Consider the following 55,521-nt stretch of genomic DNA (forward strand, 5'->3'; position numbering starts at 1 on the left):
GAAGAGGCCCTCGGAACGACTCTTTTTCACCGTCACGCCCGCGGACTGATTCTCACCGAGCAGGGCGAATTGCTGTTCGAGGCCACCTCGTCGATGGCGAAAAAGCTCGATAGCGCCTCCGCACGCATTCGTGACAGCGAAGAAGAAGTGTTCGGCGAGCTGCGCGTGACCACCACGACGGGCTTCGGCACGCTGTGGCTCGCGCCGCGCCTGACCAAGCTTTACGAGAAGTATCCCGACCTGAAGATCGACCTCATGCTGGAGGAGCGTGTTCTCGACCTGCCGATGCGCGAGGCCGACGTCGCCGTGCGCATGAAAGAGCCCGCGCAGGCCGACCTGATCCGTAAGCGCCTGCTGAACATCCGGATGCGGCTCTACGCGACATCCGAGTATCTCGCGAAATGGGGCTCGCCCGAAAAGATCGAGGATCTGCGCAAGCATCGCCTGATCTGCCAGACCCCGCGCACCCCGCAGGTGCAGGCGGGCGCGCAGCTCGCGCGTCAGGTTCTGGCCTTCGATCAAAGCTCGACGCTGACGGTGAACAACTACTTCGGCGTGCTGCAGGCGGTCCTGAACCATATCGGAATCGGCATCCTGCCTGACTACCTGACTGCAGACTTCAACGACCTGCAACGGGTGCTTCCCGATCTGGAATCGGTCGAGATCCCGATCTTCCTCGCCTACCCTGAAGAGCTACGCTCGTCGCGCCGTGTGACCGCGTTTCGCGACTTCATTCAGGAAGAAATCACCAACTATCGGCGCTTCCAGGCGGGCGATTCAACCTAGGGTTGCACCGCGACTTTACCGCAACGCATACCGGCCATGATGCGCCCGCAGCATGTTTTCCCTTGATGCGTTAACAAACTGCCCATAAATGAGGCTCAGAAGGGTTGGCCGTGCCGAAAGGCGCAGCACCTTCTACCTCCCTGTTGGACTTTGGCCGAGCTTTGCTCGGCCTTTTTTTTGTCCAACGCCCAGATGCGGCTTTCACGCAGGGCGCGAGAGCCACTCCCAACAGCCCCGACCTCACGAAACTTCACGCGGTCGCGACCGCGCAAACCCCGCCCTACGCGCAACTATCCCCTTAGGTTCATTTAAAATTCTACGATCTCGTTCACAAAAATTTCAGTGAACTTTCGGCAGCTCAGTCCGTTCCTTTCCCGACGCCAGCAACGGCGCAGCACTTGAGTAACCAGTTGAAAGGATACTGTTATGACTACCGCGAAAAACATCTTTGCCGCTTCGACCGCTCTTGTTGGCGCGATGACCATCGCAGGCTCGGCTTCGGCCCTCGACCTGTCGAAAGTGCCCTCCACGAACAATGGTGACGGCCAGTATTACGGCATCGCTGACTATCGTGTTGGCGCGGTGCCGGGTCAGGAAACCTCGACGGGCACGCCGCCCGCGGTGACCTCCTCGAACACCTTCGAGTCGACCGACCAGTACGGCATCACCGACGTGAAGACCGGCACCGCGATGTTCGACAGCACCTCGATGGGGGAGGAAATGATCCCCGCGCAGCGCCAACTGACCGACGAAGCCGGCATCACGGACATGAAGACCGCCGCCAATGCCGAGGACAAGGCGATGAGCGTCGACGGCAACATCATCGGCATGATCGAGAAGGTCGAAGCGAATGACGGCTACGACACCGTCTATATCCGCACCTCGCCGAAGCTCGACACCACCGTGTCGCTCTTCAAGATCAACGTGCCGAAAGGCGCAGCGGCCAATGGTCAGGTCAAGCTCGGCTGGACCGTGTCGGAACTGCTGACCAATCTCGAGACGCAGGTGGACATGCGCTCGTAATCCGGGCGTCACCTGATACACGCTTTTACGACGCGGGGCCTTCGGGCCTCGCGTTTTTTCTTTCCGCAACGTCCGGCCTCTCTTTTCCCCCTGCACATATTCGCCTAATAGGGGCGGCAAAGCCGATGCCGGAGGATCCTCATGAACGAGCCGCAGATCACGCCTGATCTCATCGCAGCCCATGGCCTGAAACCCGACGAGTACGACCGGATCCTCGAGATCATCGGACGCGAGCCGACATTCACCGAGCTCGGGATCTTCTCGGCGATGTGGAATGAGCACTGCTCCTACAAGTCGTCTAAGAAGTGGCTGCGCACGCTGCACACCGAGGGCGATCAGGTCATCTGCGGTCCGGGCGAGAATGCGGGCGTCGTCGATATCGGCGACGGGCAGGCCGTGGTCTTCAAGATGGAGAGCCACAACCACCCCTCCTATATCGAACCGCATCAGGGGGCTGCGACCGGCGTGGGCGGCATCCTGCGCGACGTGTTCACCATGGGCGCACGCCCGGTGGCCGCGATGGACAGCCTGAGCTTCGGCATGCCCGACCACCCCAAGACCTCGCATGTCGTGAAAGGCGTGGTCGAGGGCGTGGGCAGCTACGGCAACTGCTTCGGCGTGCCGAACGTGGGCGGCGAAGTGCGCTTCCACCCCTCCTATAACGGCAACTGCCTTGTGAACGCCTTCGCGGCGGGCCTCGCGGATGCCGACAAAATCTTCTACTCCGCCGCCTCCGGCATCGGCATGCCGGTCGTCTATCTCGGTGCCAAGACGGGCCGCGACGGCGTCGGCGGCGCGACCATGGCCTCGGCCGAGTTCGACGACACGATCGAAGAGAAGCGCCCCACCGTTCAGGTCGGCGACCCCTTCACCGAGAAATGCCTGATGGAAGCCTGCCTCGAACTGATGCAGACCGGCGCGGTGATCTCGATTCAGGACATGGGGGCCGCGGGCCTGACCTGTTCGGCGGTCGAGATGGGCGACAAGGGCGGGCTGGGCGTGAAGCTCAACCTCAATGCGGTGCCGCAGCGTGAAGCCGCGATGACCGCCTATGAGATGATGCTGTCGGAGAGCCAGGAGCGGATGCTCATGGTCCTCAACCCCGAGAAGGAAGACATCGCGCGCGAGATCTTCGTGAAATGGGATCTCGACTTCGCCATCGTCGGCGAGACTATCGCGGAAGACCGCTTCCTGATCATGCATGGCAACGAGGTGAAAGCCGACGTTCCGCTGTCGAAGCTGTCCTCGGAAGCCCCCGAATACGATCGCCCCTGGGTCGAGACGCCCGTCGCGACCGCTGGCGAGGCGCTACCCGAGATCGGTGCGATCGATGCGCTGAAGAAACTGATCGGCTCGCCGAACTACGCGCATAAGTCCTGGGTCTATGAGCAATACGACACGCAGGTGATGGGCGACACGGTGCGCCGTCCGGGTCTCGGGGCGGGCGTCGTGCGCGTGCACGGCACCGACAAGGCGCTGGCCTTCACCGCCGATGTGACCCCGCGCTACGTCAAGGCGAACCCGTTCGAGGGCGGCAAGCAGGCGGTGGCCGAAGCCTATCGCAACCTGACAGCCGTGGGCGCGAAGCCGCTGGCCTCCACCGACAACCTGAACTTCGGCAATCCCGAAAAGCCCGAGATCATGGGCCAGTTCGTGGGTGCCATCAAAGGCATCGACGCCGCGGTGCGCGCGCTCGACATGCCGATCGTGTCGGGCAACGTCTCGCTTTACAACGAGACCGACGGCACCGGCATCCTGCCCACGCCGACCATCGGCGCGGTCGGCCTGCTGAGCTCGCTCGACGAGCTGATCGCGGGCCTGCCGACGGCGGGTGACGTGGCGATGGTGATCGGCGAGACCAAGGGCCACCTCGATCAGTCCGCGCTGGCTTTTGAAGCCTTCGGGCTCGAGTCGGGTGACGCGCCCGAGGTCGATCTCGACGTCGAGAAACGCAATGGCGAGTTCCTCCGCGAGAACCGCGCGCTGGTCAAAGGCGCGAGCGATCTGTCGGATGGCGGCCTCGCGCTCGCAGCTTTCGAGATGGCGGAAGAGGCCGGTCTGGGCGTTACGCTCGAGGCTAACGACATCGCGACGCTCTTCGGCGAGGATCAGGGCCGCTACCTCGTGGCCTGCTCCTTCGATCAGGCCGAGGCGCTGATGGTCGCCGCCCGCAAGGCTGACGTGCCGCTTTACACCGTCGGCCGTTTCGGCGGCGACACGGTCGGCTTCGGCTCGGACAGCGCCCCGCTGGAGGAGCTGTCGGCCCTTTATCGGAGCGCGTTCAAAGCGGCGATCGACGCCTGAGTTCTGTGACCTGACGCAGGGCGGACATGCGCGCCGGGCGGTTCCTGACCGCCCGCGCACAAGCTAATGTCGCGGCGATCCACCGATTTCAGGTTCCCGCTTTGACCAGTTCCACCCTCGCCTATGCCGCCCGGCTGTTCCTCGCCGCGACGCTTGCCCGGACTGCCGCCCGGCTACTGGGCCTGACCAATATCTATTGGGCGGCCATGCCCGTCTGGGTCGTGATCCAACCCCATCGCGAAGACATGGCCCTGCGCGCAGTGCTGCGGGTCGCAGGCACCTTGGTCGGCGCCGGTATCGGGATCGCCGCGCTTAGCTGGCTTCCGGTGCCGGGAATCGCGCTGACCGTGGCGCTGACCGCAGCCGTCGGTGTCGGCATCGCCTACCGGATCGGGACGCATTGGGCCTATGGCTTCACGCTGATGGCGATCACGATCGGCGTGGTGGTGATGCCCGCGCTGGGGATGGGAGCGGATGCGATCCCGCTTGCGCTCGACCGGGTCGCCTGCACGCTTCTGGGCGTCATCTCGGTAACGGCGGTGAACTGGCTCTTCACACCGGCCCGTCGCGCACCGATGCCGCCGCGCCCGAACCCGCATTTCGTGCAGCAGCTTTGGCTGCGCATGGCGGCGGTGGCGGTGCTCACCGGCGCGGCCACACTGATCGACGCCCACTTCACCCATCCCGCCGCGACGGCTGCCGCGCTTTCGGTGATCGTCTTCTCCTCGGTTCTGGGCTCCATGCCGAATCCGCGCCCCGCCGTGCGCTTCCTCATTCCCGGTGTCGCGCTTGGGGTGCTCGCCGCGGTCGCCTATCGCGGGCTCACGCATCTGTCGGGCGGAGATCAGACCGAGCTCCTGATCCTCGCCTTCGCCTTCATCGCGGGCGGTGCGCTGCTGCGCGCCCATCCCCGCACCCACTGATGGGGATCGACATCAACATGTGCTTCCTGCTCGCCGGAGAAGTTGGCGCGCCGGGCCATTCCCTGCAAGTGACCGCTGCGGGAGCCGCCGCGATGTTCATCGGCAGCGTGGTCATCGCGACGCTCATGTTTTTCCTGTCGCGATTGCACCCGCCAGCGGCCACCGCATAGGCCCGCGCCCCCGCGCATCCCCTTGCAGCCAGCCGCCGCGCCACTTAAGTTTGCGGCAAAGGACGAGGAGCCCTATTTATGGCAATGGAAGCCCATGACATCGAAGCCCTGATCCGGGCCGAATTCCCCGATGCCAAGATCACGATCACCGATCTCGCCGGGGACGGGAATCATTGGGCGGCGGAGGTCATCGACGAGAGCTTCCGCGGCAAGAACCGCGTCCAGCAACAGCGCGCGGTCTATGCCGCGCTCAAAGGGGCGATGGACGGGCCGAACGGAGTGCTGCACGCGCTCGCTTTGACCACCAAAGCGCCCGAATGACACGATGGATACACTCGGGCTTGCGTTGCTGCTGCTCTACGCGATCGGGCGCGGGCTTCGGGTGTTTTGGATATTTTTCCGGGGCATTCCCCGGCTTTTGAAACATGGCCTTCGCGGACTCCGTCGCGGCGAAGGCAAACCGAAGGATAAGGAAGATGAACGCGCAAGACCAAATCGCCCAGCAAATCTCGGAGAATGACGTCGTTCTCTTCATGAAGGGCACCAAGGACATGCCGCAATGCGGGTTTTCGAGCCGCGTCGCGGGCGTGCTCAACTTCATGGGCGTGACCTACAAGGACGTCAACGTGCTCGCGGATCAGGACATCCGCCAAGGCATAAAAGACTATTCGGACTGGCCGACCATCCCGCAGCTCTACGTCAAAGGCGAGTTCGTCGGCGGCTGCGACATCATCACCGAGATGACCCTCTCGGGCGAGCTGGACCAGCTGTTCGAGACCAAAGGCGTGAGCTTCAACAAGGACGCCGCCGAACAGATCCGCGCTGCGAACGCCTAAGCGCAGATCCCGACTTAATCGAAAGCCCCGTCACTCTGTGGCGGGGCTTTTGCGTTTCAGCGTCGGTCTAAGTTGGGCGCGGCCTGCCGGCCTTGCACCCGCGTCTCACTTGCGCCCGATGAAGCGGTCGAACCAGCCCTTCGCGCCCTCTTCGGCGTCGTCCCAGGCCTCACTCGCATCCTCGAATAACGGGTCGATCGAGCGTTGGCGGAACTGTCGCCACATCGCCCGGATCGTCAGCAAGACAATCACCAGAAGCGTCAGGATGATGATGCTGCCCCAGGGAATGATCCGCGTATCCGGCCCCGGCACGACCTTCAGCCCGACCGCATTCGGATAGATCGTCAGCCAGCGCGAGCGCCAGCCATAGCGCGTCACCGACACCCAGATCGGATCGGCCGAGGTCGAGATCAGCGACTCCGCCTGTGCCTGCAGGTCCGAACTGTCGAGCTTGAAATAAGGCGGCCAGCCCCAGCCGGTATCCTCGTTGCGGAAGACCAGCGTCTTGCCGTTGGGACGCACCGAGTTGATGAAGCGCACATCTCGGCTGGTCGCACTCGCGGTGCCGACGTCGGGCGCGGCCCAGAAGATCGAGTTCTCGCCGAAATCGACGCGGCGCACCTCGGTGCCGACGATCCGCACGATGTCGTGGCGCGGCAGGTTGTAATGCAGGAACACCGCCACGAAGCCGATCACGACCAGCCAGAAGCCCCATTTCACGTAACGCATCGGATTCTCACCTGTAATTCATCAGATAGATAATGAGCCCCACCACGACGATCGGCAGGACATAGACCAACCAGATCAGCTTGCGCAGCAGGCTTTTCTCGTAGTCCCGCATCCCGGCTTCGACGAAGGTATCGCGCGTGGTCTCGGCCCGGCCTTCGGCGGCGGCCTCGTTCCAATCCTCTTCCAGCGCCTCGCGCCGGACCGACCGGGCATAGAGACGCACCAGCCAGAACAGGACCGTCAGCACGATCAGCCCGAAGATCGCCAGTCGAATGAAGGCCAGCATCGCGCGCCCTCCCTGCCCCTCGCTGTCGCAAGCCTAGGCCGCGGCGGCGCGCTTGACCAGATCAGCCCTTCCGGCGCGCCATACCGATCCGGATCAGCTTGATCACGATAGCCGAAGCCGCGACCGGGATCAGCGCGAGCACATAGGTCGCAGCGAACATCTGGCGCGGCACATAGCCGTTCGAGCAGCTCGCCGTGTCGGAGAAGAAATGCAGCACGAAGCCCGCACCGCAGGCGGTGCCGGTCATGTAGAAAGCGGGCACGATCATCGCGACGGGTACCAGCGCCAAAAGCTTCGCCCAGTCGTATTTCGACAGCCACCCTCCGACCGCAATGCAAAGCACGAGCGCGAAGGCCAAGAACAGGTTCATCCGGTCCCTCCGTAGGATTTTGTCCCGCAATAGCGCGCGCGGGTGCTAAAAGCCATGTGTTTTCAATCCTTGCGTTTTCGCTTGGCCCGCGGCGGGGCCCGGCGCTAGCCTTGGGTATGGACCTCGCCACCCGCCTGAAATCCGCCATCGACGCGCGCCGCGACGAACTGGTCGCGCTGACGCAGGCACTGATCCGTATCCCGACGCTGAACCCGCCGGGGCGCAATTACCGCGAAATCTGCGATTTTCTCGCCGCCTATCTCTCCGAACGCGGTTTCACGACCGAACTGATCCGCGCCCATGGCGCGCCCGGCGACAGCGAGATCTATCCGCGTTGGAACCTCGTCGCCCGCATCGAGGGCGCGCGCCCCGGCGACTGCGTGCATTTCAACTCGCATCACGACGTGGTCGAGATCGGCCATGGCTGGACCCGCGATCCGTTCGGGGCCGAGATCGACGGAGACCGCATCTACGGGCGCGGCGCCTGCGACATGAAAGGCGGGCTCGCGGCCTCGGTGATCGCGGCGGAAGCCTTCCTCGACACCTGCCCCGATTTCGCGGGCAGCATCGAGATTTCCGCCACTGCCGACGAGGAATCGGGCGGCTATGGCGGTGTGGCCTATCTGGCCGAGCAGGGCCGCTTCGATCCCGCCCGCGTGCAGCATGTCATCATCCCCGAGCCGCTGCACAAGGACCAGATCTGCCTCGGTCATCGCGGAGTGTGGTGGGCCGAGATCGAGACCCATGGCCGTATCGCGCATGGCTCGATGCCGTTTCTGGGCGACAGCGCGATCCGCCATATGAGCGCCGTTCTGAGCGAGATGGAGGAGACGCTCTACCCGCTCCTTCTGGGCAAGCAGACCGAGATGCCCGTCATCCCCGAAGGCGCGCGGGCCTCGACGCTGAACGTCAATTCGATCCATGGCGGCGCGCCGGAAGAGGGCGCCGATTACACCGGCCTGCCCACGCCCTGCGTCGCCGATCGCTGCCGCATCGTGATCGACCGCCGCTTTCTGATCGAGGAAGACCTCACGGAGGTGAAGGCCGAAATCACCGACCTGATGGAGCGCGTGAAAGCCCAGCGCCCCAGCTTCCGCTATGAAATCCGCGACCTGTTCGAGGTGCAGCCCACGATGACCGACAAGGGCGCGCCGATCGTGCGCTCCACCGCCGCGGCGATCGAGGCGGTGCTGGGCCGCGAGGCGGCTTACGTCGTCTCTCCCGGCACCTATGACCAGAAGCATATCGACCGGATCGGACGGCTGCAGAATTGCATCGCCTACGGGCCGGGCCTGCTGGAGCTCGCCCATCAGCCCGACGAATGGGTCGGCATCGAAGATATGGCCGACAGTGCGAAGGTCATGACGCTTGTTCTGGCGGAACTGCTGGGGTCTTAGGGGCGCTGCCCCTCGGCGCGTGCCGCGCCTCACCCCGGGATATTTGGACCAAGGGGAAGGAGCATTCCCTCCCTCTTCGCTCTTGTCGAAATATCCCGGGGGGCGGCGGAGCCGCGGGGGCAGCGCCCCCTCGAGAGATCAGACTGCGATATTGTCGATCAGGCGCACATCGCCCAGCCAGATCGCAGCCAGCATCCGCGCCGGTTGCGACAGATCCGTCGCGGGTTTCAGCCCGTCGACCGTGCGCAGCTCCAGATAATCGAGCGCGCCGAAGCCCGCGTCTTTCAGCTCGGTTTTCGCATCGTTGAGCGCGCCTTCGACCGGCACGCCGTCGCGGATCTTCGCAGCCGCCTCCTGCATCACAGAATGCAGGCGCGGCGCCAGTTCGCGCTCGGCTTCCGTCAGCCGCACATTGCGCGAGGACATCGCCAGACCGTCTTCCTCGCGGATGGTCGGGCAACCGATGATGCGGATCGGCATGTTGAGATCGCGGGTGAGCTGCTGGACCACCTGCAATTGCTGCCAGTCCTTCTCGCCGAAGAACGCGCGCCCCGCCTGCGTCATACCGAAGAGCTTCGAGCAGACAGTCGCCACGCCGTCGAAATGGCCGGGCCGGAACGCGCCTTCCAGCGGCTCGGTGATGCCCGCGACGGACACGGTGGTGGCGAACCCGTCGGGATAGACCTCGTCCACGCCCGGCGCAAAGAGCACATCGACCCCTTCCGCTTCCAGCAGCGCCAGATCCTGCGCCTCGTCGCGCGGGTATTTGTCGAGATCCGAGGCGTTATTGAACTGCATCGGGTTCACGAAGACCGTCACGATCACGCGGTCCGATTGTTTGCGCGCGGCGCGAGCGAGGCTGAGGTGGCCGTCATGCAGCGCGCCCATCGTCGGCACCACGCCGACCAGCATCCCCGAGCGTTTCCATGCCGCCACCTTGTCGCGCAGTTCAGCGGCCTTGCGGATCACCTGCGTCATTTCTTCACCTCGTCGGCGAAGCTGTGCTCGGCTGCCGGGAAGCTGCGGTCGCGCACCTCGGCTGCGTAATCGGCGACGGCGGCTTCGGCTTCCTGACCGAGCTGGCCGAAGCGCTTGACGAATTTCGGTTTGAAATCGGTGAAGAGGCCCAGCATGTCGTCGACCACCAGCACCTGCCCATCGCAGCCCGCGCCCGCGCCGATGCCGACGGTGGGGATAGCGACCATCGCGGTGATCTCGTCGGCCAGCCCCTGAGGCACCTTCTCCAGCACCACCGAGAACGCGCCGGCCTCGGCCACCGCCTTCGCATCCTTGACCAGACGCGCGCGGCTGTCGCCGCGGCCCTGCACCTTGTAGCCGCCCAGCGTGTTCACCGATTGCGGGGTCAGCCCGATATGGGCCTGCACCGGGATACCGCGCGCGGTCAGAAACGCGATGGTCTCGGCCATATGCGCCCCGCCTTCGAGCTTCACCGCCCCCGCACCGGTCTCGGCCATCAGACGCGAGGCATTGCGGAACGCCTGCGCCGGGCTTTCCTCATACGACCCGAACGGCATGTCGATCACCATCAGCGCATTCGAGAGGCCGCGTGCGACCGCTTTGCCGTGGAGGATCATCATCTCCATCGTCACGCCCAGCGTCGAGGGCAGCCCGTGGAGCACCATGCCCACCGAGTCGCCGACCAGCACGAGATCGCAATGGCTGTCGACCAGCTTCGCAATCGGCGTGGTGTAGGCGGTCAGGCAAACGATCGGCGCGCCGCCCTTCATCGCGAGAATATCTGCGGGCATTTTCTGCCGCGTGGTTCCGGTGACGCTCATGGCATCCTCCTGATCTGCTTGCGCGCGAGTCCTAGCGTCACCCGGCCCGCAAGGAAAGACGTGAACGCGCAAACGCTGCGGCATCGGGGCGCGTATCGCGCGATTTGGCGCGGTTCTGGAGGCGTCGCGGCGCAAGAAAAACGGCGCGAGGTTGCCCCCGCGCCGTAAATATTTTTCCGAAAAGATCGACTCGATCAGTTGGTCGTATCGACGCAGGTCCCGGTGCCGGAATAGCCGCAATCGACGGTGGAGCTGGCAGTCTCGCCCGAGCCGCCGACCTCTTGGGCCATCGCGACCGACGCCTGATGCTGCTCTTCCTCGACCTTCTGCTGATCGGGGATCTGGCCCGCTTTCCACGCGGCCTCGTCCTCGTTGATCGCCACCTGATTATAGGCGGAGACCACATAGCCCGAATGCAGCTGCACGACCGGACCTTCCATCTCGAGGCTCTCGGCGCGGCTGCGCACCTTCACCGGCGTGCCCTTCGGCACTTTCGAGAACAGGTCGATGATGTCCTGATTGAACAGACGGATACAGCCAGCCGAGGTCGCACGCCCGATCGAGGACGGATCCATCGTGCCGTGGATCCGGTAATAGGTATCCCGGTTACCCTGGTAGAGATAGAGCGCACGCGCGCCCAGCGGGTTGTCCAGACCACCCGGCAGACCGTCTTTCAGCGGCCCGTAGAGGTCGGGATCTTCCTGGATCATGTTCTGCGTCGGCGTCCAGCTCGGATATTCCTGCTTGCGCTTGATCGTGGCATCCCCCGAGAAGGTCTTGCCGTCGCGACCGACTGCGACGCCGTAGCGCTCTGCCTTGCCCGGCTCGGTGATGTAGTAGAGGAAGCGCGCATAGGGATCGACGACGATCGTCCCGACAGCCTCGGGCCCGTGATAGGGCACGACCTGGCGGCGGTTGCGCTCCACCAGATATTTCGGACTGATCGCCGGGATGGTTTTCCCGTCATCTTCGCGCGCCTGATATTCGGCGGGCACGGCCTTCGTCGACTGGGTCGGTTGCGCATAGCGCTGTTCCGGCGCACTCGCGCAGGCAGCCAAGATGCCAGCCAGCCCGAAGAGCATGGCCGGGCGGATTGCGCGTTTGAGCGTCGAATAACTCGCGGTCACTTGCAATTTTCCTGTCTCTTTTTCCGGTGGGCCTTCGGCCCGGTTCCGTCATTCAAGGGGCTAGATAGGGGAAAGTTCCCTCTACTCACACTCACATGAATGTGATCGGACTCACTCCGGCAGATTCCTGCCCCCTTGATTTTCCGTCCGTGCGGGCGGAGCGTGCTGCAAAATCGCGTGACAAGAGGAGGTGCCGCGCATGAGTTTGCCGCTTTGGTTCGACCCCGAGGAGATGTTGATCGGAGGCGTCTGGCGCAAGGCCGATGCGCGCCTTTCCGTGGAATGCCCCTCGGATGGGCGCGAGATGGCGCAGATCGCCCGGGGCGGGAAGCCGGAGATCGACGCGGCGGTCGAGGCCGCACAGGCGGCGCTTGCGGGCGGTTGGGGGCAGCTGAGCGCGGCGGAGCGCGGGCGGCTCCTGCTGAAGATGTCCGGGCTCGTGCTGGCTCATGCCGAGGATCTCGCCGTGATCGAGGCGCTCGATGTCGGCAAACCGTTGACGCAGGCACGCGCCGATGTGGCGGCACTGGCGCGTTATCTGGAATTCTATGGCGGGGCCGCCGACAAGGTGATGGGCGAGACGATCCCCTATCTCAACGGCTACACCGCCTACACGCTGCGCGAGCCGCATGGCGTGACCGCGCATATCGTGCCGTGGAATTACCCGATGCAGATCATCGGGCGTTCGGTCGCAGCAGCGCTGGCAATGGGCAATGCGGCGGTCGTGAAACCTGCCGAGGAAGCCTCGCTCACCGCGCTGGCCTTCGGGCGGATCGCGCAAGAAGCGGGGATGCCAGCCGGGGCGCTCAATATCGTTCCGGGTCTGGGAGAGGAAGCCGGGGCCGCGCTCTCGGCCCATCCCGGCATCCAGCATATCTCCTTCACCGGATCGGTCGCGGTCGGCCAGCACATTCAGGCCGCCGCCGCGGCGAATGCCGTGCCGGTCACGCTGGAGCTTGGCGGCAAATCCCCGCAGCTCGTCTTCGCCGATGCCGATCTCGACCGCGCGCTGCCCTTCCTCGTGAACGCAGGCATCCAGAACGCCGGGCAGACCTGCTCGGCCTCCTCGCGCATCCTCGTGCAGCGCTCGCGCTATGACGAGGTGCTGGAGAAAATGGCCGCGCGCTATCGTGGCCTGACGGCGGGGCCCGCGCTTGGCGATCACGACCTCGGCCCGCTGATCTCGGGGCGGCAGAAAGGGATCGTCGAGGGCTATCTGGCGCTTGCCTCCGACCTCACTATCGCGGCCCAAGGCCGGATCGCCGAGGACGTCCCCGCAGGCGGCCATTACGTCGCGCCGACCCTGATCGGTGGCGGCCACAGCGCGCATCGGCTCGCGCAGGAGGAAATCTTCGGCCCGGCGCAGATCGTCATTCCCTTCGAGGACGAGGAAGAGGCCGTCGCCATCGCGAACGGCACGGACTACGGGCTCGTCGCCTCGGTCTGGTCGGAGAATGGCGGGCGGACGATGCGGCTCGCCCGTCGCCTCCGCGCAGGACAGGTCTTCCTGAACAATTACGGCGCGGGCGGAGGCGTGGAGCTTCCCTTCGGCGGCATCGGCAAATCCGGGCACGGGCGCGAGAAAGGGTTCGAGGCGCTCTACGGCTTCTCCACCCTGAAAACCGTCGCCGCCTGGCATGGCTGATCTCGGGCTTGCTAAAACATCCCGGGGGACGGTCGGAGACCGGGGGGCAGAGCCCCCTTGCACCCGATGTGTCCTGCGACAACAGTAGGCCCCGAGGAGGAGCACCGATGAGACTGGAAGGCAAAAGCGCGATCGTCACCGGCGCGGGCTCGGGCTTCGGCGCGGGGATCGCGCGCCGCTTCGCCGCCGAGGGTGCGCGGGTTCTGGTCGCAGATCTCAACGCCGAGGCCGCGCAGGCCATCGCCGACGAGATCGGCGGCGTGGCCTGCACCGTGGATGTCAGCCGCGATGCGGATGTCGCCGCAGTGGCGCAGGCGGCGCGCGAGGCGTTCGGGCAGATCGACATTCTGGTGAACAATGCCGGGACCACTCATCTGCCGAAGCCGATGGAGGAGGTGACCGAGGAGGAGTTCGACCGCGTCCTCACCGTCAACGCGAAATCGGTCTATCTGACCGCGCGCCATATCGTGCCGGGGATGAAGGCCCGCGGCGGGGGCGCGATCCTGAACGTGGCCTCCACCGCCGGCGTCAGCCCGCGGCCGAACCTGAGCTGGTACAATGCCTCGAAGGGCTGGATGATCACCGCAACCCGCGCGATGGCGGTGGAGCTTGCGCCCTCCGGGGTCCGCGTCAACGCGATCAACCCGGTCGCCGGAGAGACCCCGCTTCTGAAAAGCTTCATGGGCGAGGACACGCCGGAGATCCGCGCGAAGTTTCTCTCGACCATCCCGCTGGGGCGGTTCTCGACGCCCGAGGACATGGCGAATGCGGCGCTGTTTCTGTGCTCCGACGAGGCGAGCATGATCACCGGCGTCGCGATGGAGGTCGATGGCGGGCGCTGTATCTGAACGCAGGGCGTTGAGTTGGGGGCATTGCCCCCAAGCCCCCAGGATATTTGGACCAAGAGGAAGATGAAGGCAGGGCCGAACAATCTGATCACCGATATCGCCGGGCTGCGCGTGGGCAATGCCGAGGATGCGGGCCTGCGCTCGGGTGTGAGCGTTCTGCTGGGCGAGCGCCCCTTCACGGCGGCGGTGCAGGTGATGGGCGGCGCGCCGGGAACGCGGGAGACCGATCTTTTGGCGCCGGACAAGCTGGTGCAGGAAGTCGATGCGCTGGTGCTCTCGGGTGGCTCGGCCTTCGGGCTTGGCGCCTGCGACGGGGTGATGGCAGGGCTGCGCGCGCAAGGGCGCGGTTTCGCGGTGGGCGATCAGCGCGTGCCGATCGTGCCCGGCGCGATCCTGTTCGATCTGCTCAACGGCGGCGACAAGAGTTGGGCGGAGACACCCTATCCCGGGCTTGGGCGCGCGGCGCTCGAGGCGGCCACGGAGCGGTTCGAGATCGGCAGCGCCGGGGCGGGCTTTGGCGCGATGACCGGGACCTTCAAAGGCGGGCTCGGGTCGGCCTCGGCGGTGCTGGAGAGCGGCTTTACCGTCGGCGCGCTGGTGGCGGTGAATGCGCTCGGCTCGGTGACCGTCGGCGAGGAGCCGCATTTCTGGGCCGCGCCTTGGGAAATCGCGGGCGAGTTCGGCGGGCTGGGTCCCGCGCTTCGCCATGATCCCGCCGCCGAACCCGAACCGATGAAACGCCAGGGCGAAGCCACCACCATCGCCATCGTCGCGACCGATGCCGCGCTCACCCAAGCGCAGGCGCAGCGCATGGCCACGGCTGCCCATGACGGCATGGCGCGGGCCATCGTGCCGTCGCATACGCCGATGGATGGCGATCTGATCTTCGCTGCCGCGACCGGCGAGAAGCCCTTGGCCGATCCGCTCCGCGACCCATTCCAGCTTGGCCATGCGGCGTCTTGCGTGCTTGCCCGGGCCATCGCCCGCGCCATCTATGAAGCCAAAGAACACCACGGCGATCTGCAGCCCTGCTGGCGCAGCCGTTACGGAACATCAAAAAGCCCGGCGCATTGACCGGACGACCCATCCAGCCCTTCGGAGGACATCATGCTCGACGACAAGACCGACCTCAAATCCATCCTCAAGGATCCCTCGCTTCTGGTGACCAAGGCCCTCGTCGCGGGCGAATGGGTCGATGCCGATGACGGCACCACCTTCGACGTGACCAACCCGGCGCGGGGCGACGTGATCTGCACCGTGCCCGATCTGGGCCGTGCCGAGACCGCCCGCGCCATCGCCGCCGCCGAGGAGGCGATGAAGGACTGGGCCGCGCGCACCGGCAAGGAACGCGCGCAGATCATGCGCAAATGGTACGACCTGATGATGGAAAATCAGGACGACCTCGGCGCGATCCTGACCGCCGAGATGGGCAAGCCGCTGGCCGAAGCGAAGGGCGAGATCGCCTATGGCGCAGGCTTCATCGAGTGGTTCGGCGAAGAGGCTAAGCGGGTCTATGGCGAGACGATCCCGGGCCATCAGCGCGACAAGCGTATCACCGTGATCAAGCAGCCGATCGGGGTCGCGGCCTCGATCACGCCGTGGAACTTCCCCAACGCGATGATCGCGCGCAAGGCGGGCCCGGCGCTCGCTGTGGGCTGCGGTTTCGTCTGCCGCCCGGCCTCGGAGACGCCGCTCTCGGCGCTGGCGATGGCGGTGCTGGGCGAACGGGCGGGCCTGCCCAAAGGCATCCTCTCGGTCATCACCTCCGCGAAAGCCTCCGATATCGGCAAGGAATTCTGCGAGAACCACACCGTGCGCAAGCTGACCTTCACCGGCTCGACCGAGGTGGGCCGCATCCTGCTGCGTCAGGCGGCGGATCAGGTGATGAAATGCTCGATGGAACTGGGCGGCAACGCGCCCTTCATCGTGTTCGACGACGCCGATCTCGACGCGGCGGTCGAAGGCGCAATGGCGTCGAAATTCCGCAATAACGGTCAGACCTGCGTCTGCGCCAACCGCATCTATGTCCAGTCCGGGGTCTATGACGCCTTCGCCGAGAAGCTGGCCAAGGCCGTCAACGCCCTCAAGGTGGGCGACGGCCTCAAGGAAGGCGTCGAGGCCGGTCCGCTGATCAACGAGGACGCGGTCAAGAAGGTGCAAGAGCATATTCAGGACGTGCTCGACCATGGCGGCTCGATCGTCACCGGCGGCGAACGTCACGAAATGGGCGGCACCTTCTTTCAGCCGACCGTGCTGACCGGGGTCACGCAGGAGGCCAAGGTCTCGCATGAAGAAACCTTCGGTCCCGTAGCCCCGCTCTTCAAGTTCGAGACCGAGCAGGAGGCGATCGCCAAGGCCAATGACACGATTTTCGGCCTTGCGAGCTATTTCTACGCCCGCGACGTGGGGCGCATCACTCGCGTTCAGGAAGGTCTGGAATACGGGATCGTCGGCGTCAACACTGGCCTGATCTCGACCGAGCTCGCCCCGTTCGGCGGCGTGAAGCAGTCCGGCCTGGGCCGCGAGGGGTCGCATCACGGGATCGAGGATTATCTCGAGATGAAATATATCTGCCTGGCGGTCTGAGACCGATCCGAGGCGGAAGAACAATGCAGAGGGCGGGCCGCGTGTCCGCCCTCTCTTTCATTAACACTCTCCGCTGCTTATCTTGTCCGTGAACGAGAATGAGGGGCCGGGCTTTGGGCATTTCCGACATTGCGGACGGGATCACACGCGGGATCGAGGGCATGGGCCATTCGGTCTCGGAGGCGCTGTTCGAACCGGTGATCCGTCTCGGCGTGACGGGTCTGTCGCGCGCGGGCAAGACCGTGTTCATCACCTCGCTGGTCGCGAACCTGCTGGATCGCGGGCGGATGCCGGCGCTGGGATCGGCGTCGGATATCACCGCCGCCTATCTGCAGCCGCAGCCCGACGACACCGTGCCGCGCTTCGACTATGAGAGCCACCTCGCCGCGCTGACCGGCCCGTCGCCGCATTGGCCCGAGGGCACACGCGCCGTCTCGGAGCTGCGGCTGTCCTTCCGCATCCAGCCGCGTGGGATGCTGGGCGCGGTGCGCGGGCCGCGCGTCGTGCATCTCGACATTGTGGATTACCCCGGCGAGTGGCTGCTCGATCTCGCACTGATGGACAAAAGCTATGCCGAGTGGTCGGCGGAGGCGCTGGCGCGTCTCCCGAACCGCCCTCAAGGCGCGGAATATCTGGCGCAATCCGAGGCGACGGATGGCACGGCCGAATTCACCGAGCCGCAGGCCAAGGCGCTGGCGGCGGGCTTCACCCGATACCTCACTGAGGCGCGCGATGCTGGCTTCTCGGATTGCACGCCGGGGCGCTTCCTGCTGCCCGGCGAGATGGCCGGATCGCCCGCCCTGACCTTCGCGCCGCTGCCCGAGGGCGAGGCCCCGCGCGGCTCGCTCCGGCGCGAGATGGAGCGCCGCTACGACGCCTATAAACGCGAGGTCGTGCGCCCCTTCTTCCGCGACCATTTCGCCAAGATCGACCGACAGGTGGTGCTGGTCGACGTGCTGGGCGCGATCCATTCCGGGCCCGCCGCGCTCGACGATCTGCGCCAGGCGATGGCCGATATTCTGGCGGCCTTCCGACCGGGACGCGCAAGCTGGCTGACCTCGCTGATCGGCGGCAAGCGGGTCGAGAAAATCCTTTTCGCCGCCACCAAGGCGGATCACCTGCACCACACCCAACACGCCCGCCTGACCGCGATCACCGGCGCACTGCTGCGCGAGGCCAAGGACCGTGCCGATTTCGCGGGCGCGAAGACTCTCGCGCTGTCGATCGCGGCGCTGCGCAGCACCACGGAAGAAACCCTCTCGCATGACGGGGCGGAATTGCAGGCCGTGCGCGGGCGGCTCGAGACCGGCAAATCGGTCGCGCTCTATCCCGGCGAATTGCCCGCCGACCCGGCGCAGCTTCTCTCGCCCGCGGCGCAAGGGGCCTCCGCATGGCTCGACGAGGATTATTCGATCATGAACTTCGCCCCGGCCCCGGTGATCCTGCGACCCGGCGAAGGCCCGCCGCATATCCGGCTCGACCGCGCGGCCGATTTCCTGATCGGGGACAAGCTATGAAAAAACCGGTGATGATCGAGATCGAGGACGCGCCCTCGCCCGCCGAGGCCGCACCGATCGAGGATATGCCGAGCGCGACCGAGGAGCGGCTGGAAGGCCGCGCCATGCAGATCGCGACACGGCTGGGGGCGCGGCGCACCTCGCCCATCGTGCGGTTTTTCTGGCGCGCGAGCGTGGCGCTGGTGGGCTTCCTGATCTCCGTCGCGCTCTGGCGCTTCATCGACGGGCTGTTCGCCACCCATCCGATCCTCGGCTGGATCGGCACCGGGCTGGTCGCGGCCTTCGCGCTTGGCGCGCTGCTGATCACCGGGCGCGAGATCGCGGCCTTCTCGCGGCTGGCGCGGCTCGACAAGGTCCATAAGGAAGTCTCGGAAGCGCTGAGCGAAGATGATCTGAGCCGCGCGCGCAAGGTGACGGCCCATGTCTCGGGCCTCTATGCCGCGCGGCCCGAGATGGACTGGGCGCGCAAGCGGCTGGCCGAGCAAACGGGCGAGGTGCTCGACACCGATACGCTGATGGGACTGGCAGAGACCGAACTGATGGGACCGCTCGACGCTGCCGCCCGGCTCGAGATCGAAGCTGCCGCGCGCACCGTCGCCACCGTCACCGCTATCGTTCCATTGGCGCTGGCCGATGTCTTCACTGCGCTGACCGCGAACCTGCGGATGATCCGGCGCATCGCGGAAATCTATGGCGGGCGCTCGGGCACGCTCGGCTCGATCCGGCTGGCGCGCACGGTAATGACCCATCTCGTCGCGACCGGCGCGGTGGCGGCGGGCGACGATCTGATCGAGACGGTCACCGGCGGCCATCTGGTCTCGAAACTCTCGCGCCGCTTCGGCGAAGGCGTGATCAACGGCGCGCTGACCGCCCGCGTCGGCATCGCCGCGCTGGAAGTCTGCCGTCCGATGCCCTTCCGCAAGCTGCAAAAGCCCCGCGTGACCAATCTGATCGGCCGGTCTCTGACGGGCGTGTTCGGGAAGAAAGAGGACTGAGCCTCTTCCTCTTGGCAGAAGTATCCCGGCGGGCTCCGAAGGAGCGGGGGCAGAGCCCCCTCGCCTATTTCAGCTTCGGAATCCCGCCCGGAAGCGTCTCACGCTCGACCACGCCCTGCCGCAGGCTCATGCCGATGCGATGGGCGAGCGCCGACCAACCCGCCGCCTGTTCGGGCGACAGTTCCTCGATCAGCACCTTGTCGAATTCCGCGAGCCAGGTTGAAAACATTCCCGGGCGCACATTGCCTGCCGCGCGGTGGACCTGCATGGGCGAGCCATCATAGCCCGGTTTGCGCAGGATCGCGTTCTTCCAGAACCGCGCGACCTTGTCCTCATGGGTGGGCCAGTCGGTGACATGCACCGCAAAGACCGGACCGAGCATCGCGTGGCTGCGCACGCGCTCGTAGAAGCGCGCCACGACGCGGTCGATCTCCGCCTCGGTGATCTCGAAACGTGCCAAGGGGTCAGCCATCGCCAAAGAGGTCCGTCTGCGGGGTGGCGGGTTTCGGTGCCTCGAGCCCCAGATGCCGCCACGCCCTTGCGCCCAGCATCCGCCCGCGCGGGGTGCGGCTGATCAGACCCTGTTGCAGCAGGTAAGGCTCGATGACTTCTTCGATCGCGTCGCGGCTTTCTGACAGCGCGGCGGAAAGCGTCTCCACCCCCACCGGGCCACCGCCGTAATGATCGGCCATCAGCATCATGTAGCGCCGGTCCGCGCCGTCGAGTCCGAGATTGTCGACACCGAGCCGCGTCAGCGCGCGGTCCGCGATCTCGCGAGTCAGCCGCCCGTCGCCTTCGACCAGCGCGAAATCGACGACGCGGCGGAGCAAACGTCCGGCGATGCGCGGGGTGCCCCGGGCGCGCTTGGCGATCTCGCGGGTGCCCGCGGGGTCGGACGGGATACCCAGCAGCCGCGACCCCCGCGTCACGATCAGGTCCAGCTCGTCCTCGGTGTAGAATTGCAGCCGTGTCGGGATGCCGAAGCGGTCGCGCAGCGGCGTCGTCAGCAGGCCGAGCCGCGTGGTCGCGCCGACCAGCGTGAAGGGCTGCAACTCGATCCGCACAGTGCGCGCGGCAGGCCCCTCGCCGATCACCAGATCGAGCTCGAAATCCTCCATCGCGGGATAGAGCACTTCCTCCACCGCCGGGTTCATCCGGTGGATCTCGTCGATGAAGAGCACGTCGCGCGCTTCGAGATTGGTCAGGATCGCGGCCAGATCGCCCGCCTTGGCCAGAACCGGCCCCGAGGTCATCTTGAAATTCACGCCCAACTCGCGCGCCATGATCTGCGCGAGCGTCGTCTTGCCCAGACCGGGCGGGCCATGAAACAGCGTGTGATCCATCGCCTGGCTGCGCATCTTGGCGCTTTCGATGAAGACGCGCAGATTGGCGCGGGCTTCGGCCTGGCCCGTAAATTCCTCCAGCGCCTGTGGTCGCAGGGCGCGGTCGGCGTCTTCGGGCAGGCGGTCGGGCCGCAGGGTGGGATCGGGTTCGCTCATCGTCATTTACTGTCGCGCCTTTGGCGGAGGGGAGCAAGCGGGGCGCTGCCCCGCACCCCGGGATATTTATCCCAAGAGGAAGAGGTCAATCCTTCGGGGCCAGGAGCCTTAGCGCCGCGCGGATCAGCGTGGCCGTGTCGGTGACCTCCGGGTCGTCATTGGCCTGCGCGACGGCACCGGCCGCGTCGGACGGCGCATAACCGAGATTGGTGAGCGCGGAGATCGCCTCGGCGGTGAAGTTCACCTTGGGCGTGGCGGCCGGGGCGGATTTCTTTGCCGGCTTCTTGGCGGGCGCGTCCTCGATCACCTCGGGGGTGGCATCAACGGTGAACTCCGCCCCCATCGCCATGACGGTCGGAGCTTTCTCCTTCAGCTCCAGCACGACGCGTTGGGCAAGCTTCGGGCCGACGCCGGGGGCGGATTTCACCGCCGACCAGTCGCCCAGCGCGATCGCGCGACCCAGCCCCTCCGCGCCGAGCGTGCCGAGGATCGCGAGCGAGGCTTTCGCGCCGATCCCCTGTACCGAAGTCAGCAGCCGGTGCCATTCCTTCTCCAGTAGCGTCGGGAAACCGAAGAGTTGCAGCAGATCCTCGCGCACCAGCAGATCGGTATAGAGCGCGCAGGCCTCGCCCACGGGCGGTAGCGATTGCGCGGTGCGCTGGCTGACATGGACGACATAGCCCACGCCGCGCACGTCGATCATGACGTGGTCGAGCGCGCGGTGAATGATGACGCCTGCAATGCGACCGATCATGCGCGCCTCCGTTGGGTTGTGCCCAAGGCATCGCGGGAGAGTTGCGCCGCGTTCATCCGGGCCGCCGATTGCAGATGGAAAGCGTGGCAGATCGCAATGGCGAGCGCATCGGCGGCATCCGCACCTTCGAACTGCACGCCGGGCAGTTGATGACGCACCATGTGCTGCACCTGCGTCTTGTCGGCATGGCCGACGCCGACGACGGTTTTCTTGATCGCGTTGGGGGCGTATTCGCCGACCTCGAGCCCGGCCTGCGCCGGGGCCAAAAGCGCAATGCCGCGCGCCTGCCCAAGTTTCAGCGTCGCCACCGCGTCCTTGTTGACGAAGGTCTGCTCCACCGCGGCCGCTTCAGGCATGTGGGTCGCGATGACCGCGCTCAGCCCTTCGTGCAGCACCAGCAGGCGCTTTGCCAAATCCTTACCTTCGGAATGGAGAATCCCGTTCGCGACGTGCCTGAGTCGCGATCCGTCCATCTCGATCACGCCCCATCCGAGATTGCGTAACCCCGGATCGATCCCGATCACCCGCATTTGCCCTGCCTCGTTCTTGTGTTGTTTCGCAAGAACTAGCACGAAAAGGGAACATCGGCCAGAGGGGATGCAAAAACCGGCCTCATATCACATGCGATTCCTGCATGGCGGGGCTGCCAAAACTGAGATTGTTTTCGCACCCTGCCAGTCTTATCTGCGCTTCAGAAGATGTAATGCCCGAAACTTGAGCAGTTTGTGAACGAAGGATCCTCCCCATGGCTTCGATGGATATCAACACCCGCATGAGCCGCAGCGCCCGACCGAGCGTCTTTACCTCGCTGATCGCAGCCCTGCACGACTGGAACGACGCACGCGTCACCCGCAAGGCTCTGATGAAGCTCAGCGACCGCGCGCTGGACGATATCGGCCTGACCCGTCTCGACGTGGCGCGCCTGCGCTAACGCGACCGACAAGTCATGCGAAAAGGGCTGCCCCGGCAACGGCGCAGCCCTTTCTTTATGGCTTAATGGCTTCGGTGCTCAGCCGAAATACGGCGCGAGCAGCCCGGCGATCTTGCGGGTGATGGGGTCGGCATGCATGATCCAGGCCCCCACCCTTTCGAATTGCGACCCACCCGCGAGGCTTGCGACACGCGCCTCGTAGCTCTCCTGGCCCACCTGCGCGAGCATCGCGCCCTTCACCAGCAAAATACCGGCAAAGATCAGCGCCACACCGCGCAGCGGAATACTGCGGCGCGATTTCGGGCGCATGGAATCAAAATAGCTGCGCCCCAAGGCACCGGACGCCTCGAATGCACCGCCTGCTTGATGGATCTGGTCGATCCGATGCAGGCGCTTCTCAAAAGACTCTATTTGTGGATCGCGCATGGCAAACCCCGTTAACTGCGATGCCCCCAAAGGCAATTTCTCAGGTCAGGGTAAAGCAATCCTTACGGCAATCAGAGCGGATTTGTGGCGGATTAGGCGCGCTGCATGGCCAATGTCGTCCATTCGCCGAATTCCTTACGCGAATGGGAAACAAAGCCCTGTGCCTGATAGGCGACGACCACTTCTTCGGCCTGTTCGTTGAGGATGCCGCTCAGGATCACGAAGCCCGATTCGGCGCAGTTGCGGCCCATTTCGGGGGCGAGCGCGACGAGCGGGCCTTTGAGGATATTGGCGAAGATCAGATCGAAGGGCGCGGCCTCTTTCAGGCGCGGATCGCCGAAGCCGGCGGCCTCGATGCAGATCACACGGCCCTCAAGATCGTTCACCGCGACATTCGCCGCCGCCGTCTCTACAGCGACCGGATCGATATCGGAGGCCAGAACCGGCTCGGGCCAGAGCTTCGCTGCCGCCATCGCCAGAACGGCGGTGCCGCAGCCGATATCGGCGACGTTATGGAAGGTGTGACCCTCGTTCGCCAGATCGTCGAGCGCGGTCAGGCAGCCGGAGGTGGTCCCGTGATGGCCCGTCCCGAAGGCCATCGCCGCATCGATCCGCAGCGCGATCGTATCGGCGGGGATCTTGTCCTCGTCATGGCTGCCATAGAGGAAGAAGCGGCCCGCGCGCACCGGGGCCAGTTCGCGGCGCACATGGGCGACCCAATCGGTTTCCGGGATTTCCGAGACGACGAAAGGCTGCGCCCCATGCGAGATCGCCAGCAGGTCCAGCGCCACATCGTCTGGGGCATCGAGGAAATAGCCCGAAACCTCGTAGCGGCCCGACCCGTCCTCGATCTCGAACACGCCGGTACCGTAGGGGCCGGGATCGAGCTCTTCGAGACGTTCGGACAGCGCCTCGGCGGCCTCGCGATCGGCCAGCGTGGTAAAGGCGGTGAAGGTGGTCATGGGCGCGCTCCTCGGGATGGTTGCGCCCGGGCTTAGGGCCGCGGGCGCGAGCCGTCAAGCGGCGCGCACATGCATCAGATCACGCGTTCAGCCCGATCGGGCAGGTCACGCCGGTGCCGCCGATGCCGCAATAGCCGCCGGGGTTCTTCTCCAGATATTGCTGGTGATAATCCTCGGCATAGTAGAAGGGCGGCGCGTCGATGATCTCGGTCGTGATCGTGCCATAGCCCGCCGCATTCAGGCGCTCGGCATAGGCGTCGCGCGAGCCTTCGGCGGCCTCTTTCTGCGCATCCGTGTAGGTGTAGATGCCCGAACGATACTGCGTGCCGCGGTCATTGCCCTGACGCATCCCTTGGGTCGGGTCGTGACCCTCCCAGAAGACGCGCAGCAGGTCTTCGTAGCTGACCTTGGCAGGGTCGTAGATCACGCGGACGACCTCGTTATGGCCGGTCATGCCGGTGCAGACCTCGCGATAGGTCGGGTTGGGCGTGGGGCCGCCCGCATAGCCGACCATGGTCAGCCAGACGCCGTCGGTGTTCCAGAACATGCGCTCGACGCCCCAGAAGCAGCCCATGCCGAACATCGCCTCTTCCATGCCCTCGGGCACGGGCGAGCGCAGGTCACGGCCCCAGAGGAAATGCGGCTCTGCCAGAGGCATCGCTTCAGCGCGGCCCGGCAGGGCTTCGGCCTTGGTGGGAATGGTGGCGGGTTTTCCGAACAGCATGGTAAATCTCCCTTTCGCGCCCCTATCAGATAGGCGCGGAGCGGCGGAATTTCCAGTTCACGCGGGCGTCACGCCGGAACCGGACCGAGGCCTTGCAGTACCGTCTCGTAGCCTTTCGAAGGGTGACGCGGCACCAGCAGCGCGAGCCCCAGCGAGATCACCGCCATCGAGGCCGCCAGCCCGAAGACCGCGCCGGGCGAGACCATCCAGAGGTAGCCCAGCGTCACCGGCAGGAAGACAGCCGCGATATGGTTGATCGTGAAGGCGACGGCGGCAGTGGGCGCGATATCCTCGGGGTCGCAGATTTTCTGGAAATAGGTCTTCTGCGCGAAGGCCAGCGCGAACAGCAGGTGATCGACCACATAGAGCGCGCAGGCCAGCCAGATGCCCCAGCCGAACCAGTAGATGCCGCCATAGGCGAGGAACAGCAGCGTCAGCCCGACATATTCGAAGATCAGCGCCCGGCGCTCGCCGAAGCGATGCACAAAACGGCCCATTGCAGGCGCAGCGGCCATGTTGACCGCGAAATTGATCAGGAAGAGCGCGGTGATCTCATCCACCCGCAGCCCGAAGCGCTCGACCATCATGAAGGCGGCGAAGACCACGAAGATCTGCCGCCGCGCGCCCGCCATGAAGGTGATGGCGTAATAGAGCCAATAGCGGCGACGCAGCACGAACTTCTTCGATTGCGGCTCGCGCGTGTGGAACTGCGGATAGATCAGCGCAGCCGCCGCCATCATCACCATCGTCGCGATCCCGGCGGTGGCGTAGACGAATTCGTAGCTGAGGTTGAACGTCTTCCAGGTCAGCACCAGCACCGCGTAGGCCGCGAGCGAGGCACCCGAGCCGATGGCCACGATCTTGCCCAAGGTCTGCGGCGCCTTGGCCTTGTCGATCCACTGCAATTGCAGCGACTGGTTCACCGTCTGGAAATAGTGAAACCCGATCGAGGACAGTAGCGTCACGATGATCAGCCCGGCAAAGCTCGGGAACAGCGCGGTCACCGCCGTCGCCCCGCCCAGAAGCAGCAGCGACAGAATGGCCAGCGTCTGCTCGCGCATCACCCAGAGCACAACGATCACCCCGATCGCGAGGAAGCCCGGCACTTCGCGGAAGCTCTGCAGCCAGCCGATATCGACGCCGTCGAAATTCACCACGTCGATGACGAAGTTGTTCAGCAGCGCCGACCAGGTGGCGAAGGAGATCGGCATGGCGGTGGCCATGACGTAGAGCAGCGCCTCGGGTCTGCGCCAGCGCGGCAGCTCGTGGGCCTCGTCGAGAGGGACGGATCGGAACTTCATCATGCCTTCCTTAGACGCGACGGCAGCGCCTGCGGCAAGTCTGCAAAAGGTGCAACCTGACTCAGATCAATGTGCGTTTCTGCGGTTTCTGGCAGAACCCCTGCGCGAACGGGAGATCGTATCATGGACATCATCGCACTCATCGAGCGGATCGGCGAAGGCCCCACGGCGGCGCTTTTCGGGGTGATCACCGGGCTTATCTTCGGCGTGGCCGCGCAGAAATCCAACTTCTGCCTGCGGGCCGCCACGGTGGAATTCGCGCGCGGCAAGCTGGGCGGCAAGGTCGCGGTGTGGTTCCTGACCTTCTCGACCGCGCTCGTCTGGGTGCAGGGCGCGCAGCTTCTGGACCTGTTCCGGCAGGGCGACAGCCGGATGATGTCGGTGCCCGGCTCGTGGTCGGGCGCGATCATCGGCGGGCTGATCTTCGGCGTCGGGATGGTGCTGTCGCGCGGCTGTTCGGGACGGCTTCTCGTGCTGGCGGCGACGGGCAACCTGCGCTCGGTCGTCTCGGGGCTGATCTTCGCGGTGACCGCCACGATGAGCCTCAAGGGCATCCTTGCGCCGCTGCGTGACCGGCTCGCCAGCCTCTGGATCACCGGCGCGCAGAACGTGAATATCCTCGACGCGCTCCACCTGCCCAACTGGACCGGGTTGGCTATCGGCATCGTCTTCGCCATCGCGGGCATGTATCTGGCCAAGCGCAATGAGATCGGCGTGAAGACGTGGATCTTCGCCTCCGGTGTCGGCTTCGCCGTCGCTGTGGGCTGGGTGCTGACCTTCACGCTAAGCCAGGTCGCCTTCGACCCGGTGCCGGTGAATTCCGTCACCTTCTCGGGCCCCTCTGCCAATACGCTGATGTTCTTCCTCGACCGCAACTCGGTGCTGGAATTCGACGTGGGACTTGTGCCGGGCGTGGTTCTGGGCGCTTTCCTGAACTCGCTTTTCTCGCGCCAGTTCGCATGGCAGGGCTTCGACTCGATGCCGGTGATGCGGCGCTCGATGATCGGGGCGATCTTCATGGGCTTCGGTGCGATGCTTGCAGGCGGCTGCGCCATCGGCAACGGCGTGACGGGCACCTCGGTTCTGGCAGGCACCGCATGGCTGGCGCTGTTCTGCATGTGGATCGGCGCGATGGTGACCGACTTCCTGCTCGACCAACGCACGATGACGCCCGCCACCGCTTGCTGAACGGGCCTTCGTCGCGCGCCTAGGCCAGTTCCTGCCGGTTCGCTGAAACCTGCGCGAATCCTTACCTAACGTCACCCATTAGAAAGCGTTACGAATTCAGCATAAGGCGCCTTCGGAATGCGGGTGATCGCGACCTCTTGGCTCTGCGATTCGTCGACACCGCAACCGCATCACGAAAAACGCAGAAGAAAATCGTGTTTGGCGGAAATCGTGATCGCAACCGTGTCATATGACACTGGGCGAAATGGGTTTCTTCGGGGCATAGGTGGAATTATGAGAGCCTGCGCATGAATACCTCTATGCCCCCTCCGCTGACCGGTGAAGAACGGTCCAGACTCGCCGATCCGGCGCGCCTTCGGGCGTTGCGCGAGACCGGTCTTTTGGAGAGTGCGCCTGCGGAAATCTTCGAGCGCGCGACACGGCTCGCCACGCGGGTGACCGGAGTGCCTGTCTCGTTGGTTTCCATGGTCGATGAGAACCGGCAGGTCTTCGTGGCGCAAACCGGGCTGGACGCCACTGCCCCCTCGGAGACGCCGCTCAGCCATTCCTTCTGCCGCTATGTCGTGGAATCCGATGCGCCGCTGAACGTGCCCGATGCGCGCGAGGACACGGTGCTGCGCGACAATGGTGCCGTGCGCGATCTGGGTGTGACCGCCTATCTCGGGGTGCCGCTGCGCACGATCGACGGGCAGCCGCTGGGTGCGTTCTGCCTGATCGACCGGGAAGCGCGGCAGTGGACCGAGGAAGAATACGAGGCGCTGTCCGACATCGCCGCCGGGGTCGAGGCGGAAATCCGTCTTCGGCGCCAGATCAACGTCGCCCATCGTGAGGAAAACCGGTTCCGCGCCGTTCTCGACCAGATGCCGATCGGCGTCGGTGTGGCCGAGCTGGGCACCGGTCGGCTTATCGACCTGAATGCCACCGCGATCGAGATGTTCGGCGTGACGGACGGCGACGTGACCAAGCAGCTCGCCTTCGACGCTTACACGCCAGAAGGGCGCAAGCTCAGCCTGAGCGAGTTTCCGATCGTGCGCGCGGCGCGCAACGAAGAGACGATCAGCCATATGGAATTGCGCTGCGTGCGCCATGACGGGCCGGAACGCAATCTGCTGGTCTCGGCGCAGCGGGTCGAAAGCGAACCGCCCGTGGCCGTGGCAACCGCGCTCGACATTTCCGATCTGAACGCGGCGCGCGAACATGCGGCCGAAGTCGACCGGCGGCTCGCGCATTTTCACGAAATCACCTTCGACGCGATTGTCGAACTCGATAGCGAAGACAAAATCCGGTTCGCCAATTCGGTCATGCGCGCCCGCATCCGCGACTCGGTCGGAGCCGAGGCGGAAGCACAGGCGGTCGGGCGGTCGCTTTGGGAGACCGCGCCCCATCTGATCGGAAGCAATTTCGAAAAAGCTCTGGAAGAGGCTCGCCGCACAGGTGTCCCGACGGTCACCGATCAGGACGGGCGAGACGGCCGCATTCTGGAGGCACGCCTTTACCCCGAGCACGGCGCGATCCTCGCCTATCTCCGCGACGTGACCGAGGAGCGGCAGATCGCGAAAGCGCGCGACACGCTGACACGCGAGCTCAACCACCGGGTCAAGAACGCCTTCGCGATGATGTCGGGGCTGGTCGGCATGACCGCGCGCCATGCGACGACGCCGGAGGAAATGGCGCGGGGCCTGCGCGAGCGGATCGGTGCGCTGGCCCGCGCCCATGAGCTGATCAATCCGACCGCCACGCCCGAGCGCGATTTCCGCGGCATGGTCGAGTTGCGCGAATTGTTGCTGGGCGTGCTTTCGCCCTACACCAATCTCGACGATCCGCGCCTGATCCTCAGCGGTCCTCCTGTCGCGCTGAACCATGCGGGGTCGACCAACCTCGCGCTGGTGATCCACGAATTGGCGACTAACGCCGTGAAATATGGGGCGCTTTCGCATGATGCGGGGCTTCTGGAACTGACCTGGCGCGACACGTCCGGGCAGCTCGAACTCGACTGGCGAGAAAGCGGCCATCCCGAAGAACTGGTGCAACCAAGCAACAGCGGCTTCGGATCCAAGCTCATCGACCTGACCATTCAGGGCCAATTGCGGGGAACCTATGGAACCGAATGGGTTCCCGACGGGTTCCAAGCTCGCATGACCGTGCCAATGGACCTGATAAAAGGGTAGTGTAGCCCATGTTACAGAGCAGTATGACTTGCCTCGAGGGCAGCAATGTCCTCGTGGTCGAAGATGAATTATTCATTGCCTACGACATCGCCTTCTCGGTCGAGGAGGCGGGCGGTCAGGTTGCCGGGCCCTTCGCGACCTTGGCGCGCGCGCGTGCCGCGCTGTCCGACGGCTCGATGAACGTCGATGGCGCGATCCTCGACATGAACCTGCTCGACGGATCGGCAGAAGCCCTGATCGTTGAGCTGTGGAAACGCGAAGTGCCCTTGGTGGTGAACACGGCCGAGCCGCTGCCGCTCGCCTTCCAGTCGATCATGCCGGAAATTCCCGTCTTCTCGAAGCCTACGAACCCGTGGGAACTGGCCGAGGCGCTGGGACGCCAGATGCGCAACTGAGCTTGCGCGCGGCGCCTTTGAGATCCCCTGCCCGCTTTACAGCGGCATTCCATAGTCCTTGGCGATCGCCCAGATCTCGGCATTGATCGCCTGCATTTCGGCAAGCGCGGCTTCCAACTCGGCAAGCGTCGCGCTGTCCAGAACGCTTTCCTCTCCAATCCTCAGACTGGTCTTGCGATCCGCGATCCGCATCTGGATTGCGCGCACCGGCCCTCCGCCCTCGTCGAAGGCGTAGAGGCAATGGTTGAAGTGATTACGCAGCCCCGAGACTTTCTTCATCCGCGCGGACACCGCCAGCACCCGTTCGCAGGCCTTCGGCGCGCAGGGGCAGTCGTCGCGCTTGGCCAGCCGGTCCACCAGATCGAGCCGCGCCCGCGTCGTGTTCAGCGTCAGATGGATGATCGTCGCGACGCCCTTGTCGGTCCCGGCGAGCCCCGCGATCAGATGGATCAGCAGGCTCTCGGTATTGGTCCACGCGTAGTTGATGCGCCCGATCTGCATCAGGAACTGATCGAAATCGGGCGGGCGCATCTCCGTCGGCGTGGGCGGGTCCTTAGGCACTTCGGTTTCGGTGATACCAGATCGCCGCCTCGGTGCGGTTGGTGACGCCGAGCTTCCCGATGATGCGGTGGATATGCAGCTTCACCGTATGTTCGGACAGGTTCAGCTGCCCCGCGATGATCTTGTTCGGCTGCCCCGAGGCGAGCATCTCGAGCACCTCGGTTTCGCGCGGCGTCAGCCCCGATACGTCGATCGCATGCGACGCGTTGGCTGCAGCCGATCCGTTCAGCGCCGAGATCGGTGGATCTGCCGGACGGCAGCGCAGAAGCGCGGGCGGGATATAGTGCCCCCCCGAGACGATCATCCGCAGGATCAAGAGCCACGTCGTCAGATTGACGTTCATCGGCAGCAGACTGATGTGATGGGACAGGATCGCAGCGCTATGGCGCGTCATCAGATCTTGCGCATAAGCCTCGTCTTCAATCGCGACGATCAGCTTCACACGCGACAGAAGCGGCTCACGTCGTTCGGCCAGCGCGATAAGACCATCGGCGTGATCCTCATCCACGATCAACGAACACAGAGCGCCGTGATCCTCGATCCAACCGTCGGACCGCAATGCCTCGAGCAACGTTTCGAAATCATCCAGACGCAGACATGTCGCCGGTGCCACCTCGGCATCGACGGTTCTCAATACGGTATCGGAAAAAATCTGCGACGCGCCCAGAAAACAGATCGCAGCATCCTGTTTGCGGCAAGACGGCATTACACGTTTCCCCGCGGGTTCACTCTTATACAACGCATTCATGGCGGCCCCCTCCTCCTACCCTGAACTCAATATGCGGACGATTAACCCCACGTCATACCGCCCGCATCAACCATATCACGGACCAGTGAGATCAGCGTTACCCGAAGTGTTTACCCGATGGTAAGGATTCTCTTACGTAACGTAATCTTACTCGAATCGGCGCGCGAGTGGTGGGATTTCTGCGCTGCGGCACTTACTGGCGCGCTCAAGTGGTAGCGCGCATTAGCTTCGCCACTAGACCTTGTCCCAATTTCTGCATTTGCAACGGCTTCGTGAAAATCACCGCAATCCTCCGGGATTCCGCAGGTCTCTGCGTGCGGAATTTTGGAAAATGGATGCGTTTCAGCCGGTTAATCAGACGACCCGACCGGCTAGACCCATTTGCTAGCTAGGTCCACCGGATCACGGAGCGCAGGATGTCGGTGTCGCAGCTGGGGGCTGTGACTCGTCTGTTTCCACACTCCGCCCGGAAAGGGTGACCCACCTGCGAATCGCTCGATTCGGGGATCGGGATCGGGGTGCCGAGCGGTTGGGGAAGCGGACATTCACCGGGGCGAAAGCCCTTAATCACGAAGGTCCGACCATATCCGTTTTAGACAGAGTGACGGATCCCGGACCGATCAACTGGGAGTGAATATCAATGCCTGGAAAGAAAAATCACCACGCCGATCCGTCCATGCAGGTGCAGGGGCAGGGTCAGTTCGAAGCGCAGGGCCAGGGCCAGGCGCAGGCTGAAATGCAGGGTCAGGGTCAGGGCCAGGGCCAGTATCAGCACTCGACCACCGAGAATAGCAGCGACTCCGGCTCGATGTCGGGTTCGGGCGCTGGCAGCCTTGCGGGTTCGGGCGCGATGTCGGGTGCCGGTGCCGGTGCGCTTGCGGGCTCCGGCTCGAACAGCGATTCCGGCTCGCATAGCGGTTCGCATGCAGGGGCTGGCGCTCATAGCTCCAGCGACAACACGAACATGAACGGCAATGGCAACCTCAACGCCAATGCGAACCTCAATGCGAACCTGACCGCTGTCGATGTTCAGGTCGGTCTGAACCTCGACGGCTACGAGCCGTCCGATGACGACTTTGCCGATTTCGATCTGAGCGGCTCGTCGAGCATCGGCGATGTTCTGATGGCCGATGGCAACATGAACTACGCCTATGATCCCGGCGATGACATGAACTTTACCGACGTGCTCAACGGCGCGGGTAACGACAACATGCTCATCAATGCTCAGTCGAACAGCCTGAACGACAACGATACGCTGAGCAATCCGAGCGTTTCCAACCACTCGAGTTTCGCGGTCGACGCTACGATCAAGGACAATTCGGCAGAGGCGGATGACGGGATCGATGCAGCCTCCGAAGGCGGCAACGGTGCCGAAGATGTCGGCTCGACCGGTGGCGCTGCACTTGCCGGTGGCGGTATCGCCCTGTCGGGCGGCGGCGTGTCGATCGCGGCCTCGGACACCGAGGGTGAAGGCGATGACGGCGGTGACGGCGGCGCAGGCTTCGGTCTCGGCGTCGGGCTGGGTGTGGGCGCCTCGGGTGCCGCAGCGCAAGACGGCGGCGCCGGTGCGATCGCTGGCGGCGGCGACACGGGCAGCCTGGACATCCTTCCGATCATTTCGCCGGAACTGGCGACGGGCGGCGATGCCGGTGCGATGGAGTTCGGCGGCGCGACCGCAGGCTCGATGGGCGTCGGCCATGGTATGGGCCTCGGCGCCGGTGAAGGCGGCAACGGCGGTGCTGGCGGCGACGGCTACGGCTGGTCCTCGACCGGTTCGCACGCCTCGGGCGGCGGTTCCTGGGCGACGGGCGGCTATGCTGGCGGCGGTAACGGCGGTGGCGACGTCACCGCAGGCGGCGGCGGCAATGGCGGCAGCCTCGGCAACTGGGGTTCGGGCAATGGCGATGATGGTATCGTCACCGGCCAGTCCTACGCCGATGCGAGCGGTGCAATCGACACCACCGCGTTCAACCAGTCGATCGTGATGGGTGCGAACATCCTCGGCAACGCCGTGGATACCACCGTGGTCGGTGGCTCGCTGTCCTCGACCTATATCGGCGACGACGACACCACGGCCTAAGAGCTCAAGCGGCGCGCCTCTCCCGGAGGCGCGCCGCATCTCGTTCCCGGCGTTTCACATCGCATCACGCCCGGACCTGACCTCGGCGGCATTCGCCCGCCCGATGCGATGAACCGACAGTCTGACGACCCGCATCCAAGCGCGGGTCTCCAGCGTCATGAAGGGGGGAAGTAAGATGCTTGACCGGCAGACCGAAATCATCGCCCATTTCATCGGTGCCTTCAATCAGACGACCGAGACCTATGTCGCCCGACAGGAATACGACGCTTTCCGCGCGCTGCAGGCCTCCACGCCTGCACCGGGGGTTCTGCTCTCCGTCACCGTCAACGTCGACTCGAATTACCTGCTCGGAGATTTCGATCCGGCGCTGCAGCTGAGACTGCCACTGGCGCCGCCGCCCGGCGCGCCCTGGCTGCCCTTCGTCGACGATTACCAGTTGCGCGACATCGCACCGCCCGGGTTACCGCCCGGCCAGTTCGCGATCCCGCCCTATGATTTTCCGCCAGTTCCGGTGCCGTTTCAGGTGTTCCTCGGAATGGCCCCGCCCTCCTCGGTGCTCCACATCACCTCGCAGATCAACACGCTGAACGATCATGACGTGCTCTACGACAAGCCCTTTATGATGCCGGCGGAGCTGATGGACGAATACGGCCCGGAGGCCTCCGCGTCGAAGCTGATGGCGCTGGCCGATTATGCCGATGCGCTGACGGTGAGCACCGCGCCTGTGGGCACGACCATCGAAGCGCAGACAGAGACGCTGATGGCTCAGATCGACGCACTCGATCCCGAGGCCGTACCCGGCGGCGCAACGGCTGCGATGTTTCGCAGCGAGACGATCTTCGCCGCGCCCACCGACACCGATGTCGAAGACGAAGCAGGAGCGGGCGCTTCCGATCCTGACACGATGACCGAGCTGGAAAACGAAAGCCTCGAAGGCGGTGAAGCGGAAGCCTCCTCCCCCCTTCCGCCCGCCTTCTCCGGCCAAGTGGTGTTCGACGGACAGCTCATGGACGAGATGCCCGAGACGCTGACGCTGCGGCTGGAAGCGCGCGATCCGTCTGAGGACGAGGACGCACCGTTTGGCGAAGGTGTGGTCGAGGTCGAGATCGACGGGATCGGCGGCGAAGACGGGGCCGCCGGGCTGGTCCAAAGCCCCGACATGCCCGTTGATCCGGCTGGCTTGGCGCTGGAAATCGTGCAGAGCTTGAGCACCGGCAACAACCTTCTGCTGAACCAGTCGCAGGCGGTGCATGACTGGCTCGATGCGCCGGTCATCGCAGTGGGCGGGTCGATGACCTCGCTCTCGGTGATCTCGCAGGTCAACGTGCTGCGCGACGTGGATATGAAGCTCGGACTGGGCCATCACGGCACCGGGAACAGCGCTGGCGGGAACGGCCTCGGGAACGCGGAGGGCTATGATCCGCTCGCCTCGCAGGCCCACAACGTCGCGGTCTACACCCAAGAGGCCAATCCCGCGAACTTCCTCAATCTCGTCATGCCGGCTGGCAGCAGCCTGATCGCAATGACGGCAATTCGCGGCGACCTGATCATCGATAACCATACGACGCAGGTGAACGCGGTCTCCGACGGGGATCTGGTGAGCTTCGAATTCGGCTCCTATTCCGCCGAGATCGTGATGGGCGACAACTCGACCGTCAATCTGCAGCTGCTGCTGGAAATCGGTTCGCAGTTCGATCTGATCATGATCGGCGGCAACATGTACGAGATCGCGCAGCTCGAGCAGATCAACGTGCTGCTCGACGACGATCTGGTGATGAGCGGATCTGGCGGCGTCGGGCATGGCGGCGCGGGCCATGTGTCGAGCGAGGACAACCTGCTGTGGAACGAGGCGCATCTGACCAAGGTGGGCATCGACCAGTACATGGAGATGGACGCGCAATATCAGAGCGTCCTCGATCAGCTTGCCAAGATTTACGGCGGCCTCGGTCCGAACGCGGGCGAAGACGGTTCGTTGCCTCCGGGCGCGGCCTTCGACGCGGTCGAAGGGCTTCTGGGCGATGAGCTTCTCGGCGGCCAGATGGCGCTGCGGGTGCTCTATATCGAAGGCGACCTCATCATCCGGGACAACTTCACCCAGATCAACATTCTCGATGATGCCGACCTGATTTCGATCGACGGACCGGGCGAGTTCGGCGTCGAGGCTGGCGGCAACACGCTTGGCAATGTCGCATCGCTGACCGTCGCGGGTGTCGACAGCACGATCATGGCCGCCGATGGCGTCTATTCCGACGCGGTGATCTGGCAGGCGGGCATGATGGATGACGGCAGCGGTGATCCTCTGGGTCCGACGAGTTCCAGCGAAGGGGCGCTCGCCTCGGAGGCGGTCGCTTTCCTCGCGGACGGGATGATCGAGAACACGCCGAATTACGACGACGAGGAATTCCAGGTGCATCCGGGCTCCCACGGGGGAAGCGGGTCGCTCGATGCATTGCACACGGTTCTGGCCTGACGGGGGCGCGGAACTACACATACTAGGGGAACTTCGATGAAAGACAGGACTGACGACGCCGCCGGGGGGCAGGCGCACCGCCAAGATGGTCATGACGCGATGGCTCAGAACGAGGACCGGCCAGAGGTCGATCCGACAGACAAACGGCAGGCGGAAGCCACCACGGGAGACGGTCCCGAGGCGGAGACGCAAGCCGAAGAGACCGGCGCGGAGGGGACTGTCGAAACAGTCGCCGCCCGGACGGAGGGTGGTGCTGACACCCAAAAGGAGGCGGGTCGTGTCCCCGCGCAAAATGCCTCCGGCTCCCCACCGGCGCCACCCTCCACTCCAACCTTTCACAAGCGCCTCGGTCCGGTGGATTTCACCCGAACACTGCATGACATGAAGAAGCGCCTGCGCGCGAACATTGCCTTTGTAGCTCTGATGACCTGCGCCACGAATATCCTGATCCTCGCGGTGCCGATCTACCTGTTCCAGATTTCCGACCGGGTCTTCACCTCGCGCTCGACCGATACGCTCGTGATGCTGACCATCGTGATCGTCGGGGCGATCGTGGTGCAGACGCTGCTCGACGCGGTGCGACGGCTGGTGCTGATGCGCTCGGCGGTGGATGTGGCGGCACGTCTGGGCGCGCCGGTTCTATCGGCGGCGGCGCAGGCCTCGCTGCATTCCAACGGGCGCGAATATCAGGTTCTGGGCGATCTCAACGCGCTGCGGAGCTTCCTCGTATCTGGCACGCTTCTGTCCTTTCTGGACGTGCCCTTCACACCGATCTTCGTGCTCGCGGTTTTCCTGATCCACCCGCATCTCGGCACGATCGTGGTCATCACCGCACTGATCCTGATGGTCTTCGCCTGGATCAACCAGAAGATAACCTCGGACGGCTTCCGCCGCGCCAATATCGCGCAGACCAAGGCGAACCTTCACCTCGAGTCGATGTCGCGCAACAGCCAGATCATCAACGCGATGGCGATGATCCCCGAGGCCGTGTCGATCTGGGGCCGCGATACCGCCGCCTCCCTGCGTGCCCAGACCGAGGCGCAGGACCGCAACGTCTTCACCGCCTCCGCCTCGCGGATGTTCCGCCTGTTCACCCAGATCGGGATGCTCGGCTGGGGAGCCTATCTCGCGCTCGACGGGCAGATCACCGGTGGCATGGTGATCGCCGCCTCGATCGTGGCGGGCCGCGCGCTCGCGCCGATCGAAGGTGCGATCGAGGGCTGGAACTCGTTCCTGCTGGCACGCGGCGCCTATGACCGGGTGGGCCAGCTTCTGGCCTCGGCCAAGACCCGTAACGACAAGCTGCGCCTGCCCAAGGTCGAGGGGCGGCTCGATATCGAGCGTCTCCTCTATGTCCCGCAGGGCACCAAACATGTCGTGCTCAACGCGCTGACCTTCTCGCTCGCGCCGGGCGATCAGCTGGCGATCATCGGCAATTCGGGCGCGGGCAAGACGACGCTCGGCAAGATGCTGGTGGGATCGGTGCTGCCGACCTCGGGGGCTGTGCGACTGGATCTGATGGACATCCGCAACTGGGACCCGCGGCAATTCGGGGAATGCATCGGCTATCTGCCGCAGGACGTGCAGCTCTTCCCGGGCACGATCAAGCAGAACATCGCCCGGATGCGCGAGGATGCGAGCGACGCAGCGATCCACCGCGCCGCCGCGCTCGCCGATGTGCATGAGATGATCGCCTCGCTGCCGCAGGGCTACGAGACGGTCGTGGCCTCCGACGGCTCACCGCTCTCGGGCGGGCAGAAACAGCGGATCGGTCTCGCGCGCGCCTTCTTCGGCGATCCGAAATTCGTGGTGCTGGACGAGCCTAACTCGAACCTCGACACCCAAGGCGATGCGGCCCTCGTGCGCGCGCTCGGCCATGCGAAGGCGAACGGGATCACGGTGGTCGTGGTCACGCAGAAACCCTCGCTGCTCAGCGCGGTCGACAAGATCATGCTGCTCAATGACGGCAATATCGCGATGTTCGGCTGGCGCGATCAGATGCTGGCAGAACTGGAGCGGCGCAAGCAGGCCAAGACTCAACAGGTCCAGCAACAGCGCGCAGCGGCCCAACCCGCCACCACCGCCGCCAACGCACCCATGCAAGGAGCGCCGGCATGACACTCCTTCTGACCAACCCGATCCAATCTGCCGAGACCCGCGACTGGTCGACCGAGGTTCCGCGCAACATCAAGGCGCTCGTCATCATCGGCCTGACGATCTTCGCGATGGCCTTCGGGGGCTTCGGCGTCTGGGCCTTCAGCGCACCGCTCGCGGCGGCCGTGATGGCGCCGGGCTCGTTCGTGGCCACGGGCCGCAACAAGATGATCCAGCACCTCGAAGGCGGGATCATCAAGGAGATCAACGTCTCCGAGGGCGATTTCGTCACGGCGGGGCAACCGCTCCTGCGTCTCGACGAAACCTCGGCTCTGGCCAATGAACGCGCGCTGTTTCTGCGCCGTGCGCGACTGACCTCGATGGAGGCTCGTATTCAGGCCGAATATGACGGCTGGCGCGAATTGGTCTTCCCGGATTGGCTTCAGGAGGCCCGGCGCGATGCGGAGATCGCCGCGATGATGGACTCGCAGCGCCTCGCCTTCGAGGTGACACGGGCGAAGGTACAAAGCGAGCTGGACCTTCTGGCCCGCAACATCGCCGCCATGGAAAGCCGCGCGGAAGGCTATCGCGCGCAGCTGACCGCCACGGAGGCCCAGCGCGACCTGCTGGCCCAGGACCATGAGAGCAAGGCGAAACTCTACGAGAGCGGCCTGATCCGGCGGACCGAACTGAACGCCCTGCTGCGCGCTCTGGCCGATGCGGAGGGGCAGATCGGACGCCTCAAGGCAGAGATCGGCGAGAGCGAGGAGATGCGCGCAAAGTATCAGGCGCAGACCACGCAGACGATCGAAACCCACAAGCAGGCCGCGCTCGACGAGTTGGAGACCGTGCAGGCGGAGTTGGATTCCGTGCGCGAACAAGAACGCAAGGCCACCTCCATCCTGAAGCGCGTCGTGATCGACAGCCCCGTTTCCGGCACCGTGGTGCGTCTGAACTATTCCGGCGCGGGCGGCGTGATCGAGGCGGGCAAGGTGATCGCCGAGATCCTGCCCTCGGAAGCGCCGCTGATCATCGAGACGATGATCGCACGCACCGATATCGACGCGATCAAGGTTGGACAGGAGGCCTCGGTGCGGCTTTCGGCGCTCAACCAGCGCACGACGCCGATCCTGATCGGGGAGGTCTATTACATCTCCGCCGACGCGATCGTGGAGCGCTCGGGCGAACATCCGCGCGAGGTCTATATCGCGCGCATCCGCCTGCCCGCCTCGGAGTTGCGCCGGGTGCCGGGCTTCGCGCCGATGCCGGGGATGCCGGTCGAAGTGATGATCCAGACCGCGTCGCGAACCTTCGCCCAATACATCGCGAAACCGGTGGTGGATTCGATGAACCGCGCTTTCCGCGAGCATTGAGGGGTCGATCCGGCGGAAAACCGGCCTGAAGGCGTCGCTCCGGAGGGGGCGGCGCCTTTCTCATACGCCCCAACGATTCCAGATACTTACCGCACAATTTAGAGCGCTTCTAAATTCCTGACTAAAATAATCGATCACGAAGGCGGGAAAATACCAGACTTCATTTGTCAGAGATCAATTTCCAGACTATCTCCAATCTGTAGGAAGCGAAAACCAACTCGCGACCCATCACGGAGGTGCCCTCATGAAGGCCAGCCCTATCGAGAACGAAACCTGCAAATGCGCGCTGCCCCTTGGCCAGTGCCGTCGTGGGTTCCGGGGCACTCTGGTTTCCGTCTGCCCGCTTGCCGGGAAAGACGGCTATGACGCGGACGAGTTGGAACTGCGCCTGCTGGAGCTTGGCTTCATCGAGGGCGCTTCGGTCCACATCCTTCACGAAGGTCCGTTCGGGCGCGATCCGATTGCGGTGCGCGTGAACGACACCACCGTCGCTCTGCGGCGTGCCGAGGCGATGGCCATCCTCGCGGAATGACGTCGGCTCCTGCCATAAACCAGCCCAAAGCAGCCCAGACCGACCCCGACGCCCAGCCGATCGAGGCGGCGCTCGTCGGTGCGCCGAATTGCGGCAAGACGGCACTGTTCAACGCGATGACCGGCGCGACCCAGAAGGTCGGCAATTATTCCGGCGTGACCGTGGAGCGCAAAGTCGGCGTGGCCACCACGCCTGCGGGCCGCAAGTTCGCCCTGATCGACCTGCCCGGCACCCATTCCTTGCGCGCCCGCTCCCCCGATGAGGAAGTGACTCGCGACGTGCTGCTGGGCCAGCGTCCGGGCGAGCGTGTCCCCGACATGATCCTCGCCGTAGGCGATGCGACCAACCTGCGCGGCGCGCTGCGTCTGGTCTCGGAGCTCAAGAAGATCGGCCTGCCGATCGTGATGATCCTCAACATGATCGACATCGCGCGCCATCGCGGCTTGCAGATCGACCATGTGGCGCTGAGCGAGGAACTGGGCATCCCGGTGATCCCCGCGACCGCCGTGCGCCGTGGCGGACTGGACGAGCTCTGGTCCGCAGTCGACCCGATGCTGGAAGCCGGTCTCGACGCACCGCAACCGTCAAGCTGGGCCGTGCCGAGCACCCATGACATGCGTGTCTCGATGCGCGAGGCGGAACGGCTGGTGAAGACCCATGTGATCCAGCCGCCAGAGCCGGACACGGTCTCCGCCAAGATCGACCGCGTCGTGCTGCACCCGATCGCCGGGCCGATCATCCTGCTCGCAATCCTCTTCGTGATGTTTCAGGCGGTCTTTTCCTGGGCCGCGCCGTTCATGGACGCGATCGACTGGGCGTTTACCTCCGTTGGCGCGGCGGTGACGCAGCTGCTGCCGGACGGGCTGATCCAGAGCTTCATCGCGGACGGGCTGATCGCGGGCATCGGCTCGGTCATCATTTTCCTGCCGCAGATCCTGTTCACCTTCCTCTTCATCCTGCTGCTGGAAGATTTCGGCTACATGGCGCGGGCCGCCTTCCTGATGGACCGGATCATGGGGCGCGCGGGGCTGAACGGGCGCGCCTTCATCCCGCTTCTATCTAGCTTCGCTTGCGCGATCCCCGGCATCATGGCGGCGCGGGTGATCGACAACAAACGCGACCGGCTGACGACGATCCTCGTGGCGCCGCTGATGACCTGCTCGGCGCGCATTCCCGTCTATACGCTGATCATCGCGGCCTTCATCCCAAACACGAAAGTCCTCGGCGGGCTGAGCCTGCAAGGACTGGTGATGTTCGGCCTTTATGCGGCGGGCGTCTTCTCGGTCCTCGCGGTGGCTTTCGTCGCGCGCTACCTTTTCGCCCGCGAAGAGCGGTCGGCACCGCTGATGCTCGACCTGCCCGACTACAAGACGCCGATTCTGCGCAATATCGCGCTGGGGCTTTACCAGCGTGCGCGGGTCTTCCTGCGCCGCGCGGGCACGGTGATCTTCTGGGCGATGGTCGTGATCTGGTTCCTGTCGACCTTCCCGATGGCCCCAGAAGGCGCGACGGAGCCCGCAATCAACTACTCCTTCGCCGCGATCATCGGCCATTTCGTCGCCCCGATCCTGCATCCGCTGGGCTTCGATTGGCATATCGCCGTGGCGCTGGTGCCGGGTATGGCCGCGCGCGAAGTCGCCGTGGCCGGGCTTGCGACGGTCTATGCGGTAGGCGGCGAGAACGGGCTGATCCACACGCTCTCCGATCAATGGAGCCTCGGCACCGCGCTGGCGCTGCTCGCATGGTATATCTTCGCGCCGCAATGCATCTCCACGCTCGCGGTGATCCGGCGCGAGGCAGGCTCGGCGAAATGGATGTGGATCGCCGTGGTCTACATGTTCGCGCTGGCCTATCTCGCGGCCTTCGCGACCTATCAGATTTCCGCGCTGCTCGGCGCGGGCTGAACCTCCAGCCGAGCCCCTTCAATCGATGGTGAGGCGCGGTGAGCCATTTGCCGCCTTGAGTTTCGCGTCCCGATCCGGAAGATGCCGCCCAACAATCACGGGACAGAGAACCATCGCATGATCCATCGCCGCCTTGCCGCCCTCGCGGGCCTCGTCGCCCTGATGCTGCCGCAGGTGGCTGCCGCCCATATCACCGCAACCGGCTCGGGCGGGTTCACCGCGGGGTTCGAGCATCCGCTCTCGGGATATGACCATTTCCTCGCGATGTTCGCCGTGGGTCTTTGGGGCGCGCAGATGGGCGGGCGACAGGTCTGGCAATTGCCGGTGACCTTCCCGCTGATCATGGTCGTGGGCGGCGTGATCGGCATTCTCGGCCTGCCGCTGCCGGGGATCGAGATCGGGATCGCGCTGTCGATCGTGGTGCTGGGCCTCGCCATCGCCGCCGGGTGGAAACCCTACGAATGGGTCGCGCTGGCGATCATCTCGGTCTTCGCGCTCTATCACGGCTATGCGCATGGGGCGGAACTTCCGCTGGCCGCCGACCCGGCCGATTTCGCGATCGGCTTCGTGCTGGCGACCGGGATGATCCACGTGATCGGCGTCGGCGTTGGTCTCATCCTCGAGCCGATCCGGGGCGGGCAACTCTCGCGCGGGCTGGGTGCGATCATCGCGGTGGTGGGGCTCGGCTTCCTTGCGTTGGCGCTGGGTTACCTGCAATCTCAGCTTGGGTTCCTGCAAGGTGGGCTAAGCCTCTTTGGCCATTGACGTATCGCATAACCGTTCCGGCCTCGGCTGGCTGCGTCACCTCTGGGTGCTGGCCGGGCTGACCGCCCTGATCGTGCTGGCGGTGATCCCGCCCGCGGACCGCGGCGAGACCGGGGCTTGGCTGATCCGCGATGCGGTCGCGATCGAGCGGCTGTTCCCTCTGTTTGGCTTCGGGATCGCGCTGGCCTTGGTCGGGCGGCGCGCGGCGCTGATTGCGGCGCTCCTTTGGGCCATCGGGATCGCGCTCGGCTTCACCTTCCGCATCGAGCTGATGGCCGCGTTGCAACAACTCCCCGGCGCGATCACGCATCACTTTCTGACCATGCCGATCTCGGCCATCGCCATCGGCGCGACGCTCGCCCTGGGGCGGTGGTCGCGGCCCGTGCTGATTGTGCCAGCGGGCTTTGTCCTGGGGGTGATGTATGCGCTCTCGGTGAAACTCTCCGACCCGAGCTATGGCGGCAAACCGTGGATCTTCCTCGCCGGGATCGGGCTGGGTATCTGGCTGATCGGTGCGGTCTATCTGGTGCTGCGCAGCTGGCAGGCGCGCTGGTTCGAGATCGCGGGTCGGATCGTCGGCAGCTGGCTGGTCGCGATCGGGCTGCTTTATGGCGGGGTCGCGCTGATGGGCGGCAAGCTGAAACCGAAGAATGCCGATCCGTCGACAGCCGCCTCCGAGAACGCGCCCGCCGCAGATGCCGCCGTGCCCGAGGCCGATGCTTTCCCGAGCTTCGGCGCGCCACCGCCCGCCGCCCCGCTGGGTAGCAAGAAGCCGGATTTCCAGCCATGATCCGCCGCACTGTTCTCACCCTCGCCGGTCTGATTGGGTTACTGCCAGGTATCGCGAACGCCCACCCAGAAGACGAAATCCTGATCCGCCTCCTCGTCGGCATGGAGAGCGGGAAGGTCACCCATATCGGCGAAAGCTGGACTTTCGACCCGACCGTTTCGGACTGGCTGATCCAGACCTTCGACAAGAATGGCGACGGGGCTTTCACCGGAGACGAGCTTGCGCCGCTGCAAGACGCGGCGAAGCAGAATTCGGAAGGCTCGTTCTTCTACACCCGCTTCTGGAAAGGGGCCGAGCAACTGCCCGACCCGCAAATCTACGGTTTTCAGGCGACGGTGAAGGATGGGGCCGTCACGATGGCCTTCGCGCTCGCCCTGCCCCAAGCCGAGAACCCGAACGATCTGCGCATCGAGATGTATGACCCCGAGAACCTGACCGGACTGGTGCCAGTGAAATCCAACCCGGTGGTGATCCGGGGCTTGGACGACGGCGCGACTTGCGTGCCGAACGTGTCGGTCAACCAACCGGATGTGCATGGCGGGCCGGACAATATCCCGATCGCGCTGACGCTGGCTTGTAACGGATGACGCCCGCACCCGCCGCGTGCAAAACTGAAGTCGGGAGGGGGCGCTGCCCCCGCGCTGACGCGCCCCCCGGGATATTTCCACCAAGAGGAAGAGGCTAGTCAGCCTTTAGCTTCGGGGCAGGTTTCGGATCGGCAAGCGGCGTGTCCGAAAAGCGGATCGGCGTGCGGATACCTGGGATGCCCTCCGCCTCGACGCGCATGCCACGGGCCTCAACCTGCGGGTCGGCGAAGACCTGATCGACGGAGTTGATCGGCCCCGCGGGAACGGTCGCCTTTTCGAGCGCGGCGAGCAGATCGGCGCGCGGCCATTCGGCGAGTGCAGGGAAGAGGGCCGCGCGCATAGCCTCACGATTGGCGACGCGCGCTTCGTTCGTGGCGAAGTCAGGGTTGGCTGCAAGGTCGAGGCCAAGCACTTCGCAAAGCCGCCGGAACTGCCCGTCATTGCCGACCGCGAGGATCAGGTCGCCATCCTTGGCGCTGACCACCTCGTAGGGCGCGATGTTGGGATGCGCATTGCCCAGACGCTGCGGCGCATTGCCGGTCGCGAGGTAGTTCATCCCCTGATTGGCGAGCACGCCCACCGCGCAATCCAGAAGCGCCATATCGACCAGTTGCCCGCGCCCGGTGAGCGCCCGCGCGGCCAGCGCCGCCTGAATGCCGATCACCGCGTAAAGCCCGGTGAAGATGTCCGCGAAGGCGACACCCACCTTTTGCGGCTGGCCTTGCGGGTCACCGGTCAGGTCCATCCAGCCCGCCATGCCCTGGATCAGGAAGTCATAGCCCGCGCGGCTGGCATAAGGCCCGTCCTGCCCGAAACCGGTGATCGAGCAATAGACGAGACGCGGGTTGATCGCCGAGAGGCTCTCGTAATCGAGCCCGTATTTCTTGAGGCCGCCGAGCTTGAAGTTCTCGATCACCACATCGGCGTCTTTCACCAGATCGCGCACGATCTTCTGGCCTTCCTCGGTGCGAAAATCGGCCACGACCGAAATCTTCCCGCGATTGGTGGCGTGGAAATAGGCGGCAGAGCGCCCCTCCGGCCCGTCGCCTTCGCGGGCGATGAAGGGAGGGCCCCAGCGGCGGGTATCGTCGCCTTCGGGCGCCTCGACCTTGATCACCTCGGCGCCGAGATCGGCCAGCACCTGACCGGCCCAGGGACCGGCCAGAATGCGCGCCAGCTCGACAACTTTCACACCTTCCAGCGGGGCCATCAGAAGAAGGCCTGCAGGCCCGTTTGCGCACGGCCCAGGATCAGCGCGTGGACGTCATGGGTGCCCTCGTAGGTGTTCACCGTCTCGAGGTTGACCATGTGGCGGATCACCTGAAACTCGCCCGAAATCCCGTTGCCGCCATGCATGTCGCGGGACATCCGCGCGATATCCAGCGCCTTGCCACAATTGTTGCGCTTGATGAGCGAGATCATCTCGGGCGCGGCATCGGCCTCGTCCATCAGGCGGCCCACCTGCAGCGCGGCCTGCAGGCCCAGCGTGATCTCGGTCTGCATATCGGCGAGCTTCTTCTGGAACAGCTGCGTCTGCGCCAGCGGCTTGTTGAACTGCTTGCGGTCGAGCCCGTATTGGCGCGCGGCGTGCCAGCAGAACTCAGCCGAGCCCATCACGCCCCAGGCGATGCCGTAGCGTGCACGGTTGAGGCAGCCGAACGGGCCTTTCAGCCCCTCGACATGCGGCAGCAACGCGTCTTCGCCGACTTCGACACCGTCCATGACGATCTCGCCGGTGATCGACGCGCGCAGGCTCAGTTTCTGCCCGACCTTCGGCGCGCTCAGCCCTTTCATGCCCTTCTCCAGCACGAAGCCGCGGATCTTGCCGCCATGGGCTTCGGACTTCGCCCAGACAACGAAGACATCCGCGATCGGCGAGTTGGTGATCCACATTTTCGAACCGGTGAGGCGGTAGCCGCCGTCGGTCTTCTCGGCGCGGGTCTTCATGCCCGCCGGGTCCGAGCCCGCATCGGGTTCGGTCAGACCGAAACAACCGATCCACTCGCCCGAGGCCAGCTTCGGCAGGTATTTCTGCCGCTGCTCCTCTGAGCCATAGGCGTAGATCGGATACATCACGAGGCTGGATTGCACCGACATCATCGAGCGGTAGCCGCTATCAACCCGCTCGATTTCGCGCGCGATCAGCCCGTAGGCCACATAGCCCGCGCCGATGCCGCCATATTCCTCGGGGATGGTCGCGCCCAAGAGGCCCATCTCGCCCATCTCGCGGAAGATCGAAGGGTCGGTGGTCTCACTCTCGAAGGCCTCGATCACACGCGGCTGCAGCTTGTCCTGCGCATAGGCGCGGGCCGCATCGCGCAGCATCCGCTCGTCTTCGCTCAGCTGGGTTTCCAGACGCAGCGCGTCGTCCCAGGTGAACTTGCCCAGATCGGGGGCATCCTTGGCTTTGAGCGTGGGGCGGTCGGTCATGGCGAGTCCTCGGAGGCTGTCTTTCGTTGCGTCGGACTCTAGGCATCGGGGCGCGCGGCGCAAACGATTAAATTTGCGGAGATGATGAGTTTTGCGCATGATCTTACAAGACACAGCGGAGCACTCTCACGACCATGCGCAAAAGCTACACCCCCACGATCAACGAGCTGCAGGCCTTCGCGGCCTGCGCGCGCCTCAGCACGACGACGCGGGCGGCGGCGGAGTTGAACCTGACGCAATCGGCGGTGTCGCGCTCGCTCGGGACGCTGGAAGAGCGGCTGGGCGTGGCGCTGTTCGACCGGGTGCGCAAGCGGCTGTCCCTATCGCCTGCGGGTCAGGTTTTTCTGGCGCAGGCCGAAGAAATTCTGGGCCAGATCGACCGGGCCGCGATGGGGGCGATGGCTTTCGGCGGCGCGCGGGCGGTGCTGCGCATGGCGGTGCTGCCAAGCTTTGCGCGAAGCTGGCTGATTCCGCGGCTGGCCGGGTTCGAGGCCGCGCAGCCGGAGGTGAGCCTCGATCTGAGCGCGCGGCTCTTGCCCGTGGAGTTCGAGCATGAGCCCTTCGATCTGGCGATCATGCGCTCAACGCATGAACCGGCAGGGGCTGAGGTCGAAAATCTGGTGGCGGAGGAATTGATCGTGGTGGCCGCGCCGCGCCTGATGGCGGGGCGTGCGGCGCTGGAGGACGACGCGCTGCTGGCTCTGCCGCTGTTGCAGCAATCGACGCGCCCGACGCTCTGGCTCGACTGGTTTCGCGAGAGCGGGCGCGATGCGCGGCATATCCTGCGCGGCGCGCGGTTCGATCATTTCGACATGATCCTCGATGCGGCGAGCGCGGGGATGGGGCTGGGGCTGGTGCCCGCGATCATCGCCGAAGGGGCGCTGGCCTCGGGGCGGCTGGTGCAGGCGACGCCGCGCCGGTTCGCCACCGGCGAGAATTACGCGCTGATCCTGCCAGAGCGCGCGCGGGAAGCGCCGCATGTCAGCGCCTTCCGCGATTGGTTGCGAGCCGAGATCGGCGCTTAGTCGAAGACGATGACCTGCCGGATCGCCTCGCCCGCCGCAAGCCGCTCGAACCCTTCGTTGATGTCTTCGAGCTTGAGGCGATGGGTCATCAGATCGGGGATCGGAAGTTGCCCCTGCACCATCATCTGCGCGAAGCGCGGAATGTCGCGGACCGGCACGCAGGAGCCCATATAGGACCCCTTCAGCGCATGCTCGTTCGCGGTCAGCGACACGGCGGGGATCTTGAACTCCGCCTGCGGGTTCGGCAGGCCTGCCGTGACGGTGGTGCCGCCGCGCCGGGTGATGGAGTAGGCGAATTGCAGCGCCGGGGCCGCACCTGCCAGTTCGACGGCCAGATCGACGCCGCCGCCGGTGAGATCGCGCAGCTTTTGCACCGCGCCCTCCTCGGTCGGGTCGATGGCATGGGTCGCACCAAGCTTCAGCGCGAGGTCGCGTTTATCCGCGGCGAGATCGACGGCGACGATGGTGCGCGCGCCCGCCGCAACCGCGCCCAGAAGCCCCGCAAGGCCGACGCCACCGAGGCCGATGATCGCGCAGCTTTGGCCGGTTTTCAGCCCGCCCGAGTTCAGCACCGCGCCGACGCCGGTCAGCACCGCGCAGCCCAGCAGCGCGGCTTGGTCGAGCGGGATCGACTTGTCGATTTTCACGCAGGAGGCCTCGGAGACGACTGCGTAATCCGAGAAGGCCGAGACGCCGATATGGTGGTTCACATGCTCGCCCGCGACCGAGATGCGTTTCGATCCGGTGATCAGGCTGCCCTTGCCCGCAGCGACGGCGGCAGGCTCGCAAAGCGCAGGCCGCCCTTCCGCGCAGGGCACGCAATGGCCGCAGGAGGGCGCGAAGACGAGAACGACGTGATCGCCCGGCGCGAAGCGAGTGACATACGGGCCGACAGCTTCGACCACGCCTGCCGCCTCATGGCCCAGCGCCACGGGCATGTCGCGCGGGCGATCGCCGTTGATGACGGACAGATCCGAGTGGCACAGGCCCGCAGCCGACATCTTGATGAGCAGTTCACCCGGGCCGGGATCGTCCAGCTCGGCCTCGACGATCTCCAGCGGCTTGCTGTCGGAATAAGGGCGCGCTTTGCCCATTTCGCGCAGAAGTGCGATCCGCGTTTTCATTCTTGCTCCTCCCCAAAACGATTTGGCGCAGCTTGGGAAAGTTCGGCGGAAGTGTCCATGCCCCCTTTGACGAAGGGTCAGGCGGTTACGGTGAAAGGCGCGTCCAGCCGATGCTCTTCGAGGTTCGCGCTCTCGCCGATCCGGTCGACCACGGCGAAAAGACCGGGCGCTGCGAGCGGCGTCAGCACCCCGTGCCACGTGCCGCGATGGAAGTTGATCCCCTGCGCACCATCGGTGAGAAACGCGCGCGGCGTGCCGGGTTTACCGTCCGCATCGGGGGCGACGATCACGAGGAACGGATCCGCGCTCATCGGAATGAAGGCCTGAGAGCCTTCGGGGTGCCGCTCCAGCAGGTCGCAGAGATGGGGCAGCGCGCGCGGCTCTGCCTTAAAGATCGAAATGCCGGCGCGACCGCCCGTCTCCGCCCCGAAATCGAGCTGCGCGCGGTCGTGATAGCGCCCGCAGAGCCCCGCATTGATGATCTTGTCTGGGTCGCCTGCGGCGTCGAGCACATCGCCGAAGGGCGCGAAGGCCTCGGGCGTGAGCGGTTCGGCTTTGATCTGCATCGCGGGCCTCCGGTTGCGCGGGAAAGAGAGGGGGCGCTGCCCCCTCACCCCCGGGATATTTCAACCAAGCCGAAAGGGGATCAGCCCGAGATGGGCGAGCCGAGCTTCGGGTGGCGGTTCACGTCCTTGTAGAGCAGGTAGCGGAACGGGCGGCGGCCCGCGGCGTAGCAGGCTTGCGGGCAGAAGGCGCGCAGCCACATGAAATCACCCTCTTCCACTTCGATCCAATCTTGATTGAGCAGGTAGACGCCCCGGCCCTGCAGCACGAAGATGCCATGCTCCATGACATGGGTTTCCGCGAAAGGGATGGTGCCGCCCGGCATGAAGGTCACGATATTGACGTGCATGTCGTGGCGCAGATCGTTCGGATCGACGAAGCGCGAGGTCGACCAGTAGCCCGAGGTGTTGGGCATCTCGAGCGGCGGCTTGTCCTGATCGGCGGTGACGAAGCTTTCCGGCGCGTCGATGCCCGGCACGCGCTCGTAGCGTTTGCGGACCCAGACGAAGGTACCGGGCGTGTCTTGATCGTTGGCGACCGACCATTGCGCGCCCGGCGCGAGATAGGCGTAGCCGCCCGCGTCCAGTTCATGGCCGACACCTTCGATCACGAGGCGGATATGACCGGCGAGCACGAAGATCACGCTTTGGCCCTCGGGGTCGGGTTCGGGATTGTCAGAGCCGCCGCCCGGCGCGACTTCGACGACCAGCTCGGCGAAGGTCTCGGCGAAGCCAGAGAGCGGACGGGCGAGCACCCAGGCGCGGGTATTCTGCCAGCCGGGCAGCAGCGAGATGGTGATGTCGGACAGCACCCCGCGCGGGATCACCGCGTAGGAGGTGTTGAATTGGGCGCGCTCGCGGGCGCGCTGGTTCTGATCGGGCAAACCGCCCGTCGGGGCGTAATAGGTGTATTCCATCAAAGGTCCATGGCGTTCAGGCGATGCCACGCGATCCGCTCGACCTGTTTGCAGGCCTCACGGAATTCCGTCTCGCGGTCTTGGTCAAGCCGGCGGCGGAAGGCGTGGAGGATTGACGCCTTCGTATTGTCTTTTACGGCGATGATGAAGGGGAAACCGAATTTTTCGGTATAGGCGGTGTTGAGCCCCTCGAATGTGGCGCGCTCTTCATCGGTCAGCGCATCGAGCCCGGCGCTGGCCTGCTCGGAAGTGCTTTCCGCGGTGAGGCGCTTGGCCTGCGCGAGTTTGCCCGCGAGATCCGGGTGCGCGGTCAGCACGCCGAGGCGTTCGGCTTCCGACGCCGAGCGGAAGATACGGGCCAGCGCCGAGGCCACGCCCTCGAGGCAATCATGTGCCGGGCCGAGTTCCAGATCGAAGGCACGCTGCGCGATCCATGGCGAATGTTCGTAGATGCCGCCGAAGGTTTCGACGAAGCGGTCCCGACTCATCCGACTCGGGCGTTCGCGGCGCGTGTGGGGGTGGGTCGCAGCCCAATGCGCGGCGATCTCTACACGGGTCGCGAACCAGACGCCCTCATGCGAGAGCGCGTAATCGAGGAAGCGTTTCAGCCCTGCGACTTTGCCGGGCCGCCCGATCAGCCGGTTGTGCAGGCCGACCGAGAACATCTTCGGCGCACCGTCCATCCCTTCGGCATAGAGCGTATCGAAGCTGTCCTTGAGATACTGGAAGAACTGCTCGCCCTCGATATAGCCCGGCGCGGTGGCGAAGCGCATATCGTTGGCCTCCAACGTGTAGGGGATCACGAGTTGGTCGCGGGTGCCGACCTCGAGCCAATAGGGCAGATCGTCGTCATAGGTATCGGAAATCCAGTCGAAACCGCCCTCCTCCGCCGTCAGCCGCACCGTGTTGGCCGAGCAGCGCCCGGTATACCAGCCGCGCGGGCGTTCTCCGACGACCTCGGTGTGCAGGCGGATGGCCTCGGCGATCTGGCGGCGCTCTTCGTCTTCCGCCATGTCTTTGTGCTCGACCCATTTGAGGCCGTGCGAGGCGATCTCCCAGCCCGCCTCTTTCATCGCGGCGACCTGTTCGGGGGCGCGAGCCAGCGCGGTCGCGACGCCGTAGATCGTCAGCGGCACGTTCAGCCCGGTGAACAGCCGGTGCAGCCGCCAGAAGCCTGCGCGCGCGCCGTATTCGTAGATCGACTCCATGTTCCAGTGACGCTGGCCGGGCCACTGCGCGGCGCCCGCGATATCGGACAGGAACGCCTCGGAGGCCGCGTCACCATGCAGGACATTGTTCTCGCCGCCCTCTTCGAAGTTCAGCACCATCGAGATCGCCACGCGCGCTTCGCCCGGCCAATGCGGATCGGGGGTCGTACGGCCATAGCCGCGCAGGTCGCGGGGGTAGCGGGTCATTAGGTGGCTCCTGTCTTCGGGTCGGATCGGGACAAGAAAGAGCAAAACGCGCGAAAGGGAAAGCCCTCTCTCGGTGTCGGAGAGGGCTTGGCAGGCGGGGCACAGAATCGTTGCGCGATTTGAGGGCCCTTGGCATGATTTCGGGCATCAAGACATTGCGTACCCTGCCCTTTCCGCTCTGCCCGGAGGCCCTCCCATGCGCCAATTACTTCGTCTTATAGCCATCATCCCCCTGCCGCTCATTGGATTGCCCGGCCTGTCAGCCGCACAGGACTGGACCCAGATTGCGGCCTACTCTGCCTTCATCGGCCCGCAGGATATGCGGAATTCGAAGGGCGTGGCCCTGAGATCTCTCGGTGCGGCCTTGCAGCAGGATCGGGCGAATTATCATCGCTTCGGGCGAAGGGATGCGCGCGACGAGTCTGATCCGGTCTTCGCGGATCGCGCCACGCGGGCGCGCATCCCCGCGATGGTCGAGGCGGGCGGCGATTCGCGGGGCAGCTTCACGCAAATGGTCCGCGCGGGGCAGCCCTTCGGCGTCTATGTCTTCGTCTGCGGCTACGGGCGCACCCCGTCTGTGATCTATATCGCCGGCTGGGGCGAAGATCACTCGGGCTGCTACTGAGTGATCGAGATCGCCGCAGCGACCGCCTTTTTCCACTCAGCATATCGCGCTTCGCGCTTGGCCTCGTCCATCTCGGGGGCGAAGTTGCGATCGAGCGCCCAGCCCTTCGCGAACTCCTCGGGTTCGGGGTAGAGCCCGGCCTTATAGCCCGCGAGCCATGCCGCGCCGAGCGCCGTGGTCTCCAGCACTTCGGGCCGGTCGACCGGCGCGCCGAGGATGTCCGACAGGAACTGCATCGCCCAATCGGAGGCCGTCATGCCACCATCGACGCGCAGGGTCGGGCGCGCATCGTCGGACCAATCCGCCTGCATCGCCTCCAAGAGGTCGCGGGTCTGGAAACCCACCGATTCCAGCGCCGCACGGGCGAACTCGGCCGGGCCGGAGCTGCGGGTCAGGCCGAAGACCGCGCCGCGGCAATCGGGGTTCCAGTAAGGCGCGCCGAGGCCGGTGAAGGCGGGCACGATGATCACGTCCTGCTCGGGGTCGGACTGCTCGGCCAGCGCCTGCGTCTGATCGGCGGCCTCGATGATCTTCAGCCCGTCGCGCAGCCATTGCACCACGGCCCCCGCCACGAAGATCGAGCCTTCAAGCGCGTAGGTGACCTTGCCATCAAGTTGATAGGCGATGGTCGTCAGCAGGCGGTTCTCCGAGCGCACCATCTGATCGCCGGTATTGAGCAGCGCGAAACAGCCCGTGCCATAGGTCGATTTCAGCATCCCCGGCTTGAAGCAGGCCTGCCCCACCGTGGCGGCTTGCTGATCGCCCGCGACGCCGAGGATCGGGATTTCCGCGCCGAACAGGTCGGACTGCGTGACGCCAAACTCGGCGGCGCAATCCTTGACCTCGGGGAGCATCTCCATCGGCACGCCGAGCTTGGCCGCGATGGTCGTCGACCAGCGGCCCTTGGCGATATCGTAAAGCATCGTGCGCGCGGCATTGGTCGCATCGGTGACATGCGATTTGCCACCCGTCATTTTCCAGATCAGCCAGCTGTCGATGGTCCCGAAGGCGAGCTTGCCCGCCTCGGCCTTCTCCCGCGCGCCGTCGACATTTCCCAGCAGCCAGCGCAGTTTCGTGGCAGAGAAATAGGGATCGACGATCAGCCCGGTGCGCGCAGTTACGGTCTCCTCGAACCCGTCCTCGCGCAGCTCGCGACAAAATTCGGCGGTGCGGCGGTCCTGCCAGACGATGGCGTTGTGGATCGGCTTGCCGCTCTCGCGATCCCAGACCAGCGTCGTCTCGCGCTGGTTGGTGATGCCAATGCCGGAGATATCGGAGGCCTCGATCCCGGCCTTCTCGATCGCACCGCGCACGGTCGCCAGCACGCTCTCCCAGATCTCCTCGGCATCATGCTCGACCCAGCCGGAATGCGGGAAGTGCTGCGTGAATTCCTGCTGCGCACTCGCCACGGGGCGCAGCGCAGCGTCAAAGACGATCGCGCGCGACGACGTGGTGCCTTGGTCGATTGCCAGAATATAGGTCATGAAGTCCTCCCGTTTCGCGCCTCAGCCTGCGTGCTCCTCCAGCCACGCGGCGACAGAGTTGACCTGATCGGCATCGAGCCGCAAGCCCAGCTTGGTGCGCCGCCAGATCACGTCCTCGACCTTGCGCGCCCATTCGCGATCGACGAGCCAGCGCAGCTCGGCCTCGGTCAGCGTACCGCCGAAATCGCGCCCCAGATCGCCCAGCGCCTTGGCATCGCCGAAGATGTCCCAAGACTCGGTGCCGTAATGGCGGATCATCCGCTCGGCCCATTTGCGATCCACGAAGGGATAATCCTGCGAGAGCTTGGCGATCTTGGCGCCGACCTCTTCGGGGGCGAAATCGCCGCCCGGAAGGCGCGCGCCTTTCGTCCACGACCCGCCCATGCCCGGGAGGTGCGGGCGCAGCTTGCCGAGCGCGTCTTCAGCCAGACGACGATAGGTCGTGATCTTGCCGCCGAAGACATGCAGGGCTGCGGGCTGCCCGGTCGGCGCATCAAGCGAGAGCACATATTCGCGCGTCGCCGCCGTCGCCGAACTCGCGCCATCCTCATAGAGCGGGCGCACCCCGGAATAGGTCCAGACCACGTCGTCGGGCGTGACCTCTTCCTTGAAGTACTCGGACGCGAAATCGCACAGGTAATCGCGCTCAGCCTCGGTGCATTCGGCGGCGAGCGGCGAGTCCTCATGGGCGGCCTCGGTGGTGCCGATCAAGGTGAAGTCCTGCTCATAGGGGATCGCGAAGATGATCCGCCCGTCCGCACCCTGGAAGAAGTAGCATTTGTCGTGATCGTAGAGTTTGCGCGTCACGATATGGCTGCCGCGCACGAGGCGGATGTGCTCGCGGCTGGCGCTGCCCATCGTGCCTTTCAGGATCTGCTCGACCCACGGGCCACCGGCATTGACCACGGCGCGGGCCATATGTTCCTCGCGCCCGTTCGGCCCTTCGGTCACGATCACCCAATGGCCGCCGTCGCGATGCGCCTCGACCACCTTGGTCTGCACGCGGATGTCGGCGCCATGGGCCTCGGCGTCGCGGGCATTGAGCACGACGAGCCGCGCATCCTGCACCCAGCCATCGGAATATTCGAACGCATGGGTGAAGCTGTCCTTCAGCGGCGCGCCCTCCGGGGCATTGCGCAGGTCGAGCCGCTTGGTGCCCGGCAGCAGCCCCTGCCCGCCCAGATGGTCATAGAGGAACAGCCCCGAGCGGATCATCCAGGACGGGCGCTTGCCCTTCATCCACGGCATCACGGTGGAGAGCATCTTCGAGACGGGCGTATCGCTTTCGAAACGAATATCGGCGCTATAGGGCAGCACGAAGCGCATCGGCCATGAGATATGCGGCATCGCGCGGATCAGCACCTCGCGCTCGGACAGCGCCTCGCGGACCAGCTTGATCTCGAGATATTCGAGGTAGCGCAGCCCGCCATGGAACAGCTTGGTCGAGGCCGAAGAGGTCGCCTGCGCAAGGTCGCCCATTTCGGCCAGACGCACCCGCAGGCCCCGTCCGGCCGCGTCGCGCGCGATCCCGCAGCCGTTCACCCCGCCGCCGATCACGAAGAGATCTACTGCTTGTGGCATTTTGCGTACTCCCGCTAGCGCCTGTCGCTTGTGCACCAAAAGGCGCGTTAACTTTCGTTATTGCCAGATATAATGAATTTTCGCGCAAAATCGAGCATGAATACCTCTGCACACAAGATTCCGCGTGCTCATCACGAAACTTTTAAGGAACAATTGCGTTGGGTATGATGTGGCTCGGGATGTGCGGCCCGCGCCCAAAGCGCTGAAAGTGGCGATGTAGCTAACTCGCCTCGGGTATTGATCGAGATTAAAGTCATAACGTGAAGAGAGGGTTACGCTAGGTTAGCCTCGTCGAGAAACGGACAGGACACAGCATGTTCGATCACGAATCAGAACTGGAGATCGGGCTTGCATCAGGGATGCTGGTGCGCATCGATCCAAAGGGCGCGCGACTGACAAGCGTTGTGCTGCCAAGCGACGACGGTCCGGTCGAGCTTCTCATCGGCCCCGACCCGAAACAGAAGACACGCGATTTCCACGGGGCGACGATCGGGCGCTATGCCAACCGCATCGCCGGAGCGCAATTCACGCTCGATGGCGAGCAGTTCCAGCTAGATGCGAACGAAGGCGGGAACTGCCTTCACGGCGGTGGCGAGGGGTTCGACCAATGCGACTGGTCCGTTGTCGCGCATTGGATCAACGCCGCGACACTCCGGCTCGAAAGCCCGGATGGCGATCAGGGCTTCCCCGGAAATCTCGTCGCGGAGGTGAGCTTCGCGGTATCGGACCCAGAAACTTTGAGCATCACTTACCGCGCGTGCTGT

The 55,521-nt window shown here is 64.9% G+C and carries 54 protein-coding genes (2 of these 54 cut by a window edge); 30 read left to right on the top strand and 24 right to left on the bottom strand.

Annotation, left to right across the window (positions count from 1 at the left end; translation table 11 throughout):
• From BMI85_RS17290 to grxD, 7 genes are all read left to right on the top strand, one after another.
• On the top strand, positions 1–786 hold the 3' portion of the coding sequence (locus BMI85_RS17290; RefSeq protein ID WP_078522049.1) for a LysR family transcriptional regulator. 117 nt of this gene lie to the left of the window's left edge; only the last 786 of its 903 coding nucleotides appear in the window; its start codon lies beyond the left edge, outside the window; its stop codon occupies positions 784–786.
• Positions 787–1,212: 426 nt separating this feature from the next.
• A complete protein-coding gene (locus BMI85_RS17295) occupies positions 1,213–1,809 on the top strand; it encodes a hypothetical protein (RefSeq protein WP_078602151.1) in 597 nt (198 codons plus the stop codon).
• Positions 1,810–1,950: 141 nt separating this feature from the next.
• Entirely contained in the window at positions 1,951–4,113 is a 2,163-nt protein-coding gene (purL, locus tag BMI85_RS17300) for a phosphoribosylformylglycinamidine synthase subunit PurL (RefSeq protein ID WP_078602152.1), read from the top strand.
• 101 nt (positions 4,114–4,214) lie between these two features.
• On the top strand, positions 4,215–5,036 hold the full coding sequence (locus BMI85_RS17305) for an FUSC family protein (protein WP_168174811.1): 822 nt from the start codon (positions 4,215–4,217) through the stop codon (positions 5,034–5,036).
• On the top strand, positions 5,036–5,206 hold the full coding sequence (locus tag BMI85_RS21485) for a hypothetical protein (RefSeq protein WP_168174812.1): 171 nt from the start codon (positions 5,036–5,038) through the stop codon (positions 5,204–5,206). The genes BMI85_RS17305 and BMI85_RS21485 overlap by 1 nt, the downstream gene beginning before the upstream one ends.
• A gap of 78 nt (positions 5,207–5,284) precedes the next feature.
• On the top strand, positions 5,285–5,527 hold the full coding sequence (locus BMI85_RS17310) for a BolA family transcriptional regulator (RefSeq protein WP_075775791.1): 243 nt from the start codon (positions 5,285–5,287) through the stop codon (positions 5,525–5,527).
• Between the two features lie 155 nt (positions 5,528–5,682).
• Positions 5,683–6,042 carry a Grx4 family monothiol glutaredoxin gene (grxD, locus tag BMI85_RS17315; RefSeq protein ID WP_078522053.1) on the top strand — a complete coding sequence of 120 codons (360 nt, stop codon included), beginning with the start codon at positions 5,683–5,685 and terminating at the stop codon, positions 6,040–6,042.
• A gap of 105 nt (positions 6,043–6,147) precedes the next feature.
• On the opposite strand, the gene BMI85_RS17320 is transcribed toward grxD, so the two are convergent.
• The 3 genes from BMI85_RS17320 to BMI85_RS17330 all read right to left on the bottom strand — a co-directional run bounded on the left by BMI85_RS17320 (position 6,148) and on the right by BMI85_RS17330 (position 7,427).
• A complete protein-coding gene (locus BMI85_RS17320; protein ID WP_078602154.1) occupies positions 6,148–6,771 on the bottom strand; it encodes a DUF1523 family protein in 624 nt (207 codons plus the stop codon).
• 7 nt (positions 6,772–6,778) lie between these two features.
• Positions 6,779–7,057: a hypothetical protein gene (locus tag BMI85_RS17325; RefSeq protein ID WP_134330208.1), complete on the bottom strand. Its 279-nt coding sequence runs from the start codon at positions 7,055–7,057 to the stop codon at positions 6,779–6,781.
• A gap of 61 nt (positions 7,058–7,118) precedes the next feature.
• A complete protein-coding gene (locus BMI85_RS17330) occupies positions 7,119–7,427 on the bottom strand; it encodes a hypothetical protein (protein WP_078522055.1) in 309 nt (102 codons plus the stop codon).
• 116 nt (positions 7,428–7,543) lie between these two features.
• Here BMI85_RS17330 and BMI85_RS17335 point away from each other — a divergent pair, with 116 nt between their 5' ends.
• On the top strand, positions 7,544–8,824 hold the full coding sequence (locus tag BMI85_RS17335; protein WP_078602155.1) for an acetylornithine deacetylase/succinyl-diaminopimelate desuccinylase family protein: 1,281 nt from the start codon (positions 7,544–7,546) through the stop codon (positions 8,822–8,824).
• A gap of 138 nt (positions 8,825–8,962) precedes the next feature.
• Here BMI85_RS17335 and panC read toward each other — a convergent pair whose 3' ends face one another.
• The 3 genes from panC to BMI85_RS17350 all read right to left on the bottom strand — a co-directional run bounded on the left by panC (position 8,963) and on the right by BMI85_RS17350 (position 11,750).
• The gene (panC, locus tag BMI85_RS17340) at positions 8,963–9,802 is read right to left on the bottom strand and encodes a pantoate--beta-alanine ligase (protein WP_078602156.1); all 840 of its coding nucleotides are present in this window, start codon (positions 9,800–9,802) and stop codon (positions 8,963–8,965) included.
• Positions 9,799–10,623, bottom strand: coding sequence for a 3-methyl-2-oxobutanoate hydroxymethyltransferase (gene panB, locus BMI85_RS17345; RefSeq protein ID WP_078602157.1), 825 nt, complete (start codon positions 10,621–10,623; stop codon positions 9,799–9,801). The genes panC and panB overlap by 4 nt, the downstream gene beginning before the upstream one ends.
• A gap of 194 nt (positions 10,624–10,817) precedes the next feature.
• Positions 10,818–11,750, bottom strand: coding sequence for a L,D-transpeptidase (locus BMI85_RS17350; protein WP_341853193.1), 933 nt, complete (start codon positions 11,748–11,750; stop codon positions 10,818–10,820).
• A 199-nt stretch (positions 11,751–11,949) separates the two neighbouring features.
• Between BMI85_RS17350 and BMI85_RS17355 the strand changes: the two genes are divergently transcribed.
• The 6 genes from BMI85_RS17355 (at position 11,950) to BMI85_RS17380 (ending at position 19,341) form a co-directional block, all read left to right on the top strand.
• On the top strand, positions 11,950–13,395 hold the full coding sequence (locus BMI85_RS17355; protein ID WP_078602158.1) for an aldehyde dehydrogenase family protein: 1,446 nt from the start codon (positions 11,950–11,952) through the stop codon (positions 13,393–13,395).
• 107 nt (positions 13,396–13,502) lie between these two features.
• Positions 13,503–14,243, top strand: a complete 741-nt coding sequence (locus BMI85_RS17360) for an SDR family oxidoreductase (RefSeq protein WP_078602159.1) — start codon at positions 13,503–13,505, stop codon at positions 14,241–14,243.
• Between the two features lie 63 nt (positions 14,244–14,306).
• The gene (locus BMI85_RS17365; protein WP_078602160.1) at positions 14,307–15,317 is read left to right on the top strand and encodes a P1 family peptidase; all 1,011 of its coding nucleotides are present in this window, start codon (positions 14,307–14,309) and stop codon (positions 15,315–15,317) included.
• A 33-nt stretch (positions 15,318–15,350) separates the two neighbouring features.
• On the top strand, positions 15,351–16,829 hold the full coding sequence (locus BMI85_RS17370; protein WP_078602161.1) for an NAD-dependent succinate-semialdehyde dehydrogenase: 1,479 nt from the start codon (positions 15,351–15,353) through the stop codon (positions 16,827–16,829).
• A 113-nt stretch (positions 16,830–16,942) separates the two neighbouring features.
• Complete coding sequence (locus BMI85_RS21690; protein WP_246832586.1) at positions 16,943–18,346, top strand: YcjX family protein; 1,404 nt, start codon at positions 16,943–16,945, stop codon at positions 18,344–18,346.
• Positions 18,343–19,341, top strand: coding sequence for a TIGR01620 family protein (locus BMI85_RS17380; RefSeq protein WP_246832587.1), 999 nt, complete (start codon positions 18,343–18,345; stop codon positions 19,339–19,341). Before BMI85_RS21690 ends, BMI85_RS17380 begins: the two co-directional genes overlap by 4 nt.
• Positions 19,342–19,405: 64 nt before the next feature.
• On the opposite strand, the gene BMI85_RS17385 is transcribed toward BMI85_RS17380, so the two are convergent.
• The 4 genes from BMI85_RS17385 to ruvC all read right to left on the bottom strand — a co-directional run bounded on the left by BMI85_RS17385 (position 19,406) and on the right by ruvC (position 22,124).
• On the bottom strand, positions 19,406–19,813 hold the full coding sequence (locus tag BMI85_RS17385; protein ID WP_078602163.1) for a group III truncated hemoglobin: 408 nt from the start codon (positions 19,811–19,813) through the stop codon (positions 19,406–19,408).
• A complete protein-coding gene (gene ruvB, locus BMI85_RS17390) occupies positions 19,806–20,840 on the bottom strand; it encodes a Holliday junction branch migration DNA helicase RuvB (RefSeq protein ID WP_078522132.1) in 1,035 nt (344 codons plus the stop codon). Before ruvB ends, BMI85_RS17385 begins: the two co-directional genes overlap by 8 nt.
• 85 nt (positions 20,841–20,925) lie before the next feature.
• The gene (gene ruvA, locus BMI85_RS17395) at positions 20,926–21,594 is read right to left on the bottom strand and encodes a Holliday junction branch migration protein RuvA (protein ID WP_078602164.1); all 669 of its coding nucleotides are present in this window, start codon (positions 21,592–21,594) and stop codon (positions 20,926–20,928) included.
• The gene (ruvC, locus tag BMI85_RS17400; RefSeq protein ID WP_078522066.1) at positions 21,591–22,124 is read right to left on the bottom strand and encodes a crossover junction endodeoxyribonuclease RuvC; all 534 of its coding nucleotides are present in this window, start codon (positions 22,122–22,124) and stop codon (positions 21,591–21,593) included. Before ruvC ends, ruvA begins: the two co-directional genes overlap by 4 nt.
• Before the next feature lie 215 nt (positions 22,125–22,339).
• Between ruvC and BMI85_RS17405 the strand changes: the two genes are divergently transcribed.
• A complete protein-coding gene (locus BMI85_RS17405; RefSeq protein ID WP_078522067.1) occupies positions 22,340–22,525 on the top strand; it encodes a DUF1127 domain-containing protein in 186 nt (61 codons plus the stop codon).
• Between the two features lie 78 nt (positions 22,526–22,603).
• On the opposite strand, the gene BMI85_RS17410 is transcribed toward BMI85_RS17405, so the two are convergent.
• The 4 genes from BMI85_RS17410 to BMI85_RS17425 form a co-directional block, all read right to left on the bottom strand.
• Positions 22,604–22,951, bottom strand: coding sequence for a hypothetical protein (locus BMI85_RS17410; protein ID WP_078522068.1), 348 nt, complete (start codon positions 22,949–22,951; stop codon positions 22,604–22,606).
• Between the two features lie 92 nt (positions 22,952–23,043).
• Positions 23,044–23,913 carry a 50S ribosomal protein L11 methyltransferase gene (locus BMI85_RS17415; RefSeq protein ID WP_078602165.1) on the bottom strand — a complete coding sequence of 290 codons (870 nt, stop codon included), beginning with the start codon at positions 23,911–23,913 and terminating at the stop codon, positions 23,044–23,046.
• Between the two features lie 79 nt (positions 23,914–23,992).
• Positions 23,993–24,637, bottom strand: a complete 645-nt coding sequence (gene msrA / locus BMI85_RS17420) for a peptide-methionine (S)-S-oxide reductase MsrA (protein ID WP_078602166.1) — start codon at positions 24,635–24,637, stop codon at positions 23,993–23,995.
• Positions 24,638–24,705: 68 nt separating this feature from the next.
• Complete coding sequence (locus BMI85_RS17425; protein WP_078602167.1) at positions 24,706–25,938, bottom strand: MFS transporter; 1,233 nt, start codon at positions 25,936–25,938, stop codon at positions 24,706–24,708.
• Positions 25,939–26,061: 123 nt separating this feature from the next.
• Here BMI85_RS17425 and BMI85_RS17430 point away from each other — a divergent pair, with 123 nt between their 5' ends.
• The 3 genes from BMI85_RS17430 (at position 26,062) to BMI85_RS17440 (ending at position 29,689) form a co-directional block, all read left to right on the top strand.
• On the top strand, positions 26,062–27,126 hold the full coding sequence (locus tag BMI85_RS17430; RefSeq protein WP_078602168.1) for a YeeE/YedE family protein: 1,065 nt from the start codon (positions 26,062–26,064) through the stop codon (positions 27,124–27,126).
• 299 nt (positions 27,127–27,425) lie between these two features.
• A complete protein-coding gene (locus BMI85_RS17435; protein WP_210402374.1) occupies positions 27,426–29,294 on the top strand; it encodes a GAF domain-containing protein in 1,869 nt (622 codons plus the stop codon).
• 8 nt (positions 29,295–29,302) lie between these two features.
• Positions 29,303–29,689 carry a response regulator gene (locus BMI85_RS17440; RefSeq protein WP_134330188.1) on the top strand — a complete coding sequence of 129 codons (387 nt, stop codon included), beginning with the start codon at positions 29,303–29,305 and terminating at the stop codon, positions 29,687–29,689.
• Between the two features lie 36 nt (positions 29,690–29,725).
• Here BMI85_RS17440 and BMI85_RS17445 read toward each other — a convergent pair whose 3' ends face one another.
• Together BMI85_RS17445 and BMI85_RS21695 are read right to left on the bottom strand one after the other, a co-directional pair.
• Positions 29,726–30,250, bottom strand: coding sequence for a hypothetical protein (locus tag BMI85_RS17445; RefSeq protein WP_246832588.1), 525 nt, complete (start codon positions 30,248–30,250; stop codon positions 29,726–29,728).
• The gene (locus BMI85_RS21695; RefSeq protein ID WP_246832589.1) at positions 30,243–30,884 is read right to left on the bottom strand and encodes a response regulator transcription factor; all 642 of its coding nucleotides are present in this window, start codon (positions 30,882–30,884) and stop codon (positions 30,243–30,245) included. The genes BMI85_RS17445 and BMI85_RS21695 overlap by 8 nt, the downstream gene beginning before the upstream one ends.
• A 754-nt stretch (positions 30,885–31,638) precedes the next feature.
• Here BMI85_RS21695 and BMI85_RS17455 point away from each other — a divergent pair.
• The 9 genes from BMI85_RS17455 (at position 31,639) to BMI85_RS17495 (ending at position 43,593) form a co-directional block, all read left to right on the top strand.
• Entirely contained in the window at positions 31,639–33,078 is a 1,440-nt protein-coding gene (locus BMI85_RS17455; protein ID WP_078602171.1) for a hypothetical protein, read from the top strand.
• Between the two features lie 175 nt (positions 33,079–33,253).
• Positions 33,254–35,548: a hypothetical protein gene (locus tag BMI85_RS17460; RefSeq protein WP_078602172.1), complete on the top strand. Its 2,295-nt coding sequence runs from the start codon at positions 33,254–33,256 to the stop codon at positions 35,546–35,548.
• Positions 35,549–35,584: 36 nt separating this feature from the next.
• Positions 35,585–37,666: a type I secretion system permease/ATPase gene (locus tag BMI85_RS17465; RefSeq protein ID WP_143595154.1), complete on the top strand. Its 2,082-nt coding sequence runs from the start codon at positions 35,585–35,587 to the stop codon at positions 37,664–37,666.
• Complete coding sequence (locus BMI85_RS17470) at positions 37,663–39,015, top strand: HlyD family type I secretion periplasmic adaptor subunit (protein ID WP_078602173.1); 1,353 nt, start codon at positions 37,663–37,665, stop codon at positions 39,013–39,015. Before BMI85_RS17465 ends, BMI85_RS17470 begins: the two co-directional genes overlap by 4 nt.
• A 244-nt stretch (positions 39,016–39,259) precedes the next feature.
• A complete protein-coding gene (locus BMI85_RS17475; RefSeq protein ID WP_075775765.1) occupies positions 39,260–39,547 on the top strand; it encodes a FeoA family protein in 288 nt (95 codons plus the stop codon).
• Complete coding sequence (locus BMI85_RS17480) at positions 39,544–41,451, top strand: ferrous iron transporter B (protein WP_078602174.1); 1,908 nt, start codon at positions 39,544–39,546, stop codon at positions 41,449–41,451. Before BMI85_RS17475 ends, BMI85_RS17480 begins: the two co-directional genes overlap by 4 nt.
• Before the next feature lie 117 nt (positions 41,452–41,568).
• Positions 41,569–42,216 (top strand): HupE/UreJ family protein, encoded by a 648-nt coding sequence (locus BMI85_RS17485; RefSeq protein WP_078544992.1) that lies wholly within the window; start codon positions 41,569–41,571, stop codon positions 42,214–42,216.
• Positions 42,206–43,006 (top strand): hypothetical protein, encoded by an 801-nt coding sequence (locus BMI85_RS17490; protein ID WP_078602175.1) that lies wholly within the window; start codon positions 42,206–42,208, stop codon positions 43,004–43,006. The genes BMI85_RS17485 and BMI85_RS17490 overlap by 11 nt, the downstream gene beginning before the upstream one ends.
• Entirely contained in the window at positions 43,003–43,593 is a 591-nt protein-coding gene (locus BMI85_RS17495; RefSeq protein WP_078602176.1) for a DUF1007 family protein, read from the top strand. The genes BMI85_RS17490 and BMI85_RS17495 overlap by 4 nt, the downstream gene beginning before the upstream one ends.
• A 94-nt stretch (positions 43,594–43,687) precedes the next feature.
• Here the strand turns inward: BMI85_RS17495 and BMI85_RS17500 are convergent, their stop codons facing one another.
• Both BMI85_RS17500 and BMI85_RS17505 read right to left on the bottom strand, forming a co-directional pair.
• Positions 43,688–44,803: a CaiB/BaiF CoA-transferase family protein gene (locus tag BMI85_RS17500; protein WP_078602177.1), complete on the bottom strand. Its 1,116-nt coding sequence runs from the start codon at positions 44,801–44,803 to the stop codon at positions 43,688–43,690.
• Positions 44,803–46,023, bottom strand: a complete 1,221-nt coding sequence (locus BMI85_RS17505; protein WP_078602178.1) for an acyl-CoA dehydrogenase — start codon at positions 46,021–46,023, stop codon at positions 44,803–44,805. The genes BMI85_RS17500 and BMI85_RS17505 overlap by 1 nt, the downstream gene beginning before the upstream one ends.
• Positions 46,024–46,157: 134 nt before the next feature.
• Here BMI85_RS17505 and BMI85_RS17510 point away from each other — a divergent pair, with 134 nt between their 5' ends.
• Positions 46,158–47,048: a LysR substrate-binding domain-containing protein gene (locus BMI85_RS17510; RefSeq protein WP_078602179.1), complete on the top strand. Its 891-nt coding sequence runs from the start codon at positions 46,158–46,160 to the stop codon at positions 47,046–47,048.
• Here BMI85_RS17510 and BMI85_RS17515 read toward each other — a convergent pair.
• The 4 genes from BMI85_RS17515 to puuE form a co-directional block, all read right to left on the bottom strand.
• Positions 47,045–48,172, bottom strand: a complete 1,128-nt coding sequence (locus BMI85_RS17515; protein WP_078602180.1) for a zinc-dependent alcohol dehydrogenase family protein — start codon at positions 48,170–48,172, stop codon at positions 47,045–47,047. The genes BMI85_RS17510 and BMI85_RS17515 overlap by 4 nt on opposite strands.
• Positions 48,173–48,249: 77 nt before the next feature.
• Positions 48,250–48,738: an ureidoglycolate lyase gene (locus BMI85_RS17520; RefSeq protein WP_078602181.1), complete on the bottom strand. Its 489-nt coding sequence runs from the start codon at positions 48,736–48,738 to the stop codon at positions 48,250–48,252.
• 80 nt (positions 48,739–48,818) lie between these two features.
• Positions 48,819–49,652 (bottom strand): bifunctional allantoicase/(S)-ureidoglycine aminohydrolase, encoded by an 834-nt coding sequence (locus BMI85_RS17525; RefSeq protein ID WP_078540358.1) that lies wholly within the window; start codon positions 49,650–49,652, stop codon positions 48,819–48,821.
• Positions 49,652–51,067: an allantoinase PuuE gene (gene puuE, locus BMI85_RS17530; protein ID WP_078602182.1), complete on the bottom strand. Its 1,416-nt coding sequence runs from the start codon at positions 51,065–51,067 to the stop codon at positions 49,652–49,654. The genes BMI85_RS17525 and puuE overlap by 1 nt, the downstream gene beginning before the upstream one ends.
• Positions 51,068–51,263: 196 nt before the next feature.
• On the opposite strand from puuE, the gene BMI85_RS17535 reads away from it, so the two are divergent.
• Entirely contained in the window at positions 51,264–51,692 is a 429-nt protein-coding gene (locus tag BMI85_RS17535) for a hypothetical protein (RefSeq protein ID WP_078602183.1), read from the top strand.
• Here the strand turns inward: BMI85_RS17535 and glpK are convergent.
• Together glpK and glpD are read right to left on the bottom strand one after the other, a co-directional pair.
• Positions 51,686–53,176 (bottom strand): glycerol kinase GlpK, encoded by a 1,491-nt coding sequence (gene glpK / locus BMI85_RS17540; RefSeq protein ID WP_078602184.1) that lies wholly within the window; start codon positions 53,174–53,176, stop codon positions 51,686–51,688. The two genes, BMI85_RS17535 and glpK, sit on opposite strands and share 7 nt — an antisense overlap.
• A 21-nt stretch (positions 53,177–53,197) precedes the next feature.
• Positions 53,198–54,757: a glycerol-3-phosphate dehydrogenase gene (gene glpD, locus BMI85_RS17545; RefSeq protein WP_078602185.1), complete on the bottom strand. Its 1,560-nt coding sequence runs from the start codon at positions 54,755–54,757 to the stop codon at positions 53,198–53,200.
• Positions 54,758–55,071: 314 nt separating this feature from the next.
• Between glpD and BMI85_RS17550 the strand changes: the two genes are divergently transcribed.
• Positions 55,072–55,521, top strand: partial view of an aldose epimerase family protein gene (locus tag BMI85_RS17550; protein ID WP_078602186.1) — the start only. It continues 474 nt past the right edge of the window; the window shows 450 of its 924 coding nt (coding positions 1–450); its start codon is at positions 55,072–55,074; its stop codon lies beyond the right edge, outside the window.

This window comes from Thioclava sp. DLFJ4-1 (genome assembly GCF_002020145.1).
Lineage (GTDB): Bacteria > Pseudomonadota > Alphaproteobacteria > Rhodobacterales > Rhodobacteraceae > Thioclava > Thioclava sediminum.

What these genes read in the sequence shown, in the direction of transcription:
- BMI85_RS17295 (WP_078602151.1), top strand. Translation starts at nt 1,213, where the DNA reads ATGACTACCGCGAAAAACATCTTTGCCGCTTCGACCGCTCTTGTTGGC.
- purL (WP_078602152.1), top strand. Translation starts at nt 1,951, where the DNA reads ATGAACGAGCCGCAGATCACGCCTGATCTCATCGCAGCCCATGGCCTG.
- BMI85_RS21485 (WP_168174812.1), top strand. Translation starts at nt 5,036, where the DNA reads ATGGGGATCGACATCAACATGTGCTTCCTGCTCGCCGGAGAAGTTGGC.
- BMI85_RS17310 (WP_075775791.1), top strand. Translation starts at nt 5,285, where the DNA reads ATGGCAATGGAAGCCCATGACATCGAAGCCCTGATCCGGGCCGAATTC.
- grxD (WP_078522053.1), top strand. Translation starts at nt 5,683, where the DNA reads ATGAACGCGCAAGACCAAATCGCCCAGCAAATCTCGGAGAATGACGTC.
- BMI85_RS17320 (WP_078602154.1), bottom strand. Translation starts at nt 6,771, where the DNA reads ATGCGTTACGTGAAATGGGGCTTCTGGCTGGTCGTGATCGGCTTCGTG.
- BMI85_RS17325 (WP_134330208.1), bottom strand. Translation starts at nt 7,057, where the DNA reads ATGCTGGCCTTCATTCGACTGGCGATCTTCGGGCTGATCGTGCTGACG.
- BMI85_RS17330 (WP_078522055.1), bottom strand. Translation starts at nt 7,427, where the DNA reads ATGAACCTGTTCTTGGCCTTCGCGCTCGTGCTTTGCATTGCGGTCGGA.
- BMI85_RS17335 (WP_078602155.1), top strand. Translation starts at nt 7,544, where the DNA reads ATGGACCTCGCCACCCGCCTGAAATCCGCCATCGACGCGCGCCGCGAC.
- panC (WP_078602156.1), bottom strand. Translation starts at nt 9,802, where the DNA reads ATGACGCAGGTGATCCGCAAGGCCGCTGAACTGCGCGACAAGGTGGCG.
- panB (WP_078602157.1), bottom strand. Translation starts at nt 10,623, where the DNA reads ATGAGCGTCACCGGAACCACGCGGCAGAAAATGCCCGCAGATATTCTC.
- BMI85_RS17355 (WP_078602158.1), top strand. Translation starts at nt 11,950, where the DNA reads ATGAGTTTGCCGCTTTGGTTCGACCCCGAGGAGATGTTGATCGGAGGC.
- BMI85_RS17360 (WP_078602159.1), top strand. Translation starts at nt 13,503, where the DNA reads ATGAGACTGGAAGGCAAAAGCGCGATCGTCACCGGCGCGGGCTCGGGC.
- BMI85_RS17365 (WP_078602160.1), top strand. Translation starts at nt 14,307, where the DNA reads ATGAAGGCAGGGCCGAACAATCTGATCACCGATATCGCCGGGCTGCGC.
- BMI85_RS17370 (WP_078602161.1), top strand. Translation starts at nt 15,351, where the DNA reads ATGCTCGACGACAAGACCGACCTCAAATCCATCCTCAAGGATCCCTCG.
- BMI85_RS17380 (WP_246832587.1), top strand. Translation starts at nt 18,343, where the DNA reads ATGAAAAAACCGGTGATGATCGAGATCGAGGACGCGCCCTCGCCCGCC.
- BMI85_RS17385 (WP_078602163.1), bottom strand. Translation starts at nt 19,813, where the DNA reads ATGGCTGACCCCTTGGCACGTTTCGAGATCACCGAGGCGGAGATCGAC.
- ruvB (WP_078522132.1), bottom strand. Translation starts at nt 20,840, where the DNA reads ATGAGCGAACCCGATCCCACCCTGCGGCCCGACCGCCTGCCCGAAGAC.
- ruvA (WP_078602164.1), bottom strand. Translation starts at nt 21,594, where the DNA reads ATGATCGGTCGCATTGCAGGCGTCATCATTCACCGCGCGCTCGACCAC.
- ruvC (WP_078522066.1), bottom strand. Translation starts at nt 22,124, where the DNA reads ATGCGGGTGATCGGGATCGATCCGGGGTTACGCAATCTCGGATGGGGC.
- BMI85_RS17405 (WP_078522067.1), top strand. Translation starts at nt 22,340, where the DNA reads ATGGCTTCGATGGATATCAACACCCGCATGAGCCGCAGCGCCCGACCG.
- BMI85_RS17410 (WP_078522068.1), bottom strand. Translation starts at nt 22,951, where the DNA reads ATGCGCGATCCACAAATAGAGTCTTTTGAGAAGCGCCTGCATCGGATC.
- BMI85_RS17415 (WP_078602165.1), bottom strand. Translation starts at nt 23,913, where the DNA reads ATGACCACCTTCACCGCCTTTACCACGCTGGCCGATCGCGAGGCCGCC.
- msrA (WP_078602166.1), bottom strand. Translation starts at nt 24,637, where the DNA reads ATGCTGTTCGGAAAACCCGCCACCATTCCCACCAAGGCCGAAGCCCTG.
- BMI85_RS17425 (WP_078602167.1), bottom strand. Translation starts at nt 25,938, where the DNA reads ATGAAGTTCCGATCCGTCCCTCTCGACGAGGCCCACGAGCTGCCGCGC.
- BMI85_RS17430 (WP_078602168.1), top strand. Translation starts at nt 26,062, where the DNA reads ATGGACATCATCGCACTCATCGAGCGGATCGGCGAAGGCCCCACGGCG.
- BMI85_RS17435 (WP_210402374.1), top strand. Translation starts at nt 27,426, where the DNA reads ATGCCCCCTCCGCTGACCGGTGAAGAACGGTCCAGACTCGCCGATCCG.
- BMI85_RS17440 (WP_134330188.1), top strand. Translation starts at nt 29,303, where the DNA reads ATGTTACAGAGCAGTATGACTTGCCTCGAGGGCAGCAATGTCCTCGTG.
- BMI85_RS17455 (WP_078602171.1), top strand. Translation starts at nt 31,639, where the DNA reads ATGCCTGGAAAGAAAAATCACCACGCCGATCCGTCCATGCAGGTGCAG.
- BMI85_RS17460 (WP_078602172.1), top strand. Translation starts at nt 33,254, where the DNA reads ATGCTTGACCGGCAGACCGAAATCATCGCCCATTTCATCGGTGCCTTC.
- BMI85_RS17465 (WP_143595154.1), top strand. Translation starts at nt 35,585, where the DNA reads ATGAAAGACAGGACTGACGACGCCGCCGGGGGGCAGGCGCACCGCCAA.
- BMI85_RS17470 (WP_078602173.1), top strand. Translation starts at nt 37,663, where the DNA reads ATGACACTCCTTCTGACCAACCCGATCCAATCTGCCGAGACCCGCGAC.
- BMI85_RS17475 (WP_075775765.1), top strand. Translation starts at nt 39,260, where the DNA reads ATGAAGGCCAGCCCTATCGAGAACGAAACCTGCAAATGCGCGCTGCCC.
- BMI85_RS17480 (WP_078602174.1), top strand. Translation starts at nt 39,544, where the DNA reads ATGACGTCGGCTCCTGCCATAAACCAGCCCAAAGCAGCCCAGACCGAC.
- BMI85_RS17485 (WP_078544992.1), top strand. Translation starts at nt 41,569, where the DNA reads ATGATCCATCGCCGCCTTGCCGCCCTCGCGGGCCTCGTCGCCCTGATG.
- BMI85_RS17495 (WP_078602176.1), top strand. Translation starts at nt 43,003, where the DNA reads ATGATCCGCCGCACTGTTCTCACCCTCGCCGGTCTGATTGGGTTACTG.
- BMI85_RS17500 (WP_078602177.1), bottom strand. Translation starts at nt 44,803, where the DNA reads ATGGCCCCGCTGGAAGGTGTGAAAGTTGTCGAGCTGGCGCGCATTCTG.
- BMI85_RS17505 (WP_078602178.1), bottom strand. Translation starts at nt 46,023, where the DNA reads ATGACCGACCGCCCCACGCTCAAAGCCAAGGATGCCCCCGATCTGGGC.
- BMI85_RS17510 (WP_078602179.1), top strand. Translation starts at nt 46,158, where the DNA reads ATGCGCAAAAGCTACACCCCCACGATCAACGAGCTGCAGGCCTTCGCG.
- BMI85_RS17515 (WP_078602180.1), bottom strand. Translation starts at nt 48,172, where the DNA reads ATGAAAACGCGGATCGCACTTCTGCGCGAAATGGGCAAAGCGCGCCCT.
- BMI85_RS17520 (WP_078602181.1), bottom strand. Translation starts at nt 48,738, where the DNA reads ATGCAGATCAAAGCCGAACCGCTCACGCCCGAGGCCTTCGCGCCCTTC.
- BMI85_RS17525 (WP_078540358.1), bottom strand. Translation starts at nt 49,652, where the DNA reads ATGGAATACACCTATTACGCCCCGACGGGCGGTTTGCCCGATCAGAAC.
- puuE (WP_078602182.1), bottom strand. Translation starts at nt 51,067, where the DNA reads ATGACCCGCTACCCCCGCGACCTGCGCGGCTATGGCCGTACGACCCCC.
- BMI85_RS17535 (WP_078602183.1), top strand. Translation starts at nt 51,264, where the DNA reads ATGCGCCAATTACTTCGTCTTATAGCCATCATCCCCCTGCCGCTCATT.
- glpK (WP_078602184.1), bottom strand. Translation starts at nt 53,176, where the DNA reads ATGACCTATATTCTGGCAATCGACCAAGGCACCACGTCGTCGCGCGCG.
- glpD (WP_078602185.1), bottom strand. Translation starts at nt 54,757, where the DNA reads ATGCCACAAGCAGTAGATCTCTTCGTGATCGGCGGCGGGGTGAACGGC.